The following is a 55,958-nucleotide window of genomic DNA, read 5'->3' as shown; positions in this document are numbered from 1 at the left end:
CCATCGAGCAGTTCCTTGGCGAAGGCCAGGGAGAGGTGACGCGCTATCGTCAAGGGTATTTCGACTGCTATCGGCAGGGCTACGTCGAGCTGTGGTGCGGTGACTTTTTCCACGTGCATATTGCACAGGCGGCGGAACTGTCAGCTTTCTATGATCGAGCGGCGCTGATCGCTTTGCCGCCCGCCACGCGGCAGCGTTACGCCTTCCACCTTGCTCAGTTGTTACCCCCTGGCGCAGGCGGGCTGCTGATAAGCCTGACCCACGATGGCGAGTCTGGCCAGGGGCCGCCCTACTCTGTCAGTGCCGAGGAGGTGCGGCGATTGTTCGCGCCGAACTTCGAACTCGAATGCCTGGAAGAGGGTGACCCGGATGCCAAGGGGTTTCGCGAAAGCGTCTGGCGGATGATACGCAGAGGGCCGCAAGAGATCTGAGCTTGAGCTAGGCGGCGTCAGACGCTCCTTCGGCGGGGGCCTGGCTCCGGTGCATATGAGTCATGACATCAGTAAGAAGCCGCTAGCGGGTCAAGTGGCGCGCAAGAGGCAAGGGGTATTTTGTCCGCATGCCCCCCGGCCCATTAGGGCCGGGGGGCATGCGTGTTGCGTGACGTAGTTACTGCCACCACATATACCCAGGCTCGAGCGGATCAAGGGTATTGGTGAAGTTGTTGTCTTGTGCCTCTTGTTGTGACGCGAAAGCAGATTCTTCCGAGCTATGCTGGCGCTGACCGCCTTCAGCGAATCCTGTGGTAACCGCCATGGCATGGCTCGCGTCGTTACCATGGTGGGTTTTATGAGCCGACTCTGTAGATGCTGATTGTGTATTAGATGACTGCTGAGCATGGGTCTCTCCCTGATAGGCACAGCTGGCATTAGCTGCGACAGGTAGGAGAACGGCTAGGGAAACAGCAGCAATCACTTGCATCGGTAGCAAACTTCTCATTTCAATGCTCCTGGCATCATTGTTAACTTGCGGAATTTATTAGCAAGCTAACTTTGAGCACAGTATGAGAGCTGCCGGTACCTTATAAAAATAAATTGAATTCATCGTATCGATTGAACTAACTTATTGACGGTTGGGTAGGAGCGATGTTGCGGCACTGTTTAGACTGAGACGAGTTACGCTCATGCTACGGTTCATAGCCGATATTGAAGTGATCGCAGGGAATCATGCCGACAAATTTCAACGACTGCGTACGTGTCTGCTTTAACCTCCGCTGACCTTGGCCGCATCTCGGTGCTGACTTGATCGCCTAAGGCACTTCGAATCCTGGTTCGTCGGAATGGTGCGCTGCCACGGTGAGCTAGCGAAACGTGAGGGCATGCGTCGGTAAGGACCACGGAGATTTACGCTCACGTCAATCCGGCGGCGGTGAGAGAGTCCGTGGAGAAGATCGGAAAGTCACGTTCTGGTCACACTGGACCGGAGCGATTCAATCGAGACGATGGGGCGATGCTGCAAGCCGCTGAATTGCATTAAGAAATTGGAGCGGGCAATGGGATTCGAACCCACGACCCTCAGCTTGGGAAGCTGATGCTCTACCAACTGAGCTATACCCGCCCGATGCCATGATCATAATGAATCTGTCGGGAAACAGGCAAGCCAAAATCCACACAATGTCGTGCGGTTGGGGCAACAGGATAGAAGGGACGCTTAGCCAAATGAAAAAAATTCCCGTCAGAAGAGAACTTTTCGTATTTGCGGGGTCTGAATAGATAAGAGACATCTATTGGCAGTCGCTAATGTATCGTCTTGAGCTTCTGTTCTCGATCTTGTCCGCCGCGCTTTATGCGCGGCGGTTTTTTATGTCTTCAACGCCTGCCTAGACTTTGAGTCGCCCCGACGAAAGCGCCCCGAGCACGTCGTGGCGAGTGACGATGCCGATTAACCGAGCGTTGTTGACGACCGGATATACCTTGGGCTTATTGCCGAGCATTTCCTGGGCCAGGTCGACGATGCTCTTGTCTGCAGTCACGGTAAGAACCTCATGGCGCATCAGTTCGTGCACCAGCGCAGGCCGGCTGTCGTGGTAGGCGCTGTCGAGCACTTTGGCTAGCACGTCCTGCTCGGAGATGAAGCCGACAAGGTGATCGCGTTCGTCGACTACGGGAATGCCGGGTAGACGGTGCCGCGCAAGGCCGGTGACGAGAGTGGCGACCGAGGTGGTTCCCGTCACGCGATAACAGTCACGGGACATGATCTCGCCAACGGTCATGGGGGGATGAGTCGCCATAATAACGTCTCCTGCCAGAGGTGATCGTCGCAGCGCTCCGAGAGCCCTTTTGCCTGGGAGCCTTGATCCGCGTGCGTTCTTATACGGGGCGCGGCAGTGACTTCATTTTCAGTCATTCCCTTGCTCAACGACAGCAGTCGCAACCGCCATGGTGCTGATTGAGTTCAGCATAGTTCAGACCGAGGACAGCGAAACAAGGATTGTTGACGGGGCCTGATCGACTGCTGACGGTAGCGCATGGTTGTGCCTTAACGGGGCGCATGCTTAACCTCTCGACACAATCTTCACGACGATGATGCTCCGATGCGAGGAACTTATCGCCCTTGGCGATTTTCTAATTTGTTGTCTTGGGTGATTTCTAATGAGTCGTTTTGTGATGCGGTGATAGAGTCACATCCGTGGAGCACGCATGCGAAGTGATATCATGAGAGTGAACGCTCGATTGATATTGATGGGTGGGCAGGCAAAAAATGGCCATCCTATCTACACTATGTGCCATCGGTTGCGTGCCGGCAGTGATCAACCGACTGCGCCAACACGAGGAGAAACGTTATGGATGCTCGTGAATATCTGGCCAAAAAAGGGATCGATCCCGACAGGGAAGATGACAAGCCGGTGACCCTGGAGGAGCAGGCGTGGGCGAGGGCTCTTGAGTCGTCTTCCAAGCGGCCACATAGCGGCACGCCGCACGACTGGGAAGACTGGGAACGTCACCATGACCAACTGGCAAAGGGAGCGAAGGGCTTGCAGCAGAAGATTGACCCCGCGGCCCATGGTCGGGATGCTGAAAAGGGCGACAGTGATGACGGCAATGCCCGCTCATAAGCGCTGTTTGCAGGTGTAAGTGACGACAGTCGCAATGTACGGTTGTTCGTAACGAGAATAAGGTTGGCCGGGCAACAGCCCGGGCAGATTTCGAGTAGAAAAAGGAGATGTTGACATGGATATCGTTCGTCTTATTTTGGCCATTCTGCTGCCGCCCGTCGGGGTATTTCTCCAGGTGGGCCTGGGGATGCACTTCTGGATCAATGTCGTGCTGACCCTGCTGGGCTACATTCCCGGCATCATTCACGCCGTATGGGTGATCGCCACTCGCTGATACCGGCAGGTCGGTGCTCGTTATGCCCTCATCCCGGCCACGGGATGAGGGTTTATCATATGCGGGTGTAGCGATAGCGCAGGGTTTCGTTCTTGCGCGGCCCGTGAATTCGCCATTCAAGCCAGAATCCTTCCTCAACGAGCCCCAGGCGGGCCGAGTATTCATCCGCCGCGCAGCGGTGAGCCTTCTCGCTATGCAGACCTTCGCCGTCAAGATCCGGGACCAGGTCGAATAACCATACGGCATGCGTCTCGCCACGCCGCTCGTGATAGAGTCCGATGCGCTGCTCGCCGAGTTCCCAGCGATAGACATTACGAAAGGGCACGCCAGATGAGGCGCAGGGCTGCTGCGACATTGAGGGATCGATGAAGAACCGGCCGCTTTCATAAAAACGCAACTGGTTGCCGGAGCGCACGACTTCGACCTCGCCATGGCCTTTACCCGACCAGGCGCAATGAGAACCTTCTCCCGAGCGGGATTCAAACTGCAAGGCACGTATAGTGGGCAGGCTTTGCGTTATGCGTATAATGGGAGTCAACTTTATTTCCAGTTAGGGTTTACTAAATGAATTACCTGATAGGGGTCACGCTGCTGTGGGCGTTTTCCTTCAGCCTGATCGGCGTCTATCTGTCTGGTCAGGTGGATAGTTATTTTGCCGTACTTACCCGAGTCGTGCTGGCGACGGTCATTTTCCTGCCGTTTCTGCGATTTCGAGCGGTGGGCAGCCGGATGGCCTTGTCATTGATGGCTATCGGGGCAGTGCAGCTCGGGTTGATGTATATCTGCTTTTATCAATCATTTCTGCTGCTGAGCGTTCCGGAAGTCCTGCTGTTCACCATCTTTACGCCTGTCTATATCACGCTGCTCAACGACCTGCTGATAGGCCGTTTTTCTCCATTTTATCTGCTTACGGCGGCCGTTGCCGTGCTGGGAGCTGCGGTGATTCGCTATCAGGGCGTGGACAGCGGTTTCTGGTGGGGGTTTCTGGTCGTGCAGGGCTCGAACTTATGCTTTGCCCTCGGCCAGGTCGGGTATCGCCAGCTGATGGCGCGCTCTCATCGCGAGATTCCTCAGCGCAGCCTGTTCGGCTGGTTTTTCCTCGGCGCTCTATGTCTGGTGCTGCCCACCTTCCTGCTGTTCGGCGATACGACGCGCCTGCCCACCAGCGCATTGCAATGGGGCATCCTCGGCTGGTTGGGTCTGGTCGCCTCCGGACTGGGCTACTTTTTGTGGAACAAGGGCGCCTGCCGCGTCGACGCCGGGGCTCTGGCGATCATGAACAACGCGCTGATTCCGGCTGGCTTGCTGGTCAACCTGCTGTTCTGGAATCGTGAAGCGGATCTTGCCCGCCTGGGCCTCGGCGGTTTAATAATCGTGATGTCGCTGTTGCTCAATGAATGGTGGGCAAAGCGCCGTGAGCAATATCGGGCCGTGGCATGACATCATGTCGCTTTTAAAGGGACCGCCTAGGGGGCTTTGGCGGCAAGGACGCTAGTGTGGTGGCAGGGGGAGGCTGTCGGGCCAGCATGAGCCGACCACAAAGAGCCGCAGCCACTCGCCAGGCGGTCGGTACAGGACAAGCTGACAGGGGGCGCGCCAGCGCAAAAAGTGCTGGATCAGGCTTTCCTCCAGCGCCTCGCAGTCAAGCAGGGTTTCAATACGCGGCGGCGCTAGCCAATGCGGTTTGCCAAGCCGCGCGCCATGCTCAAAACCCGGCAGGGCGGCGCGCAGTGCCGGCCATTCGTCGACGGGCAGCCAATGGCCGTAAAGGGCGCCGTCAGCGGCTCCGTCAGGTGCGGGAATGTTCTGCTGCCAGCGTTGAAAGAGGACGCCAGGCATGGCAAGGCGCTGCCGCAACGCGCATGCCGGACCTGTATGCGTCGATAATATTTCCTCGAGTGCGGCTGTAGCCTGCGGCTGTCGCGCGAGCGGTAACTGATGGGTCAGCGTTCGCTGGGTCTTGATGGCGAGTGAGTCGACGCTACCAGGGCCTATCCAACGGGCCGGATCGCTTGGGTTGCCCGGTCCCTCGGGCAGGCCGAGATAGAATTTGAGGGCCACCTCAAGGTGAACGATGGCGCTATCTTCCGTCACATAGAGCAGATCCAGCTCGCCCAAGGTGCGCCTCGCCTCGCGCACCGGCACATTATGGGCCAGCAGCCGGGTCGAGGGAGCATGGTCCAGCATAAACTGCCACAGCCGTTCATGATAAAGTCCGAGCCGTCCGTGCAGGCTGGCGCTAACGTAGTGCTCCAATTCGCCTGGCTGTTGCTCCAGGTCCTTCAGCCAGTCCATGCGTCGCGAGGGGTCCGCCAAGCCCAGCTCGGCGAGGGGAGGCCGGCCGGGGTAGCGAGTACTCAGCAGATCCGGGGCATGCAGCAGCCAAGCCAGATCCCGCACCAGCGGATGATAGAGGCGCTCCAGATCGAGCGCCAGCGATGCCGAGACGGCTGACAGTATGGCGTTATCGGACATGGGCGAGTCGGTCGCAAGTGAGAGTGTCCGCAGTCTGCGTAACGCCGCGACAAGATTCAATGCGCTTAAATTCCGGTAGGCGACGCTATTACGTGGCGATGCGAGGTTTGCCCGTGTACACGCGAGTCCGCATAATGGCAGGCCGCGACGCCGGAGAGAACATCCATGGAGCAGTTCAAGAATATCGGTTTGATCGGCCGGCTCGGCAGCGCCAAGGTGGTGGAGACCCTCAAGCGTTTGATCCGTTTTCTCAACGCTCGCCATCTGAACGTGATTCTCGAGGAGCGCACGGCGACCGTGTTGCTCAATCACGGCCAGCAGGAAGCCAGCCGGCGCATGCTGGGAGAAATATGCGATCTGGTCATCGTGGTGGGCGGCGATGGCAGCCTGCTGGGAGCTGCTCGGGCCTTGTGCCGTACTGGCACGCCGGTGCTGGGCGTCAATCGTGGTCGCCTGGGATTTCTTACCGACATCTCCCCGGATGAGGTGGAGCAGAAGGTCGGCGATGTGCTGGCGGGCGAGTACGAAAGCGAGGAGCGTTTTCTACTGGATGCCGAAGTCTATCGCGACGGGCGCTTGGTGGGGACGGCAGAGGGCCTCAATGACGTGGTCATTCATCCTGGCAAGGCGGCGAGAATGATCGAGTTCGAGCTGTTCATCGAAGGGCAGTTCGTCTACAGCCAACGCTCCGACGGGCTGATCATTGCCACCCCGACGGGCTCGACGGCCTATGCGCTCTCCGGGGGCGGCCCGATCGTGCATCCCAAGCTTGAAGCGATCACCCTGGTGCCGATGTTCCCGCACACCCTGTCGAGCCGGCCGATCGTGGTCGATGCGGCCAGCGAGATCAAGGTGCATATCGGCGAGACCAACCAGGCCTATCCGCATGTAAGTTGTGACGGGCAGACACAGGTCGTCTCCAAGCCGGGCGACATTCTATACGTGCGCCGCAAGCCGCATCGACTCAAGCTGATCCATCCCCGCGGACACAATTATTTCGAAACCTGTCGCACCAAGCTCGGCTGGAGCAGTCGGCTAGGCGAGTGAGACCGGGGAGAACGACATGAGCATGACCGGCGCAATCGAAGGTTATGACCTAATCGGCGACGTACATGGTTGCGGCAGTACACTCGCGACCCTGCTGGAAAAGCTGGGCTATCACCAGCAGAACGGGGTTTACCGTCACCCGCGCCGCAAGGTCATCTTTCTCGGCGACCTTATCGATCGCGGTCCGCGAATCCGCCTGGCGCTGTCGATCGCCTGGCACATGGTCGATGCCGGCGAGGCCTTCATCGTCATGGGCAACCACGAATACAATGCCCTGGCCTATTGCCGTCAGGGGCCGCCCGGTTCGGGCCAAGGCTGGTTGCGCGAACATTCGCCGCGCCATAATCGCGTCATTCAGGAAACCCTCGAGCAGTTTCGTCAGCATCCCGATGAATGGGAGGAGTATCTCGACTGGTTCATGCGCATCCCTTTGTGCCTGGAACGCGATGGCCTGCGCGTGGTACATGCCTGCTGGGATGCGCCGTTGGTCGAGGCGTTCATGGCGCGTTTTCCCGATGGGTGCATGGATGAGGCGTTCCTGATCGAGTCGGTCCGTCACGACAGCTTTGCCTACCATGTGTTGGACCGTCTGACCCGCGGCGTCCATCTGCGCCTGCCTGCGGGGATGCAGATTCACTCCGGCGATGGATTTACCCGACAGACGTTCCGCACCCATTTCTGGACGCGTACCCCGCAAACATATGGCGACGTGGTCTTCCAGCCCGACAATCTGCCGGGCGAGCTGGAGGATCGCGCGCTCAGCGAAGAGGAAAAGGCGCGCCTGGCCTATTATGGGCCCGAGGAGCCGCCGCTGTTCGTCGGGCATTACTGGTGTGAAGGGATTCCCGCGCTACCGGCTCCCAACATTGCCTGCCTCGATTACAGTGCGGTCAAGTACGGACGCCTGGTCGCTTATCGTTGGGATGGTGAGGCGCAGTTGGATGCTAGCCGCTTCGTGTGGATCCGGGTGCACCGCAACGAGCAGGCCCGGCCGCGGCCCTGGGAAATCGATGTCGATTGAGGGGCGTCGGAAGATATCGTTAGAGACGTTAGGTGTCGGATAGCGCTTAGAGCAAAAAAGTCGAAAAAATTTCCAATCGCATGGAACTCGAGAGCGTCGGACGCGTCATAGCAAGTGTTCCCTTGAATGATCCCTTGCTCATTGTCCGGCGGCTCTCTCCGCCGGACTTCTTTTTTTGCGTCCTGCGTTTACCTCTGAGAGCTGCCGTCCCGTCGGTTGAGCCGGATGGACATGGAGCAAGGAAACGACAGCATGTACAAGGTTCTACAATTGCCCGGGGACGCGGACATCAGCGCCTTGCGCCAGGCGCTCTGGGCGCAGCGTATCGGTCACCGAATTACCCAAGAAGGCGATCTGCAGGTCATCTGGCTGGCCGATCCGGCACAGCACGATGAAATGCTGGCGCTGCTGGAGCGCTGGCAACGTGGCGAGCCCCTGTCACTCAGCGGGACGCGTCCCAAACCCACCCGGGGAATTGTCGGCGGAGCCTTCATGCAGGCCCCGCTCACTGCGCTGCTGATCGCCATGTGTCTGGCCGTGTTTGGGCTGTTGGCCGTTTGGGGCGATGCCGTGGTCCTGCGGTTGACCATCGTGCCGGTCATCATTGCCGAAGATCAGATGTGGATCGGCAATCTGCTCGACCATACGCTTGGCGGCGGCGAAGTCTGGCGTCTGCTGACGCCGGCACTGCTGCATTTTGGTTGGATGCATCTGATTTTCAACATGCTGTGGTTGTGGTATTTCGGCCGCCAGATCGAGACGCTGCAGGGCAAAGGTCGTCTGTTGCTGGTAGTGGGCGTCGGCGCGCTGCTGTCCAATCTTGCCCAGTACGCTACCGGAACGGTGCTGTTCGGTGGGATGTCCGGCGTCGATTACGCTCTGCTGGGCTATGTCTGGCTGATGTCGCGACGATTGCCGCAAAGTGGCTTCTTCGTCCCGCAGATGCTGGTAGTCTTCATGCTGATCTGGATGCTGTTCACCATGACCGACATGGCCGGGACGGTAGGCTTTGGCAATGTAGCCAATGAGGCGCATCTGGGGGGGCTACTGGTGGGGCTGGTGCTGGGCTGGCTGTATACTCGCCGCCGCGCCTGACAGGAGCCTCCTGCTGCCCGAGCCGGGCGGGTGGTGGGGCGCGGGGTGAATCGAACGTGGAGAAAATGCAATGGGTGAAATGACCTTCGACAGGATGGTAGGCCAGATGACGCCGGCCATCTACGAAAGCCTCAAGCAGGCGGTACAGTTGCGCAAGTGGCCCGACGGACGCCGCTTGACGCCCGAGCAGACCGAGTTGTGCCTGGAAGCGGTCATCAAGTATGAGGCCGAACACAAGGTGCCGGAGCAGCAGCGGGTGGGCTACATCGGAGCGGCCAATTGCAAAAGCCAGGACGCCGGCAGCCAGGACGGGGACAGCATCAAGTGGGTGAATTGATCGCAACTTCGCCCGAGCCGGCGGAGCAGGGAGCGGTGATACAGGGCAACCTGACCAAGATGTCCATCACCCCGGCCGGCGATGGCGGCCCGGTACGTTATGTCCTGCATGCCGGTGAACATCGGGTCGATCTCAACGCCCGTCTGGGACAGCCCCTGCATCTGACGCATACCGGGGCCATTCATTGCACCCACTGCGGGCGCAAGACGAACAAGAGCTTCGGACAGGGACATTGCTATCCCTGCTTCAAGAAGCTGGCGCAGTGCGATACATGTATCGTCAAACCCGAAACCTGCCATTTCTTCGCCGGCACCTGCCGCGATCCCGAATGGGGCGAGCGCTACTGTTTCCAGCCGCACGTGGTGTATCTGGCCAACTCCTCGGGGCTCAAGGTCGGCATCACGCGCAGGACGCAGCTGCCCACGCGTTGGCTGGACCAGGGCGCGATCCAGGCGCTGCCGATTCTCGAAGTCGACACGCGTCAGCAGTCGGGGCTCGTCGAGATGTTGTTCAAGGGGGAGGTCGCCGACCGCACCAACTGGCGTGCCATGCTCAAGGGCGACGTCGCGCCGATGAATCTACGCGAGGAACGCGAGCGCCTGATGGAACGCCTGTCGGGAGGGCTGGCCAAACTACGTGAACGTTTTGGTGCCGATGCCCTGCGGGAACTGGACGCCGAGCCGGTGACGCTCGAGTATCCCGTACTCGAAGCGCCGCACAAGATCGTCTCGCACAATTTCGATAAATCAGCCGACGTCTCGGGCACCCTGATGGGACTCAAGGGGCAGTATCTTATCCTCGATACCGGGGTCATCAATCTGCGCAAGTTTACCGGCTACGAAGTTGCGGTGGGGTAATGGGTGTCACCGTGACAGGACGTTTATGAATGCGCCAGGCGATAGCGGCGTAGTGTGTTTAACGAGTCACACTCTAACGACAGGGATTTCGTGATGCGTGAGTTATCTTGCTTGCTGTTGACGCTGGGCGTCGCCACTGCCGGAGCCGTTCAGGCTCAGGATAAGCCATTGACGATCGGCACCCTGAGCTGGGCCGAGAATATCGCCGTCGCCAACATGTGGAAACTGATCCTCGAAGACGAGGCCGACTATCGGGTCAAACTGTCCAACGTCGGCAAGAGCCCGCTGTTCAGCGGTGTCGCCAATGGCGATTTCGATGTATCGCTGGAAACTTGGTTGCCCAATACGGATGCGGCCTTTCTCGAACCCTATGATGAGCGCATTGCGGTTCACGACGCCTGGTACGATGGCGCCGGCATGGGCCTGGTCGTGCCGAGTTACGTCGAGATCGACACGATTGCCGAGCTGGTCGAGCACGCCGGCGACTTTAAGTACCAGGGGCAACCGACCATCGTAGGGATCGATCCCGGATCATCGATTTCCGGTCTCACCGATGAGGCCATCGAGGCCTACGGGCTGGACATGCAGCAGATCAGCAGCTCCGAAGCGGCGATGATGGCCGCCCTCGACGATGCCTACAAGCGTCAGGAGCCGATCGTCGTGACACTGTGGAGCCCGCATTGGGCCTTTGCCGAGTACGACCTCAAGTACCTCGAGGATCCGAAGAATCTTTATGGCGACAACGAGGCCATCTACTGGTTTTCCCGCCAAGGCTTCGGCGAGGACGATCCCTGGCTGACCGCCGTGCTGAATGCCTGGCAGATGGATGACGATTCGCTGGGCAGCCTGATGGCCACCATCGAGCAGGCAGGAGACGCCGCCGAGGGCGCGCAGGCATGGATTGACGAGCATCAGGCTCTGGTCGATGACTGGCTGGCGGCAGGAGACACGCTGAAGCAACGCGCCGGTACGGCGCAATAAACGTCACCACTTGTGGCGCTTGTGATACCCGAGTCCCGGCGATGTTTTCGCCGGGGTCTTGGCATTTGCCACGCGGCGTTCAGGTCGGTGTATGGCGGTGTCGGTTCTCCATGCGTTGCAAGAAGACTTCCATGACCTTCGTGTACAGGCGTGGCCCGAGTATCACGTCCTCGACGCCGGCATCCAGGTTGGGGTTGTCGTTGACCTCGATGACCACCACCCGCTCGCCGATCTGCTTGAGGTCCACGCCGTAAAGGCCGTCGCCGATCAGCCGGGTCGCCTTGAGTGCCGCCTTGACCACGGCCTTGGGCACCTCCGAGGGATCGTGCGTGGTGAAGCCTCCACTGCGGGTCTTGCCACTGGAGTGATCATAGATCTGCCAGTGGCCGCGGGCCATGTAATAACGGCTGGCAAACAGGACCTGACCATCCAAGACTCCAATTCGCCAATCGAAGTCGGTGGGTAGCCACTCCTGCAGCAGCAATAGCGCCGAGGACTCGAACAGGCGCTGTGCTTCTTGACGCAGCTGTTCGAGAGAGCCGATCTTGACCACGCCCTTGGAAAAGGCCCCGTCGGGCACCTTGAGTACCAGCGGGTAGTGCAGGCCGGAGGTCTTTTCGGAAAGCCGCTTCAGATCATCACGGTGCAGCAAATGGCCGCCCGGAGCCGGAATGCCCTTGGACAGCAGCAGAGCATGCAAAAAGATCTTGTTGGTGCAGCGTAGAATCGAGCGCGGATCGTCGATCACTACCAAGCCTTCATGCTCGGCGCGTTTGGCCATGCGATAGGTATGGTGATCGAGACTTGTCGTCTCGCGGATGAACAAGGCGTCGAACTCGGCCAGTCGGCCTTCGTCACGCTTGGTGATCAGGCTGACATCGATGCCCAGCGCACGGCCGGCACGGATGAACTGTTTCAGAGCACTCTTGTTGCTCGGGGGCAAGGCCTCCTTGGGATCGATCAGAATGGCCAGATCGAAGCGGTAACGCCTGCGTGCCTTGGGCGTTCTCCACACTTTGCGCGAATGGCGGTTGAGTGCCACCGCGAATAGATCCTCCTCGTCGGGATGGAGCGCCGAGAGGCCCAGGGGCTTGAGCTTGGCCAGGCGCCACACACCGTGGCGTTTGGTGAAGCGCGCTTCCAGCAATGGGCAGGGCAGGCGCTCGAAGAGACGCCGGGCCAGCTTGCCCAGGCCTTCGTGACGGCACTCGCCGAACAGGATGCGCAGGGTCAGGCCATCGCCGGTCAAGGCGCCACGCTTTTCCAGCTCGCTCATCAGCGGTTCGAGCGAGTCGAGCTGCAGATCCACCAACGCCTTGCGCGACAACTGATTGAGCGTCTCCACCGTGGGCAGGACGCGCTGACTACGCGCCTGGGCCAGCAGCGAAACGTAATACCCCGTCTCAAGGTAATCGAGCGCCCCGCAGAGATTGATGACATGCGTCGCGTCATCGCTGTCGGCGGCGTTTTCGAGAGCTAAATACTCGGCGGCGGAAATCAGATCATCGGAGGGGTAGTACGGGCGCCAGTCGGACGGACGGTCGACGACAATGCGCAGACGTGACATGGGCGAATTTCCTGTTATCGAGAGACCCGAAGCGGGCCGGAAACGCAACTAGAATGAAGGTGACGCCGGCTGTGAACAATAGGGTCATAGCGTGAAATAATTTCATGCAGCGTATCGATGACAAGTGCCCCGAAGATACTCACAATCGCGCGCAATCTGCTGGATAGCTTGCTCCTGGAGAGCTTCGTCATGACCCGCACGCTGCGCCCTGCCAACGCCACCGATCTCGATGCCCTATGCCAACTCGAACAGGAGTGTTTCGATGGTGATCGTTTCAGCCGTCGTCAGTTGGCGCATCTGCTGACACGGGCCAAGGCCTGCACCCTGTTGGCAGTGGATAATGCCTCGGCAAGCGTTCTCGGATACGGCACATTGCTGTTTCGTCGCAACAGCCAGATGGCACGCCTCTACTCTTTCTGTGTCAATCCCGTGGCGCGTGGCGGTGGGTTGGGCCGTGCGCTGCTCGAAGCGCTCGAAAACGAAGCCCGGGCCAGAGGCATCAATCGTGTCCAGCTCGAGGTGCGTGCCGATAACCGCGTCGCGATGGGACTCTACCGAAGGATGGGATATCTGCCGCTGCGCTGGCTAGACGACTACTATGCCGACGGCTGTGCCGCCTGGCAGATGGAAAAACGCCTGGAAATATCGACACTGTGCGCGGCGGGATAGGCGATCGACGATGGCGAGCCCTGTATCGCATGACGCGCTGCATGTCGCTGGCCTGCGCCTGAAAGATGCGTGTCCCACGCGCATCGGCTAGCATACGGGCTCGACCGTTATTCTGGAGTCTCTTTCATGCCGTCTTTCGATATCGTTTCGGAACTCGACAAGCACGAAGTCACCAATGCCGTGGATCAGGCCAACCGTGAGATTGCCACGCGCTTCGATTTTCGCGGTGTCACCGCCAGTTTCAGCGAGGACGGCGACAGTGTGCAGATGGAAGCCGAGGCCGATTTTCAGTTGCGCCAGATGATCGATATCCTCAAGGGACGATTGATTGCCCGGAGTATCGATGTCGCCTGCCTGGAAGAGAAGGAGGCCGACACCAGCGGGGTACGTGCGCGCCAGCAGGTGGTGTTACGCCAAGGCATTGACCAACCGTTGGCCAAGCAGATCGTCAAGACGCTCAAGGACGCCAAGCTCAAGGTGCAGGCGCAGATCCAGGGCGACAAGGTGCGCGTCACCGGCAAGAAACGTGACGACCTGCAACAGGCCATTGCCCTGCTGAAGAGTGACAAGTCGATCGAGATGCCACTGCAGTTCAATAACTTCCGCGACTAGTTCCGCTTGGCTCAGCGCGAGCCGCATACCATCGATGCCGCCTGCCTGAGTCGCTGTGTTCATGTCGTGACGCACGGCTACACTATCAGCAGCGATCGGCTGCCGGTCATGATAGCCTGTGTCTTGTCAGGGTATAGCGACGGATCATTTCCCAAAGGCTACCCGCTGCGCTTGAATAGTCGTGTGCCACCGGATCCTTGCCATGCCAGGCGTCCCATCGTGGATTCGGTGGCATCTTCATGAACCCGAGGGAGTGGATGCATGTTCCAACTGCGAAATGCCATCTTCGTTACCTTGGCTGCATTGAGTTTTTCCCTTGGCGTGGTGGGGCTCTTTCTTCCCGTCATGCCGACGACATGCTTCATGCTGCTGGCCGTGTGGCTGGCGTCCAAGGGCTCGCCACGCTTTGCCATGTGGATTCGCCAGCATCCGCGCTTCGGGCCCCCCATTCAGGCCTGGGAATGCGAGCGCGCCATTCCCCGCCACGCCAAGATACTGGCTGCGTTGATGCTGAGTGTCTCCATGCTGCTGCTGGCCTTCGTCATCGAGTCGCTGATGTTGCGTATAGCGCTGATAGGAGGGCTGGCGCTGCTGACCGCCTGGATCGTCACGCGGCCCGAGCCTAATGAGACTCCGGCAGAGCGTGCCTCGGCATTTTCCCGGCGACGTTGATCGGCTCGCGCGTCGCTGGCTCGGCCATGTCCCGTTTGGCGGCGCTGTGAACCCGCACCCGCTGCTGAGTTTCGGAGCAGGCCATGCGAGCGGGCCTGCCTAACCCAGATGGCCCCCTTTGAGCCGGGTCCGCTCCTCACCGTACAATGAGCAAGACTTACGAACAGGAGCGTTCCGCAATGTCAGAATCGACCGCAACCGAGCCGACCGTCACCGAACCGACGGCGATCCATCTCACGGATTACCAACCCCCGGCGTATCGGGTGACTCATGTCGAACTTAAATTCGACCTTGAGCCTTCCGCCACTCAGGTGACCGCTCGTCTGCATATGGAGCGACACCCGAAGCGCCAGCAAGACGGCGGATTACCGCTGGTTCTGGATGGCGAGCGCTTGGTTCTAAAGCGTATTGCCATCGATGGGCAGGAGCTGCAGGACGGCGAATATAGTGTCGATGAGCATCACCTGACGATCCATCAGGTGCCGGAGCGTTTCCTGCTCGACACGCAAGTGGAGATCGATCCCGCCGCCAACACCGCGTTGGAAGGTCTGTATCTCTCCAATGGCATGTTCTGTACCCAGTGCGAAGCCGAGGGCTTCCGGCGTATCACTTACTATCCGGATCGCCCGGATGTCATGGCGACGTTCTCCACCACGGTAATCGGTGATAGCGAACGGCTGCCGGTGCTGCTGTCCAATGGCAATCCCGTGGAGCGAGGTGAATTGCCTAACGGCAAGCACTTCGTAACCTGGGAAGACCCGTATCCCAAGCCGTGCTATCTGTTTGCGCTGGTGGCCGGCAACCTCGAGAAGGTGGAAGATCGTTTTACCACCATGAGCGGGCGCGACGTCACCCTGCAGCTATGGGTCGAGTCGGAGAACCTCGATAAGACCGAGCATGCCATGCGCTCGCTCAAGGCCTCGATGAAGTGGGACGAAGAGACCTATGGCCGCGAATATGACCTCGACCTGTTCATGATCGTCGCCGTCAATGACTTCAACATGGGCGCGATGGAGAACAAGGGACTCAACATCTTCAACAGCGCCGCCGTGCTGACCCACCCGCAGACCGCCACCGATGCCGCCTTTCAACGCGTCGAGGGCGTGGTGGCCCATGAGTACTTCCATAATTGGTCGGGCAACCGAGTCACTTGCCGCGACTGGTTCCAGCTTTCGCTGAAGGAGGGTTTTACCGTCTTCCGCGATCAGTGCTTCTCCGCCGACATGAACTCGGCGCCGGTCAAGCGCATCGAGGACGTGTCGTTCTTTCGCACGGCGCAGTTCGCCGAGGATGCCGGTCCTACCGCACATCCGGTGCGGCCCGATCATTACATTGAAATCAGCAATTTTTATACGCTGACCATTTACGAGAAGGGCTCGGAGATTGTGCGCATGCTGCGCAACCTGCTGGGCTGGGACGCTTTCCGCAAGGGGGCGGATCTGTATTTCGAGCGTTTCGATGGCCAGGCGGTGACCATCGAGGATTTCGTCGGCTGCATGGCGGAAGCGTCGGGGCTGAATCTTGACCAGTTCATGCGCTGGTATTCTCAGGCCGGCACACCGGAAATCGATGCCCACGGCGAGTTCGACTATGCCAAGGGCGAGTATCATCTGCGCCTCTCCCAGCGCACCCCGGCAACTCCCGGTCAGCCGCACAAGCAGCCGCTACACATTCCGGTGCGCATGGGGCTGGTGGGCACCAAATCGGGCCAGGACCTCACTTTGACGCTGGAAGGAGAAGCCCTGGGCAGTGAAACCGTCCTGGATCTTTGCGCCGAAGAGCAGAGCTACGTCTTCACTGACCTGCCCGAGGCGCCAGTGCCGTCGTTGCTGCGCGGTTTCTCGGCGCCGGTCAAGTTGCGCTTTCCCTACGCTCGTGAAGAACTGGCCTTCCTGCTGCAGAACGATTCCGACGGTTTCAATCGCTGGGATGCCGGACAGCGCTTGGCGATGCTGGCGCTGGACGATCTGATCGCCGCGCACCGCAACGGTGTCGAAAAGGTCATGGACAACCGGGTGATCGAGGCTTTTCGTACCCTGCTGACCGTGCCCAGCGATGACAAGGCGGTGCTGGCGGAAATGCTCACGCTGCCTTCCGAGGCGTATATCGCCGAGCAGCAACCGACCGTCGATGTGGATGCGATTCACGCGGCGCGCAATTTCGTCAAGCAATCGCTGGCATCGGCGCTGCGCGATGAGTTCCTGGCGGTTTACCGGGCCAACCGGAGCGACGAGGCTTACCAGCCCAGCGCCGAGCAGATCGCCGGCCGCAGCCTGAAGAATGTGGCGCTATCCTACCTGATGAGTATCGAGGACGAGGAGGGGGTAACGCTGGCCGAAGAGCAGTTCGAAGCCGGACATAACATGACTGATGTGCGTGCCGCGCTGACCCTGCTGGCGCATAGCTCGCGTGACGAGATCTCCGGCCCCGCGCTGACGCGCTTCGGCGAGAAATGGGCACATGATCCGCTGGTGATGGATCAGTGGTTCACCATCCAGGTGACGCGTCCGCAGGAGGACGTGCTGGAGCGGGTCAAGTATTTGATGTCGCATCCACTGTTCTCGCTGAAGAATCCCAACAAGGTACGCGCACTGATCGGCGCGTTTGCGCAGAACCGGGTCAATTTCCATCGTCTGGATGGCCAGGGCTATCGATTGTTGGCAGATGTGGTCATCGAGCTCAACAAGCTCAACCCCGAAATTGCTGCGCGGATCGTCACGCCACTGACGCGTTGGCAGCGTTACGACGATAAGCGTCAAGCGCTGATGACGGCTGAACTCGAGCGCATCCGCGCCGAGAAGCTCTCGCCGAATGTCTACGAAGTGGTGGAAAAGGCGTTGGCGGTATAGACGCTATTTTTTGCCGCTCAGCGTTACGATAACAACAGGCCGCTCTTGGAGCGGCCTGTTCAGTTTGCCGGCATGTTGGGTTATGCCTGCCCGCTATATCGGGCCAAGGGATGGTAGGCCGGGCCTTCTATGACATCGCCCTGCGTATCGAAACGACTGCCGTGGCAGGGGCAATCCCAGGAAAAGTCCGCGCCGTTCCAGTGCACCAGGCATTTCATATGCGGACACACGGCGGATACTACCGAGAGTTCTCCTGCGGTATTGCGGTAGGCGGCGAGTTTTTTACCTTCGTGCGTCACGACACGGGCGCTTCCCGCCGGGATCTCGTCGAATGCCTTGATCCGCGGGGTGGTCAGGTAATCCTTGACCAGGCTCTTGCTGACATGGAGATTCTCCTTAACAAATTCCTTCGCCGACTTGCCGGGGGTGAAGCGCTTGGCGTCGAAGCGCTTGTGCCAACGGTTTTCGCGGCCGGCAATGAGGTCGCCCAGAATCATGCCGGCCAGTGTGCCCCAGGTCAGGCCGTCCGCGGCGAAGCCCGTGGCAACGTAAGCGTTATCGGCACCGTGCATTCTGCCGATATAAGGTAGCCCGTCGGCGGAACTGAACTGCTGTGCCGACCAGGCATGCTCAAAGCTTGCCACGTCGAAGTTCTCGCGCAGATAGTCGCGCAACCGCTCGAAATACTCCTGTCCCAGCTCGCCTTCACCGACCATATGCTCTTCGCCGATCGCCATGAGGTAGTCATGCCCGTCGTAGTGGTAACTGCGCAGGGAATGCGCGGTGTCGAGCAGCCAGAAGATGCCTTCCGGATAGGATGCTCCGGGATTGAGCTTGGCGGTGACGCCGTGCTCACGTGAGGGCTCCATCCCGGTCTGCAGCACGTTAATGCCCTTGGGGGTATGCGTGGCATGAACGATATGTTGCGCGCTGACCACGGCCGTATCGGTCTTGACCAGACCTTGCCGGTAATCGACCTCGCTCACGCAGCTGTGCTCATGGATATTCACGCCCAGTCGACTGGCGGCCTGGGCCAGTCCCTGGGTATAGCGCAGAGGATTGAACTGAACCTGATTGTCGAGTTTCAACCCGCGATGCATCGTGATGGGCAGCGCGGCTTGTTCTGCACGATTGACGGTAAGCCCTGCACTGGTCAGTGCGTCACGCTCCTTTTCGAGAGCCTCGGAAAGCGTGTCGTTGGCGGTGGTCACCAGCCTGTACAGCGGGCGGCGATGAAACTGACAATCGATGGAAAAACGCTCCACCAGGTCTTGCATATAATCGATGGCTTGGGTACGAGAGGCGACCACATCGCGGATGACATCGTCTCCCCATTTGCTGCGGATCTGCGCTAATCCCTTGGCCACGGTGCTGTAGAGGTTGCCGGTCGAGTTACCGGTGTTACCCTCACCGATACGCCGCGCTTCGAGCACCACCACCGACTTGCCGGCTTCCGCCAGTTGCAGGGCCACCGTCAGCCCCGTGATGCCTCCGCCGATGACAACGACATCGGCAGCCGTATCCTGGTGTATCGACGGATAGGTATGATCCTCGAGTCGAGCAGCTTTCCATATAGACTCCATAACGCCTCCCTACGCTCAGAAATTCCCCTTTCAGTTATAGAGGCTCTGCGCAAAGGTGTACAACGCGGCATCAAGACAACATGGGAGTGTGTGGCCCAGGTAGCCACGCAAACGGGCCGCCCCTGAGGGCGGCCCGTCTTTTTTACGGATACCTGTGATTACGTCATGGCGTGATCCGGTCGTTGGCCGCGGTGAAGCCCATCAGCGAGATATCCAGATCCATCCGCTTTCCCTGCGGATTGATCAGGCTCAGCGTCGCCGTGCTGCCACTCCGCAGCCGCTGGAGCAGTGCCGAATCGACCGGTATGTCGGCCCGGCATCCCTCCTGCTGACAGATCTGGTAAGGAAACGGTATCGGCTCGCCATTGTCGATGCTCAGTTGCAGGCCCGGGGCCAGGCGAACGCCCAGCGGCAGTAGGAAAGCCATCACCGCGGTATCGACCTGCGGCGGGTAGGCCAGCCCCACACGCATCAGGGGGCGGTCGCTTTGCGGATGGTTGACCAGTTGAGTCATCGTGCAGTTACCTTGGCCGCTGTCGCTAGGGCAGTGCACTTCCCAGTCCTGGAAGCGTTGGGTGTCGATGTTGGCATCATCGGGGGATTGCTGAGCGAGGGCCATGGGGACTACCCCCATCAATAGCAATAGTGAAGCAGCCTGCAGGCGGTGTACGAGACGGTCCAGCATGATGAAAGATCTCCTGGGATCGGCGTTATGGAACTCGGTCAAGATAGTTCAACATAACGTGGAGCCGCGTGGCGAGTCCGCAGCGCTCAACGCGGCGAGGCGTATCAGCCGATCAGCCACCCCAGCACGACCAGTGCCAGAAAGATCAATACCAGCCCGCCGACGATGGAGCGGCGCAACAGGGCGCGAATGCCGTTATAGAGCAGCAGTAGTCCGATGATCAGCACGACGATGCTGAAGATCGACGACTCCATGCCGAGTGAACCGGTAAGGCCCAGGATAAAGTCATGCGCTGCGATCAAGAGCCCGGCAAACACGCTGGAAAGGGCTTCGACAACCACTCGAATCGCATCACCCAACTTGTCGCCCAGCCAGTTGAAAAAGTCTTCCATGCGCATAGACCTCGCAGATTAGTGTGATATGGCGTGGGGATCCTGCGTCTGTTGGGACTGTTGCATACGCAGCCATTGAATTTCGTCTGGCCAGATATCGGGATCGATGGTTTCCAGAATCATGGGGATATTGTCGATACGTGGGTCGCGCATGAGGGTGGTGAAGGCTTCCCGCCCGATATTGCCTTGTCCCAGGCTGTGGTGGCGGTCGACACGGCTGCCAAGAGCACTCTTGGCATCGTTTAGGTGCATGCCGCGCAGGTACTCAAACCCCACCACGGCGGCGAATTCATCGAGGGTCGCGGTACAGGCGTCGCGGGTGCGTAAATCGTAACCTGCGGCAAACGCATGACAGGTATCGATACACACGCCGACGCGGGACTTGTCATCGACCTGCTCGATGATTTCCGCCAGATGCTCGAAGCGGTAGCCCAAGTTGCTGCCCTGACCGGCAGTATTCTCGATCACCGCAACCACATGAGTGGTGCGGGAAAGGACTTCGTTGATCGACTCGGCGATGCGCCTTAGGCACTCGCGTTCGGAGATTTTCTTCAGATGGGAGCCGGGATGAAAGTTGAGCAGGCGCAGGCCGAGCTGCTCGCAGCGCTGGAATTCGTCGAGAAACGCGGCGCGTGACTTTTCGAGACCTTCGCGCTCGGGGTGGCCGAGATTAATCAGGTAACTGTCATGCGGCAGAATCTGTTCGGGGCCGAAACGGTAGCGTCTGCAGGCTGCTTGGAAGGCCTCGATGGCGCTATCGGTCAAGGGTTTGGCATGCCATTGGCGTTGATTCTTGGTAAACAGTGCAAAGGCATTGGCGCCGAGCTGGTGGGCACGAATCACGGCCTGGTCGGCACCGCCCGCCGCACTGACATGAGCTCCGAGATATTTCATGACCCTCACACGTCGTCTTCAAAGCCTGTCATGGTAGAGCATTTATGGAATACGCCCCAAGTCCTGTCATGGCAAAGCCGCGTCTTCCCTGGCTATGTTTTTTAGCAACGACGAATTTTATAGGTTGACGTCGGGAAGATTATCTTTATTACTAGATAAGCGGGACGGTGTTTTTCTTCCCGCTAACCCTCAGGAACTGAACCAATGTCGATTCAGAGCTGGCGCACCGCAGACGTGAATACCGCAACCATGAACAATCATGGTCTGCGAGCTTTCGCCTGTCCGCGCGTCGTCTTCTGAATCACTCACGGCCGCGGATCTTACCGCGGCCCAGAAGATCCCCTCGATCCTCCACTCCCCGATAAGGTCCCGGCCTCCTCTCATAAGGAGACTGCGACATGTTATCGAAATTCTTTCTCGCGTTGCGTCGGCGACTGGCGGCCCATCGTCGGGACCCGCGCCACTTTCAGGCTCTGGCGCATCTGAACGATCACCTGCTACGGGACATCGGCCTGCGCATCGATCAGGGCGTGGTCATGCCGTTTGCCGACCAGGACGTCGCCAGGGACCGGACAGAGGGGGGCGTTGAGAAGACACGGAACTCTCCGAGACTTTGTCCCAGGTGTGGAGAACCTCTGACTTAGCCATGCCACGGTCGCCGGATGCGGCCGTGGCCATTTGCGATGTTCGACAGGGTCGGGGGAGACCCTGTCGACACTTATTATTCAAACCAAACCTAGACGACCAGTTGTGGCAGGGAGGATTGACCGTGTCCCGTTACGCTTGATTTATATTAATTTTTTCAAGTTATTGGGAAAGCTTGGCGATAAGAAAAAGCCTTCGCTAAAGTCAGGTAAAGGATCTTGTTTGCTTGTTTAATGTATGGAGACACCATGGCGAAGGATCAGGACACTGCGAGTGAGCGCGGCCGGCAGGCGGACAAGCCGAAACAGATCCCCAAGGCGGGGTGGCGCGATATTGTGCTGCGTACAAAGAATGAAATGTCACGTGACCATGTCAGCCTGATCGCGGCCGGAGTCGCCTTCTATGGGCTGCTGGCGATCTTTCCGGCGATCGTCGCGCTCATTTCGATTTGGGGAATGGTCTTCGACCCGCAGCAGATCGAACAGCAGATCGCAGCTGTGAGCACTTTCATACCTCAGCAAGCGGCCGACATCATCCAGGGGCAGGCGCAGCAGGTCGCGTCGAATGCGGGCGCTGGCATTAGCCTGGCGGCGATTGGGGGTATTGTATTTGCGGTTTATAGCGCCTCCAAGGGCGTCAACGGTTTCATCGAAGGATTAAATGTCATTTATGAAGAAGATGAGGCGCGTGGCTTTTTCAAGCGTTTGCTGGTGACATTGTCACTGACCCTGGGGTTGATGCTCATGACCATCGTCACGCTGGCCGCTATCATTCTGGTACCCGTGATTGCCGGGTATCTGCCGTTTGGCGATCTCGTGCAGACGTTGATCAATCTGGCCCGCTGGCCGTTGTTGTTGCTGCTGGTCATGTTTTCAATCGCAGTTCTTTATCGATTTGCGCCTCACCGCGATGCACCGCGCTGGAAATGGGTCAGTGTGGGCACGGTCACCGCGACGCTATTATGGATTGTCGGCTCGATCGGTTTTTCAATCTATGTGCGTAACTTTGGGAGTTACAACGAGACTTACGGTTCCCTTGGCGCGGTAGTGGTGTTGCTGATGTGGTTCTGGCTTTCAGCCTTTATCGTACTCATGGGGGCCGAGCTGAACAGTGAAATGGAACGCCAGACCAAGCACGACACGACGCGGGGCGAGGCGAAACCTCGCGGCCAGCGTGATGCTTATGCGGCGGATACGGTAGGCGAAAAGCCTTGAAGCAGGTGTGAGCTGGCAGGCATTCAGCGTGGGCGGAACAGGCGACGTATCCAGGCCCAGCGGTTGATGATTAACGCCACAAAGATAAGCGAACAGCCGAACAGTTGGATCAGGTCCATGCTTTCATCGAACCAATAGGCCGCAAACAGGGCCGTCCAGACCGCCTCCAGCATCATGATTACCGCCGCGTGGCTGGGGGTGGTCAGCCCTTGAGCATAAACCTGTATGAAAAAGCGTAGAGTGCTGGCGAGCACGATGCTGGCAAAAAGCCAGCCCAGAATGGAGGGGCTGATTCGTGCAGGCCAGGTTTCGCTGGCCACCGAGAGCAGCAATAGCAGTATGCCGACCACCACCAGTTGGATCGCCGTGAGGGGGACCGCAGGCACCGATCTGACGACCCGTGAGTTACAGTTGAAGAGAAAGGCAAAGGCTACCGCCGAGGTCAGAAACAGCCACTGCCCGGGCTCGACCCGGAAGCCGTGACTCAGTGACAGGCAGGCAAAGCCGACCATCGCCACCGGCAGCGCGATCCAGGTACTGCGTGGCGGGATATCGCCGAATAGCAGCTTGCCGATAACCGGCACCAGCAGAATCCCCAGGCTATTGATAAAAGCGCCTTCGCCCAGATGGCTGGTAAGAAACAGGCCCATGCTCCAGCAGCCCATGGCCGCAGCGAATATCACGCCCACGCCAATCGCACGGATTATGGCATCGTGCTGCAAGGCGCGGATCACGGGCCAGCCGAAGGCGGCGAGAATCAGCCCGGCGAGTAGAAAGCGCGACCCGATAAACAGTAGCGGAGGCATGCCGGCCAATGCTTCCTTGGAAAATATCCAGCCCATTGCGGCCAATAGCGTTACTAACAGCAGCAGAATATCGGCCTTGCGGGAATCATCGGCATGCAGCATGGAGTGTGTTTCGTCCAGAAAAAGGCGGCTAAAGACGCAAAAAGGCGGGCGTCACGCGGAGGGTGGTTTCCTGCGTGACAAATGTTAACGTTCTAATGGTCGGCTTTACCAGCCCCCGCCGCAGAGTAGGGAAGCCGTGCTATCGAGGGCGACCCTCAGGCTCCAAGGGGCTGACATGGCTGATGACGATGCGGCTCTCCGGAATCATCGGCATTCTTGTCAAGTCGACCTGAAGGTCCTGATCCGGCATATCGTAATTCATGGCACCGACAAGCTTGCGGGTAGCCATCTTCATGAGCGCAATCGCGATCCACTCGCCAGGACAGCGATGATGCACATGAAAGTCCCCGCCACCCTGAGGAATGAAATTGAAGGCGCTGCCATCCCAATGTCGGAACCTCTCGGGACGAAACGCCTCGGGATCTTCCCAGGTACGGGCGTCCCGGCAGGTGCCAAAGAGATCCAGCAGAACCCGTGTTCCCTTGGGAAAATGAATGCCTTTCCAGTCGAAATCTCGCCGGACCCGGGCCGCGATGAAAGGGAAGAAGGCGTGCAACCGTCGAACTTCCTGCACGAAAGGTTCCAGCATCTGCTCGTCATGCTGCAGTGTCTGTCGCCACTGCGGATGCTGATGCAGCATCAGCGCGGTGAAGGTGATGAAGCGAGCCACCGCCACGGTGGGACGCAACACATTGAGCAGCTCCACTGCGGCGATGCGTGGTGCGAGCAATTCACCGTTTTCATCGCGATGCCAACTGAAGACATGCAACGCGCGCTTCTCGTCGACTTTCAACTGACCGTCACGGACCTGTTGGATCAGCTCGCGAGTCCATGATTCTGCCCTGCTACGGGCGCGCCTTGCCTGTAGATGGCGTGGCCCGACGCCTCCCGCGCCATCGATCATGTCCGCCAGGTCCCGGGTACGTTGTGGGACCTCGTCCTCGGGCAGGGGCACGCCGCTCCAGGCACAAACGGTGCGACATAGCAGCTCCTGTACCTCATGAAACAACACCGCACTTTCCATGCCGGCCCATCGGGTAATGAACGCATCCCACTGCGCGGCGCCAAGATGGGCAATTTCTTCGATACCCTCAGACGTCATCAAGGACATGAACATCTGCTTGCGAACGCGGTGAGCCTCACCGTCCAATCCCTGAACACCGCCTTGGCCAAGCAAGGTCTTCTGCAGGAGTAAGGGGGCGGCGTCTTCGCGAACGAAGCGCTCATTATCGTAGAAGAGTTCCGCAGCTTCCGGGCCCGTCATGCAAAAGGTGTTCTGCAACAGAAGCCGGGCCTGAAATACATCGCTCTGATGTTGCTGGCAATGCCGGGGGATGAAGCGGTAGCCGTCACGAAACAGGGCTAGGGAGCTTTCCAAGTGTTGATCATGGGGTGTGCTGGGCATGTTCGTCTGGCTCTTGGCATGGGGCTTGTGTAGAGGTGCCGCCGGCACCAAAGCGTGCCTTTCAATCTGGCTCAGCATGGCGGAGCTGTCGAGCGCAGAGAGCCAACAGGGTGAGACGCTAGATCACCCTACCGGTACCACTGCATTACTGATCACCTGGCGCAATATGAAGCTCGAATGCGCCCCGGTCACGCCTTCGATACGGGTGATCTTGTTGAGCAGCAGGTCTTGATAATCCTCCATGTCCTTCACCACGACCTTGAGCTGGTAGTCGGCTTCCTGACCGGTGATCAACAAGCACTCCTGAACCTGGGGCAAGGCGGCAATCCTCGCCTCGAAATTGGCGAAGCGCTCAGGAGTGTGACGGTCCATGGCGATATGCAGCAGCGCCATCAGGCTATAGCCCAGTCGCTTGGCATCGACCAGTGCGCGATAGCCGCTGATCAGTCCACTCTCTTCCAACGCGCGGACCCGGCGCAGGCACGGCGAGGGTGACAGGCCGATGCGTTCGGCAAGTTCCTGGTTGCTGATACGTCCGTCATGCTGCAGTTCCTGCAGGATGCGGCGATCGTAGCGATCCAGTATGGGGGAAAGGTTCGATTCCGGCATTTTTACGCAACTCTATAGCGTTAATTGCTTCTACCAAGCAATTTTATACCTAAATTTGGCGCTTTTAACAGGGTTTTCGCAATCCTTCACTCGCGGTTGTGACGTAAGCTTAGAGGTAAACCGAATACCGTCGCCAAAAGCGACGCACTGCGTTCTCAAGGGCGGAGCTTTACACAAGCGGCGTCCTTCCTGGCTCACGAGGCCGGTAAACATGAATCCTTATACCGCGCGCACCGATCCGCGACGCCTTCGATCCGGCAAGGATATGACCATGACTCGCTCCCAGCATACCGCTTTCGATCACACCAAATACCGTCCCACGCCGCGTGTTCCCGCCTTCGATCGTCAATGGCCCGACCGCGATCTCGAGCGTGCCCCGATCTGGGTCAGCGAGGACCTGCGCGACGGCAACCAGGCGCTGCTCGAACCGATGAGCGTCGAGCAGAAAAAGCGCTTCTGGCACTTGATCGTCAAGGTCGGCATCAAGGAAGTGATGGTCGGCTTCCCATCGGCCAGCCAACCCGACTACGACTTCGTGCGCTGGCTGATCGAGGAGGACCAGATTCCCGAAGATGTCACCATCGCGGTACTGGTCCAGGCGCGAGAACATCTGATCGAGCGCACCTTCGAGTCGCTGGTCGGCGTCAAGCGCGCCATCATCCACCTTTACAACTCGACCTCGACGGTACAGCGCGAGCGGGTGTTCGAGATGGACCGCGCCGGTATCACCGAGATCGCCGTCAACGGCGCGCGCTGGATCAGAGAGCAGGCCGAGCGTTACTCCGAGGTCGATTGGCGCTTCCAGTACTCGCCGGAGAGCTTCTCCAGCACCGAGATCGATTTCTCGCTGGCGATCTGCGAGGCGGTGATGGACGTCTGGCAGCCGACCCCGGAGAAGCGCTGCATCCTCAACCTGCCCACCACCGTCGAGGTGGCCGGGCCGCACCATCACGCCGACCAGATCGAGTACTTCTGCCAGCACATCAGTCGCCGGGACTGCGTAATCATCTCGGTACACACCCATAACGATCGCGGCGGTGCGGTGGCCTCGGCCGAACTCGCGCTGCTGGCCGGCGCCGAGCGCGTCGAGGGCACGCTGCTGGGCAACGGCGAGCGGACCGGCAACATGGATATCGTCACCCTGGCGATGAACCTCTACAGCCAGGGCATCGCCCCCGAGCTCGATCTTTCCAATCCCGACGAGATCATCGAAGTGGTGCACGAGTGCACCGGCATCCAGATGCATCCTCGTCATCCGTGGGTCGGCGAGATGGTCTATACCGCCTTCTCCGGCAGCCATCAGGACGCGATCCGCAAGTCGCTCAAGAAACAGCGCCCCGACGAGCCGTGGCAGGTGGCCTATCTGCCCATCGATCCGTGCGACATCGGCCGCGACTATCAGGCGGTGATCCGCGTCAACAGCCAATCCGGCAAGGGCGGCATGGCCTTCCTGCTGGAGCGCGACTTCGGCATCAGCCTGCCGCGCTGGATGACGCTGGAGCTGGCGCCTCACGTGCAGAAGGCCAGTGAGCAAGTAAGCGGGGAGCTGTCGAGTCAGACGATACGCGACATCCTGCTCGGGACCTTCGTCAGCGATGCCCCGTTGAGCCTGACAGGATATCGCCTCGATCGCGAGGAGACGGAAGGCCTGACGGCAACCGTGCTCAAGGCGGGCAGGGCGATTACCTTGGAGGGCCAGGGCAACGGCGCGATCTCTGCCTTCATGAATGCTTGGCAGCGTCATACCGGGCAGTCGGTCAGCGTGGTCGACTATAGCGAACATGCGCTGGGGGAAGGCAGCGATGCGGTCGCCATCGCTTTCGTGCAGCTCAATGTCGATGGCCGCCGGGTCAGTGGCATGGCCGAGGATGGCGACACCGTCAGCGCTTCGCTCAAGGCGGTATTGTCGACGCTCAACCGTACGGCGGGGGTGATGGATGCTGCAACGAGACTGAGTCCGCAGGAGGCGGTGAGCGTCTAGATTCCGGTGTCCCTTGAAACGCGTGCAACGGCCGCCCTGAAGGCGGCCGTTTTCATTCCGGCTCGATCAGGAAGCACTATCCAGCCCATGGCGCTCATGCCAAGCGGCCAAGGATTCGTCGGGATACTCGTCGAAGCTGCGATCACTCTCACCGGGGTGGTACATCACCCAATCGGGCTTGGAGCCGAGCATCATATGCGTGCGATCCGGCGGCACGGGCAGCGGCGTATCGATGGCACCGGCATGGGGATGTACGAGCTCCGGCCATTCGGGGGACCATAGCCAGAGGGCGGTGCCGCATTCGCGGCAGAAGCGCCGCTCGGCGCTGCTGATCGAGCCATCTTCCATGTGGGCACGGTAGGTGTTGATGTGCTCTTCCCCTTCCACCTTCAGCGTGTCGGCACGTGCACCCAGGTTAATGGCGAAACCGCCGGTACCGGCCGTCTTGCGGCAGATGCTGCAATAGCAGAGGTTGAACGGGTAAGGAGCATCGGCTTCCACGCTGAAGTGGACTGCGCCGCAGTGACAGCTGCCGTCGAGATGCATGGGACTCTCCTGTCATCGTTGGGATTACTGTCTCGGTGGCCCGGCCGATGGTTGATCGGCCGTCAGAAAGTGTAGATCCTTTCGCAACGGCCGGGTGGCCAAGGGAGGGTTGAACTCCATCATTGCGTGAACCGCGATCAATTATCGCTGCGTACCTGGGCATGACTGATCAGAGCGAAGATAAAGGTGCCGCCGATAACGTTGCCGGCCAGAACGGGAAACATGAAGTGAAAGAGGTATTCCGACCAGGACGCTTCGCCATGGAACACCAGAAACAGAATTTCGGTGGACCCGACGATGATATGGGTGAACTCACCCAAGGCGACCAGATACGTCATGATGATGATGACCCAGATCTTGGCCTGATCCGCTGCGGGCATCAGCCACACCATGGTGGCAATGATCCAGCCGGCAAATATCCCCTTGGCGAACATCTCCCCCGGGGTGTTGACCATGACGTCCCTGCCCAGGCTGAGAAAGGCCTCACGCGTCTCGTTATCGAGTACAGGCATGGTCTTCAAAGCGTAGGCGAAGACCATGACGCCGATGATATTGCCCACATACACCACGCTCCACAGGCGCAGCATCCCTATGAGTTTGCGCAGGCTGGGGGAGGTCATCACCGGCAGAACGGCTGTAAGCGTGTTTTCGGTGAACAGTTGCTGCTTGGCCAGGCCAATGACCAGGAAGCCCACCGTGTAACCCAAGGCTTCCACGAGGAAAGCGGTATCGCCATCCGGCAGATGAGAGCGCAGCAGGCCCATGGTGACCATGGAAAAGCTGATCGATATCCCTGCTGCTACGGCGGACCAGAACAGTGCCGATGCCGTGCGCGTTAGCTCTTTTTCGCCTCCTTTCCGTATGGCCTTGTGCACACCGACGGCTTCGGCGGGCGATTCTCTCTCGTGTTTCGGTTCCAGCTTTTGCGATGACGAACCGGATTGCTGCGCCATGAATCTCTCCTCATCCTTGAGAAAACGTCTGCTGAATGTGGCTGATCCCGGCAACTCCTGCAAGAAGAGGCTGCGGCTGACTACGCTTAACACATTGGGCCATAGCGCAAGGAGGCGTGGATATGCTGGATATTTCGGCACCGCACTGGGAAATGATTCTGCATCTGGGCGCGGCGTGGTTGGCCGGAAGCCTGATCGGGCTGGAGCGCACCTATCATAGTCGGCCTGCGGGATTTCGCACTCATGCGCTGGTCTGCGTGGCCTCGGCACTGCTGATGATGGTTTCCAACTATCAGTGGATCTGGCTGGGCGAGAACTTTGCGGAAGAGGCCATCCGCACCGACCCGACCCGTATGGCGCAGGGCATCATGACCGGTATCGGCTTTCTCGGTGCCGGGGTGATCTTCAAGGAAGGCTTGACGGTGCGTGGCCTGACGACTGCAGCCTCGATCTGGGTCACCTCGGCGCTGGGCATCCTGTATGGGGTGGGATTTCTTTTCCCGGCAGTTTTCGTGACGGTTGTCACGCTACTCACATTGTCCTTGTTTCGCTTAGTGGAAAGTCGTATTCCCACTCAGACGTTTGCTCACCATGTGCTGCGCTTTCACCGTGATCAGGCATGGAGCGAAGCCAAGGTGCGCAATCTGATGGAAGAGCACGGATTCTTTATCACCGGTCTTGAATACCGTCTCGCCAGGGAGGGCGCGGTCTACGAATATAGTTTGGTGCTGAGAACCTATGAACGGGAGAACATTGCGCGGCTTGCCGAACATCTCAAGACCCTCGAAGGGTTGCTGGAGTACCGTCTGGCGCCGCGTGATGTATGAGGCGATAATTTGTCCGCTAATGCTTTGCATCCTGAAGGCCAGCCCGTAACCTAGCGGGTTTTCGGGCTCTGGAGTTTCCGTGTCTGTCTCTGTTCGTAATCCTTGGTTGCTGCCCTTGCTGGTGGGCTTCGTCATGCTATCGCCGCTGGCGATAGACATCTATTTGCCCTCATTGACCGCCATGGCAGTGGAGTTCGATCAACCCTTCGCGGCGTTGCAAGTGACCGTCACATTGTTTCTGCTCAGCGTCGGCGTAGGCCAGATACTGGTCGGGCCGTTGACGGATCGCTATGGCCGGCGCCCCGTGCTGTTGTGCGGCATCGGTATCTACGTACTAGGCGCACTGGTGGGAATGACGGCAGTCTCGTTGGGCCCGCTTTACCTGTCGAGGATATTACAGGGGGTGGGGGCCTGCGCCTGCGTGACGGTGGCCTTCGCCGCCGTGCGCGACTGTTTCACCGCAGAGCAGGGAGCCCGACTCTACAGCTATCTCAATGGCGCCCTGTGTGTCATCCCGGCGTTGGCGCCGGTCATTGGAGGTGCGCTGGCGGTGACGTTCGGCTGGCGCAGCAACTTCGCCTTCATGATGGGATTTGCCGCCTTGCTCGGTGGCGCGGCGGCCTGGCGGTTTACCGAGACCCGGCCGGCGCAGACCGTCAACCAACAGCGCCTGTATCACTGGCAGCGCTACCGTCCCGTGCTGAGCAGTATCCGCTTCGTCTATTTTGCCGGTCTCGCCGGTGTCATCATGTCGGCCATTTTAATGTATGTCTCGACCGCACCAGTGATTCTGGTGGAGCGCCTCGGACTGTCGGAGTTGGCCTTCGGCGCCTGGTTTGGGGCCAATGCCCTGCTTAACATTACCGCCTTCTTTCTGGCCCCGCGCGTGATTCACCGGTTTGGCCGGCAGCGTACCGTTCAGCTAGGCTTGCTGTTGGTGGTATTGTCGGGTCTTCTCCATGCGGGGATCGCGTTGACGCTGCCCTTGCATGTCGTGGGCTACATGGGACCGGTGGGAGTATTGTCGGTGGGCTTTTCCTTGGCGTTGGGGACCGCTTCAAGCCTGGCCCTGGAGCCGTTTCGCGATCGAGCCGGTACTGCCGCCGCCTTGTTGGGGGCCCTGCAGCTCGGCGGTGGCGCGTTGATTACGACATTACTGTTGATGACTTCCCTGACACCGCAGTGGGCGTTGGCGTTTATCGGTGTCGTATTGGTGGCTCCGCTGTTGCTGTTATCGCTGCGGGTCGACACCTGGCGTTGATCCGCACAAGGGGCTTGCTCCCTTGCCGTGCGCATGCAAGCTTGTTGAACAGCGATGTCGTTCATGAGGGTAGGGTATGTTTATCGTTTCGTTGGAATATGTGGTGGCGGCTGATGCTGTCGAGCCGTACCGCATGGCGCATATGGCCTGGGTGCGGGCCGGGTTTGAGCGGGGGGTGTTCATTGCTTCGGGCCGCAAGGAACCGCGTACTGGAGGCATTATTCTGGCCAGAATATCGTCGCGTAATCGGTTGAACGCTATTCTTGAAGAAGATCCGTTCATTGTCGCCGGGGTGGCACGCTACGACATTGTCGAGTTCATGCCGACGACGGTGGGGACCGGGTTCGAGGCGCTCAAAGGGCTCTGACACGATGTGTCGAATGGTGGGGCTACAAGGATTGCGTGATTACGCTAAGGACAGCCAAACATGACCGCAAATGGGGCGGATGCACGTCTGATTCTCAATGGTAAATCGGCGCAACAGCCGGAAATTCGCGAGGCCGTCGAGGCGCTGCGAGAGGCGGGTTTCACCATCGAAGTTCGAGTGACCTGGGAGCTGGGCGACGCGGCACGCTGGGCGTGTGAAGCCGCCGAAGCGGGGGTCGCGAGAGTCATTGCGGGCGGCGGCGATGGCACGGTCAACGAGATCGTCACCGGACTCATGCGTCTGCCTGCGTCACGCCGTCCAGCGCTGGGCATCCTCCCGCTGGGCAGCGCCAACGATTTTGCCAATGGGTTGACCCTGCCGCTCGAAGCGTTCGAGGCGCTGGAAACGGCCCTGCACTTGACGCCACGTATGGTCGATGTAGGCCGCCTCGAGGGGGATGCGTTCATCAATATGGTCTCCGGTGGCTTCGGTGCAGAAATCACTACCTCGACCCCGGTGGGGCTCAAACGCCTACTGGGGGGCGGGGCGTATTCGCTGATGGGAATGCTCAAGGCCTGGAATTATCGCCCTTACCATGGACACCTGCGCTGGCAGGAGGGCGAGAGTAGTGTGCCGCTATTCTTGCTGGCAGTGGGCAACGGTTGCCAAGCGGGGGGTGGACAGCAGCTTGCCCCGCTGGCAAGGCTTGACGATGGTCTGCTGGATATCCTTATCGTGCGTCACTTCAGCTCGCTACATGAAATGAAACAGGTGATCGATGAGCTCGAGAACCTGCCTGAAAGCGGTGAATTCGTACGTTATATCCAGTCACCCTGGCTGGAGTTCGCCAGCGAGGACCCGTTCCCGCTCAACCTCGATGGCGAGCCGCGAGAATACCTGCATTTTTTCGCCGAGCTTGAGCGCCATGCGCTTCCCCTTCTGGCGCCGGATCCTTGCCCGCTGTTAACCTCTCACGATTCTCTGCGGCTGATTACCGGACAGTAGTCGGCAACCACAACCAAGATGTCATCTGGCCCGTTGTAGGCCATCCGAGATGCTTGATCCTGTTTAAACGAGGGATTGTTCTGTTTGACTAATCACCAGAGGAGTGCAGTCATGGATTCGTTCATGCAAGCGGCCATCGAAGAAGCGCAGAAGGGGCTCGATGCCGGTGGCGTTCCTATTGGCTCCGTGCTGGTCTATAGGGGACAGATCATCGGGCGCGGCCATAACCAGCGCCAGCAGAAGGGGAGTGCGATTCTGCATGGTGAGATGGACGCTCTGGAAAATGCCGGTCGGCAACCGGCCTCGGTCTATCGCGAGTCGGTGCTGTATACCACGCTCTCGCCGTGCTCGATGTGCAGTGGAGCCATTCTGCTGTATGGCATCCCCCGCGTAGTAATCGGTGAAAACGCCACCTTCATGGGCGACGAAGCATTGCTGCGCTCGCGCGGCGTCGAACTGGAAGTGCTTGACGATACTGTCTGCCAGGATTTGATGGCCCGCTTCATCGCGCAACAGCCCGATGTCTGGAATGAGGACATTGGCGAGAGCTGAGCATCATGCAGGCCTGAGCGATGCCAGGACTAAGAGAAAGCCAGGACTAAGAGAAGCACCTGGGTAGGGGGCGCGAGAGATAAAAAAGCCCACCTGTTGGGTGGGCTTCCTCAGAGTCCGCAGGCATCGCCAGCGATCTCTATTTCAAGCGGTCGGTGCGTTCTGGCTTAGCTGACCAGCTTGATATTGGCGGCCTGAAGGCCTTTTTTACCCTGAGTGACTTCGAAGGAGACCTTCTGGCCGTCCTGCAGGGTCTTGAAGCCTTCAGCCTGGATCTCGGAGAAGTGCGCGAACAGGTCATCACCACCGTCGTCCGGAGAGATGAAACCGTAGCCTTTAGTATCGTTGAACCACTTGACAGTGCCAGTTGCCATTGTCGATTTCCTTAACTTGCATAATGATGTTGCCGGGCCACGTCCAAGGGGGATAGCCCGAAGTGCGTGGGTAAGACAAGGGGGGAATGCGCAAGGACATCGAAGGAATCGATAAACAGCTAACGACATTCTACCTGCAAACCAACGCAGCGGATAACGCACCACGCACCAGCTGACGTCAAGATGAATGGCAAGACGTCTTGGCAGATGATGCCCGCACATGCACATTAGATGGAAAAACGATGAACGTCCAGAATGTAAATCGTCATGCTGATGAAAGCGGCCGAGCGCTAGTTTGGCCCGATGTGGGGCGGCTCGGACATAGCGTGTCATCCTCAGTATTTCTCATATGAGGCGCACCGATTATCGTTAGCGCATGAAGGCGGTATGATCGGGGCAAGACAAGTCGGAACGCTCTCTCAAGGAACATTCGCACGAGTTGGGCGTCATCTAAACAGGGCGGAGCGCAACCGCGGCAGATGTTGCCATTTCTCGTCACATCGAGCCGATCACTGGCCGTCTCAGCGGCGACGATCAACATCAATAGAAAAGGAGCGGGTTTGTGTCCTACACCTCCGTTACAGCGAGCGACACTCATAGCAAGCTGGTGGGTTACTGCTTGTGGATCTTCGGCTTCACCGGTGCCCATCGTTTTTATTATGGAAAACCAGTGACCGGGACGATATGGTTTTTTACCTTCGGTCTGTTCGGGATTGGTTGGCTGATCGACCTGTTCCTGATACCCGGCATGGACCGGCAGGCCGATATGCGATTTCAGGCGGGGCCCGTCAATTACACGTTGGCCTGGGTGCTGCTGACTTTTCTGGGCGTGTTCGGCATTCACCGCATGTATATGGGCAAATGGCTGACGGGACTGCTTTACCTGCTAACCGGCGGATTGTTTCTCATCGGCGTGCTATATGATTTTTGGACGCTCAATGACCAGATTTCGCTACGGCACTCGAAGCGCGATATCTTCAGTTAAACCCATGTGACTGGCGTTGGCGCAGCGTTCCTGAAAGGACGAGCGGCCCCATGGAGGCCGCTCGCATAAGTCATTCTCGTGCCGGCTCAATTGCGTGCCAGTAGCGATGCATCGTAGCTGCCCGTGGTTTCGGCCTGCGACAGCATCGCGACATTTCGCGTGTCGCCATTCTTGGCCAGGCTCTCGAAAATGACCCGGTAGGTGAGCACGGCCTGTACGTAATCGCGAGTTTCACGGAAAGGGATGCTCTCCACGAAGAGATCGAATTCCTCCGGCGCTTCGCGCAGCCAACGATCGACGCGTCCCGGCCCGGCATTGTACGCCGCAGTGGCGGCAATCCGGTTACCTTGGTAACGGTCTAGCATCTCCTTGATATAGGTACTGCCCAGTTGAATATTGGTGCGCGGAACCAGCAAATCTGACGGGCCGGGGGCGGGAAGCCCCAGCGAGCGAGCGACCTGCCTGGCGGTCCCGGGCATCAACTGCATGAGCCCGCGGGCACCTACCGGCGACATGGCTTCGGGGTTGAAGGCGCTTTCACGGCGGGCAATGCCCATCAGCAGATAGGGATCGACACCGGCAGTAGCGCCCCAGGTAAGGAAACTGTCGCGATAGGCTGCAGGAAAGCGCCACTCCAGAGCATCCCATAGCTTGGCGGTAATGGTGGAGTGTACCGTCATGGCATACCAGCCGCGCTCCAGCGCATAGTTCGTCAGCGCCTTGGCTTCTTCTTTGCTGGCGCGAGCGACGGCGGCATACCATTCACTGCGTGCCAGGCCCGGTTCGCCGATGCGCATCAAGGCTTCGGCGCGCTGTACGGCCGGGGTCAAGGCGACCAGTTCGCGCTGCAGGGGGGTGAACGTCGCAGGAGTATGGTTCAGGTCATACGCTTGTCCGAGACGGTCGGCGGCGGCGAAACCAAAGAAACTGCGCTCATTCGCCGCGGCGGAGTAGGCTTTCTGGGCCGTCTGGGAATCGCCCAACTGTTCCAGAGCGCGTCCCAGCCAGTATTGCCAGTGAGCATCCTGGCGCGGGTCATCGGGCATTTGATGCACCCAGTGTATGACGTCCTGCCAGTCACGTTCGGCCAAGGCACGACGCACCCGCAGTTCGAGCAGGTCGCCATCGGCAAGGCGTGGCAGTGTCTCGTCGACCCAGCCCCGGTTGTTAGCGACCTCACGCACCATGGAGTAGAATGCCAGATCATGTTCGATGGCGTGACGCTGGTCGTCGCTGACCGGCACATGCGCCGCGATCTTGCGCCATGCCTCTAGCGCAGCCTCGGTATCAGCGCGGGTGAAACCGTACATGGCGGCGGCGAACATGGCTCCGCCACCTTTGCCGTCAGGGCCCACATTGACCGGCACTTGCGTGATGGCGGAATAATCCTTGCGTAGACGCTGCACGGCGTCGATACCGTCCTGCCATTGCTCGCCGAGTTGACGTCCGAGGTAGCTCATCAGGCCGCTTTCGCCGGACTCCCAGGCCAGCATCATGCGCTCCCAGATATCCTCGTGAGTGATCTCGCCGCGCGTGCGCAGCGTATCGAACAGCGCATCGCAGGCGTCGGGCTGCGACCGGCCCTTGAGCCAAAGCGCTCGACCGCCTTCTGCCGCGCGGGAGGGGGCTGCATCCAGCAGGGCGGTATAGTAATAGCATTGGCGGATAACCCCCGCGGGTTCACCGTCACTGATTGCCAGAAAGTCCGCAAAGCGCCCGGCGGCACCGAAACTCACCTGAGCCTGCCCGCGCATCCAATCACTCAGCGGCGAGTCCGCATAGCGTTCGATATAACTCTTGATTTCAGCGGTCGTGACGTGGGGAAGCCGAGACCGCAACTGATGGTATTCGACATAACCCGCGAGTATGTGATCTTCGATAGCGACCTGCTCGATACGTGCCCATTGATGGCTACGGGCGGCGGCCAAGGCCTGCTTCATGGCCTGATCGCCTGCCTCTAGGGCGAAGGCGCTATGGGTGAAGGGTAAGCTCAGTGTGCCGGCCAGCAACAGGGCTCGCCAGCGTTTTAGGTACAATTTCGACATGCCCCGGTCTCTCCTATGCTTGCCTGGCAAGTAGCGTATTTGTGCCATCCTCTCTTAAGCGGAGTGTCTTGAGTAGTGTCGTTGATAGGCGACAAATGTAGCTTGGCGTAAACCCGTTCCCGTTATGTCGTAAAGGAGTGTTGTCATCATGAAGTTATTTCGTCTATGGGGCGTGTGGTCGCGTCTGAAGCGGCGCGGGGGAGCGTTGATGAAAATCAGCCGAGCGCTGCGGGTATTTATACCGATGAGCCGCGATGTGCTGAGTGGACGTTATCGTCCGGTACCCTGGGCCGCCTTTTTCTGGATGCTGGCGTCGTTGAGCTACTTGGTCTTGCCTTTCGACCTGATTCCCGATGTGCTGTTGCTGCTGGGGCTTGTGGACGATGTGTTTATCGTGGGCTGGCTGCTGACCCGGGTAGATAATGCGCTGACCGATTATCGTCGTTGGAAGGGTATCGACACGCCTCCCGAGGTGGAGGACGGTACGTGATTCAGCTTTAAGCCCTGGTTGTGTCCGGCGGGTTGCCGGCCTATTGTGAACGTGAGTTTAAAACGAGAGTTCGAAATGACTGACGTTTCCTGTGCGACGAATGCTCGCACGCCTGACGCATGGCGTCAGGCTCTGTCCCGGTTCGTTCAGGTCATACCGCATACCCGTGAGCTTGGGCTTGAGGTGATTGAAGTCGCGCCTCCCATGGTGCACATGCGGCTGCCCTGGCACGATGATCTGCAGGGCGATTCCCGGCGCGGGCTAGTGCATGGTGGCGTGTTGTCGATGCTGCTGGACACGCTGTGCGGTAGTGCCGTGCTGTGTGGCCTGCCAACGCCGGAGGTGTGCCCGACGCTGGATCTGCGGGTCGACCACTTTCGCCCGGCCGTCCATGGGCATGATCTCTTCGGTGAGGCGCGAGTCGTGCATGTCACGACCTCGATGGTCTTCACCGAGGGCACGTTGTGGCAGGATGAAGGACGTCCGGTCGCCCGTGGCGTGGGAAATTTCGTGCGCCTGGGCGAGCGCAACACGCCGCCCGGCTTTGCCGCAGCATTGTTCGGCGACGGCGCTTCAGGGTCGGGGAGGTGAACATGCAGGAACCGACCAGCATGCAGGATTGGCTGCTGGAGATGCGCCAGGCGCGCAATCTCGAAGCGGTACTGGCGGATATGCCATATGCCCGGCGTATCGGCGTCAGCGCCGTCCATGATGCCCGAGGGTGGTGCTTCACCCTGGCGCCCAACGATCATAATGTCGGTAACGTCCTGCTGCAGGCCGTGCATGGTGGCGTGGTGGCGGCCTTCATGGAAACTGCTGCCACCTTGGATGCCATGCTCGCCGTGAAGACGGCCCGCCTGCCCAGGATCATCGATTTCTCCATCGACTATCTGCGTCCGGCGCGGCAAGTGCCCACCCATGCTCGCTGCGAGTTGTTGCGTGAGGGTAGCCGCATGGCCAACGTGCGTGTTCGAGCCTGGCAGGGGGAAGAGGAGACGCTGGTCGCGACGGCACGCATGCATTTTGTACTCGATGCGATCTAACCCCAGCCAAACGCTTGAAATCTCAACCGCGGGCCCCATATCGGAGGGCATCGTCAATTCCGACACAGCATGAGGGGCCCGCTAAATGACCACCGCCACCCATGAAGAGACTCTGGGGTTTCAGACCGAAGTCAAACAGCTATTGCACTTGATGATTCACTCCCTGTATTCCAACCGGGAGATCTTCCTGCGCGAGCTGATTTCCAATGCTGCCGATGCCTGCGACAAGCTGCGCTATGAAGCCCTCGATAATGATGCGCTTTATGAAGGGGACAGCGAGCTGCGCGTCGAGATCGAGCACGACGCCGAAGCCGGCACCGTCACCCTGCGTGATAACGGCATCGGCATGAGCCGCGAGGAAGTCGTCAAGAATCTGGGCACCATCGCGCGCTCCGGTACTGCCGAATTCCTCAAGCAGCTCTCCGGCGAGAAGCAGAAGGATGCCAAGCTGATCGGTCAGTTCGGGGTCGGTTTCTATTCCGGCTTCATCGTCGCCGACGAAATCACCGTGCGCACGCGCCGCGCCGGCCTGTCTGTCGAAGAGGGTGTGGAATGGCGCTCCAAGGGCGAAGGCGAGTTTACCGTGGCGGATGTCGACAAGCCGCAGCGGGGGACGGAAATCGTCCTGCATCTCAAGAGTGATGCCAAGGAGTTTGCCGACGATTATCGTCTGAAGTCGCTGGTACGCAAGTACTCCGACCACATCGAAGTGCCGGTGCGCATGCCCAAGACCGAAACCGCCAAGGATGATGACGGTAACGAAATCGAAGGCAGTGAAGTCGTCACTTGGGAGACCGTCAACGAGGCGCAGGCGCTATGGGTGCGTCCCAAGTCGGAGATTACCGACGAGGAGTACACGGCGTTCTACAAGCATGTCGCCCATGACTTCAGCGATCCGCTGGCCTGGAGCCACAACAAGGTCGAGGGCAAGCTCGAATATACCAGCCTGCTGTTCGTCCCCGGCCGTGCGCCGTTCGACCTGTATGAGCGAGATGGGGCACGCGGGCTGAAGCTTTATATACAGCGCGTGTTCATCATGGACGACGCCGAGCAGTTCCTGCCGCTGTATCTGCGCTTTATCAAAGGGGTGGTCGATACCAAGGACCTGTCGCTCAACGTCTCCCGCGAGCTGCTGCAGCAGGACCCGCAAGTCGACAAGATGAAGTCGGCGCTGACCAAGCGCGCCTTGGACATGCTCAAGAAGCTGGCCAAGGACAAGGAGAAGTATCAGACCTTCTGGAACACCTTCGGTAGCGTGCTGAAGGAAGGCCCGGCCGAGGATTTCGCCAACCGCGACAAGATCAGCGAACTGCTGCGCTTCTCCACGACTCACACCGACAGTGCCGTTCAGGACCAGTCGCTGGCCGATTACGTGGGGCGCATGAAGGAAGGTCAGCAGAAGATCTACTATATCGTCGCCGACAGCTTCAATGCGGCACGCCATAGCCCGCATCTGGAAATCTTCCGCAAGAAGGGCGTCGAGGTGCTGTTGCTCAGTGACCGTGTCGACGAATGGCTGATGAGCCATCTCAACGAGTTCGACGGCAAGGGCTTCGTCGATGTCGCCAAGGGTGAACTGGACCTGGGCGATATCGAGGGCGAGGAGGAGAAGAAGGCTCAGGAGGAGACCGCCAAGGCCAAGGAGGATCTGGTCAAGCGCGTCAAGGACGCTCTGGACGACGAGGTGCAGGAGGTCAAGATTACGCATCGCCTCACCGATTCCCCGGCCTGCGTAGTGCTGCCCGAGCATGAGATGGGCTTCCAGATGCGCCGGCTGATGGAGGCGGCAGGTCAGAAGCTGCCCGAGGTCAAGCCGATTCTTGAGCTCAATCCCGAGCATGCCTTGGTGGCGCGGCTCGAATCCGCGCCGGATGCCTCCTTCACCGATCTTGCACATATTCTGCTCGATCAGGCGATCATCGCCGAAGGTGGCCACCTTGAAGATCCTGCGGCGTACGTCAAGCGTCTTAACGGGCTGCTGACCGCTTAAGGCCAAACGGCACTCACCGAATCCGGCCGGCCCTTGTGGCCGGCCGTTTCGTTGGTGCGAACTTAATGCTACAGCTTTCGCTCACGAAGCTGATAATCTAGCCGATCCCAATGCATGGAGGGGTCGTGATGCCACGGCACTTTCTACCCGCCCGGCGATGGCGTGCACCGCTTGCCCTCGCCGTTATTTTGAGTCTCGGCGTCAGTTTCGCCCCGTTTCCGATGACGGCTCAAGCCGAACCCTCATCCGAAACCGTACGTGACCCCGAGTTCGTCGATATCGATCCGATCGAAGCGTTGCCCGACCTGCGCGGCGTTGCCGCCGGTCCTCAACGTAAGGCAGCCTTTCTCGAGCTGATCGTGCCCCTGGTCGAAGCCGAAAATGCCAGGATCGCCGCCGACCGGCAGTGGCTACTGGCGCTACGTGATCGCAAGGGCGCCTTGGACGAGACCGAACAGACGCGCCTCGCGAATATTTGTGACCGCTATGACCTCAAGTGCGATGAGGGCAAGGTCGATAACCGGCTACTACTGCGTGTCGATACCCTGCCTCTCGAGATGGTGGTCATCCAGGCGGTGGAGGAGTCGGGCTGGGGAACCTCGCGCTTCGCCCGCCAAGGCAACAACCTGTTCGGGCTACGCTGTTTCAGTCAGCATTGCGGTATCGGTCAGCAAGGCTCGTCGCGTCGCTACCAGAGCTTCGCGACGGTCCAGGAGAGTGTGCGGGCCTATCTACACAATCTGAATACTCATCGTGCCTATCAGAGTATGCGTAAACGTCGCGCCACCCTGGCCAGCGGCGGCAAGCCTGTCAACGCCGCGGACCTGATCCCGATGCTGGAAAGCTATTCGATCCGTGACGACTACTTCGACGTGCTGCTATCGCTACTGCGTACCAATGCACCACTGATTCGCTACCATAGCAGCGAAGACAGTCCCGCCTGATACGCTCTCCCGTCCCTTTGTTTTGTCAGTTGAGTTCTTGGCGCCAGCTTGATCGGGGCGCCATTATTTTCCTGATGGTGGCGACTCTTCCTGGCGAAGGTTATTGTCGTCCTTCAAGCTGAATCCTACGTCCCGACGGACCCGTCCTAGGTCCTATTGAATGGTTAGTGAATCTATGTCCTGCCCGGATATGTCCCGCGATTTATTATATTGTTACCGGTTCACTCGGGACACTTGCCTATACGTCTTTCCTCTAACATAAAGATAAGCTTATGACCGTCATAAGCTTTTCATGCTTATGTGATTTTCAATGAATTTTCCATAGCTGACAGTAGTTTATGCGTGTTTTTGGGTCATAAGCGAAGCGTTATGGTTAATATAACATGCTGTTTATGAATGAGTTTTTATAAAACTCGTCTTGACCTTTCGTCTGTTTTAGCAAAAGAATGATTTTCTTTCATTCCTGTAATAGTCAGTCGTGTTACTTGTATGGTGAATCGCATGGGAGCACGGGCGCGTCCTGCCAACGATCTGTTGGGTCGGTCAGACCAGGTCGCCAAGTCAGGTGCCGGATATAGGAACACCGCAATACCGCGATTTTTTGTAGACGAGGAGCGATAGGATGCAGAAGACAATGATGTCGGCGCGAAACGTTGCGCCTTTAAGCCACATGGATCGTTGCCAGGGGGACCTATCGTGAGGATCGGAGCACCCAAGGAGACGGCGCAGGGCGAGGCGCGCGTCGCGCTGACTCCCGAGAGCGCCCAGCATATCCAGAAACTGGGGCATGAATGCCTGGTGGAGTCCGGCGCGGGCGAGGCGGCAGGCTTTAATGACGAGGCTTATCGGGCGGCGGGTGTCACCGTTGTCGATACTGCCCAGGCTCTGTGGGATGCAGCCGAGGTCGTCATCAAGGTGCGCGAGCCCTCCGACGAGGAGGCCGGCCGCCTGCGTGAAGGTCAGACACTGATCTCGTTCTTCTGGCCGGCTCAGAACGAGGCATTGCTCGAGCAGTGCCGAGCCAAGAGCGCCAGTGTCATCGCCATGGATATGGTGCCGCGCATCTCGCGGGCGCAGAAAATGGACGCCCTGTCGAGTACCGCCAATATCGCCGGCTACCGCGCGGTGATCGAGGCAGGCAACCAGTTCGGGCGCTTCTTTACCGGCCAGGTCACCGCCGCCGGCAAGGTGCCGCCGGCCAAGGTGCTGATCGTCGGTGCAGGGGTGGCGGGTCTCGCGGCTATCGGTACCGCGACTAGCCTGGGGGCGGTGGTAAGAGCCTTCGACGTGCGTCCTGAAGTGGCCGAGCAGATCGAGTCGATGGGCGCCGAATTCCTGTTTCTCGATTTCGAGGACAGCCAGGACGGTTCGGCAAGCGGTGGCTATGCGGCACCATCGAGTCCCGAATTCCGCGAGAAGCAGTTGGCGCTGTTCCGCGAGCAGGCCCCCGAGGTGGATATCGTCATCACCACCGCGCTGATTCCGGGCAAGCCGGCACCCAAGCTGTGGCTCGAGGACATGGTCAAGGCCATGAAGCCCGGCTCGGTGATCGTCGACCTGGCCGCCGAGAAGGGCGGCAACTGCGATCTCACCGTGCCCGATGAGCGTGTCGTCACCGATAACGGGGTGATCGTGGTCGGCTATACCGATTTTCCTTCGCGTATGGCCACTCAGTCCTCGCTGCTCTATGCCACTAACATCCGCCACATGCTCACCGATCTCACGCCGGAGAAAGATGGCACGATCGTGCATGACATGGATGACGATGTCATTCGCGGCGCCACGGTGACCCATGCGGGAGAAATCACCTTTCCGCCACCGCCGCCCAAGGTGAAGGCCATTGCCTCCGCCAAACCCAAGGAGAAGGTCAAGGAACCCACGCCGGAAGAGAAAAAGGCCGCCGAGCACGCCGCCTTCATGGCCCAGACCAAGCGCCAGGTCACGCTGCTCGCGGTGGGCGGGGCATTGATGCTGTTGCTGGGGCAGGTGGCGCCGGCGTCGTTCATGCAGCACTTCATTGTCTTCGCCCTGGCTTGTTTCGTGGGGTTCCAGGTGATCTGGGGCGTGAGCCACTCGCTGCACACGCCGCTGATGGCGGTGACCAATGCCATCTCCGGAATCATCGTGCTGGGGGCGGTCCTGCAGATCGGGTCCGGCAGTTGGCTGGTGGGGCTGTTGGCGGGGATCTCGGTGCTGATCGCCACCATCAATATCGTGGGCGGCTTCCTGGTGACACGCCGGATGCTGGCCATGTTCCAGAAATCCTAAGCGGCGGAGACACGAAATGCTGAGTCAAGGGTTCGTATCTGCCGCGTCGATTGCGGCAAGTGTGCTGTTCATCCTCTCATTGGGAGGATTGAGTAATCAGGAGAAAGCCAAGCGTGCGGTGTGGTACGGCATCGTCGGCATGGCGGTGGCGGTCTTCTTCACCGCCTTCGGGCCGGGGATCGGCGGCTATTGGTGGATGATCCCGATGATGATCATCGGGGCGGTGATCGGGGCCTACCTGGCCAAGAAGGTCGACATGACCGAGATGCCGCAGCTGGTCGCAGCGCTTCACTCCTTCGTGGGGCTGGCCGCGGTGTTCGTAGGATTCAATGCCGATCTGGAGCGCCGCCGCGTGTTGGCCGCCCAGCTCATAGGGGACGCCGGCGAGGGGTTCTCCGCCTTCGCCGCCCTGGTGGCGCACAAGACGCCCGCCGAACTCACCTTCCTGCAGGTCGAAGTGGTGCTGGGCGTGTTCATCGGTGCAGTGACATTCACCGGCTCGGTGGTCGCCTTCGGCAAGCTCGCCGGTAAGATCAACGGCAAGCCACGCCAGCTGCCGGGAGGGCATTTGCTGAATGCCGCAGCCGCCGTGCTGGCGCTGTTGCTGGCGATCGCCTATCTCAACGGCGCCGGCTTCTGGACGCTGCTGCTGCTGGCGGCGCTGGCGTTCTTCATCGGCTATCACCTGATCATGGGCATCGGCGGGGCCGACATGCCGGTGGTGGTGTCAATGCTCAACAGTTACTCCGGCTGGGCGGCGGCGGCGATCGGCTTCACTCTCTCCAACGATCTGCTGATCGTCACCGGTGCCTTGGTGGGCTCCTCGGGTGCAATTCTCTCTTACATCATGTGCAAGGCGATGAATCGCAATTTCGTCAACGTGATTCTGGGCGGCTTCGGCGGCAGCACGGGGCCGGCCGCGGAGATCGAGGGCGAGCAGGTGGCCATCGATACCGCAGGAGTGGCCAGTGCGCTGAATGATGCCGATAGCGTGATTATCGTGCCGGGCTACGGCATGGCGGTGGCGCAGGCGCAGAATGCGGTGAGTGAGCTTACCCGTAAGCTGCGCGCCGCCGGCAAGAACGTGCGCTTCGGCATTCATCCGGTCGCCGGGCGCTTGCCGGGGCACATGAACGTACTACTGGCCGAGGCACGGGTGCCCTACGACATCGTGCTGGAGATGGACGAGATCAACGATGACTTCGCCGAGACCGACGTGGTGATCGTCATCGGCTCCAACGATATCGTCAATCCGGCGGCCCAGGAGGATCCCAATAGCCCTATCGCCGGCATGCCGGTACTCAAGGTCTGGGAGGCCAAGCAGGTGTTCGTCAGCAAGCGGGGGCAGGGGACCGGCTATTCGGGCATCGAGAATCCGCTGTTCTTCAAGGAGAATACACGGATGCTCTATGGCGACGCCAAGTCCAGTATCGACGCCCTGGTACCGTTGATCGATTGAATCATTGAGAGAGCGCCAGCTCCGGGCCGGACAGACCGGCTCGGAAGCTGGGGACAAGTACTTGCCAACGCCCCGTCAAGGGGCGTTATTCGTTACAATGATCCTATCATTCGGCACCTAGGAATCGAGCATGACTGAGGATCGTCTGCAAGTTGCGGTACTCGGCGGGGGAAGCTTCGGTACCGCCATCGCCAGCATCGCCGCCGATAATGGGGCGCGGGTGCGCCAGTGGTTGCGAGATCCCGCGCTGGTGGCACAAATCAACCATGAGCATCGCAACGGCCGTTATCTTCCCGATTACGCGATGAATCCTTCGGTATCCGCTTCCTGCGACATGCAGGCGGTGCTGGACGGGGCTGAACTCGTCTTTGTTGCCATTCCCTCCAAAGCGTTCGCTGGGGTAGTACGCCAGGCGCTGCCTTGGCTGAACGAGCGTCAGATACTGGTCAGCACTACCAAGGGCATTCAGGCCGAAGGTTTCAAGCTGATGAGCGAGATTCTTGTCGAGGAGACAGGATTTGCGCATATCGGTGTGCTGTCCGGTCCCAACCTGGCTTCCGAGATCGCACAGAAACAACTGACCGCCACGGTCGTCGCCAGCGACGATGCCTTGACCCGCGCCCGCGTCCAGACTGCGCTGGGCTGCGACTATTTTCGCGTTTACGCCAGTAACGACCGCTATGGAGTGGAGCTGGGCGGTGCGCTGAAGAACATCTATGCCATCGCCGCCGGCATGGCGGCGGCCCTGGGCATGGGCGAAAATACCCGCAGCATGCTGATGACCCGGGCACTGGCCGAGATGAGCCGCTTTGCCGTGGCGCTGGGGGCCAATCCCATGACCTTCATCGGCCTGGCCGGGGTGGGGGATCTCATCGTTACCTGCTCGTCCAGTCTGTCGCGCAACTACCGTGTAGGTTTTGCCTTGGGCGAGGGCAAGAGTCTGGAGACGGCCGTCGAGTCCCTCGGACAGGTCGCCGAAGGCGTCAATACGGTGAGTCTGGTGTGCGACAAGGCGCGCCGTGAAAAGATCTACATGCCGCTGGCCGAGGGGCTCTACCAAGTGCTGTTCAATGGCGTGCCGGCTCGCCGCATGGCGCAGATGCTGATGCAGAACGAACAGAGCAGCGATGTGGAATTCGTCCTGTCACGCGAGGACGTGGTCCAGGCCCGTCGGCTCGAGCCCGGCGCGGGGGCACCCGAATGACGCTGTTATTGATCATGCGCCATGGTGAGGCGGAGCACGGCTTTCCCGACGCCCAGCGCCGCCTGACTGCTAGGGGGGAAGAAGAGGTCGAGCGCATGGCACTCTGGTTGAGTTCGCGCCTCGACGTTTCGACGCGGCGGTCACTGTGCATTGCTGCGAGTCCCTTTGTACGGGCCCAGCAGACGGCGCGGCATATGGGCGAGGCGTTGGGAAAACGCATCGAAACGTTACCTCTCATCACCCCCGACGAGCCGGTAAAACCGGTAATCGACTGGCTGCAGGAACACGGCGATGGCACACCGTGGCTACTGGTCAGCCACATGCCGCTGGTAGGCAGTCTCGTCGGCCGGCTGGCCGATGGTGAGCACCGTGGCAGCCGTGCGATGGCCACGGCGACCGTCGCCATTTTGGAGGCTGACGTCTGGGCCGCCGGCTGCGCGCGACTGGTTGACTGGCAGACTCCCGCCGATATTTCCTGAGCCGAAGCGAGACCTTCCGTCATGGGTAGTTGGCGACGACTTCAAGCATGCCAACGCCAATGCTTTGCCAAAGGCGGCCTTCCTGAGGGCGATGGTCTTGAGCCGTTCGGTATGAGCACGAACGTGTAACGCTACCGACGGTGCGCCCTTACTGTTTCCCTTCCCATGGCTCGGAGTTTCCGGGCCTTTTCCATGCCATGCTCTTTCTCCCTATGTCGACTTTGGTCTACCGGACCAAAAGTCGAATTGTCGAACTTCGACAAGGTCATTACTTTGTATGTTGTATGATGTATTACAAATTCAGTGAGGCTAAACGGGTCTCTGGTGCGTTCAGGTAATGCGCGGTTACCAGCTTTCAGCAAGAGGAAGTGACTAGTGAATTTCACGAGAAGCGATGTCGTAAAAGCGGTCGGGGATGGCCTACTTTCATTTCCGATCACGGACTTCGACAGTAAGGGTGATTTCGATCCTGAAAGCTACCGCAAGCGTCTTGAGTGGTTTGCTAGCCATGACATTTCAGCGGTATTCGTTGCAGGGGGAACAGGTGAGTTCTTCAACCTGACACTGGATGAATACCGCGAGGTCGTCACCCTGGCCGTCGAGACGGTGGGCGGCAAGCTACCGGTCATTGCCAGCGCCGGGCTGAGTATCGGCGCCGGACAGGCTTACGCCAAGATTGCCGAGGAAGCCGGCGCCGATGGCATCCTGCTGATGCCTCCCTACCTGACCGAGTGCCCCCAGGATGGTCTGGTCGACTATGCGCGCCAGATCTGCGACTCGACCTCGATTAATGTGATCTATTACAACCGCGGCAACGGCGTGCTCGAGGCCGACGCGGTCCAGAAGCTCGCCGATGCCTGCCCCAACTTGATCGGTCTTAAGGACGGCAAGGGTGACATCCAACTGCTCAACAAGATCATCAAGACCGTGGGCGATCGCCTGGTCTACGTGGGCGGGGTCCCGACCGCGGAAATCTTCGCCGAAGCGTATCTCTCCATTGGCGTGAATACCTATTCTTCGGCGGTGTTCAACTTCGTGCCGGAGATGGCGGTGACGTTCTACAAGGCGCTGCGCCAGGGCGATTCGGCTACCGTCAAGAAAATCACCAATGAATTCTTCATTCCCTTCGTCAATTTGCGTGATAACAAAAAAGGTTACGCAGTGAGTTTGATAAAAGAAGGTGCTGACATTATCGGCAGGCCAGGAGGTGATGTCCGCGCTCCCCTGACCATGCCGAATGCCGATGAGCGGAGCCTGCTGGAACAGCTCATCGGTACTGCGAAAAGCTTATAAGGCAGGTTCGACGTAGATTTCCTATGGCAGGTCACGTCAATCAGAAAGGCATTGATGAAACGACTCTAAAGATAACTAGTAAGGCCTTACAACGCCAAGCCAAGAAGGACGCTCTATGAAAATCATGACAAATCACTTTCGAAAGCTTTTCTGTGCTGTCGCGATCGCAAGCGCTTCTACAGCGAGTTTCGCTGCAGACTGTCCCATCCCGGGTAATCTGAGAGTCGTCATCGGATCGACATCGACCGGCGGTGACACCTACCAGAACTCAAGTATCGTAGCCGATCACTTGGCAGAGAAACTGGATATCAATGCCAAGGTGGATGCTGTCGGTGCCATGGCAGGCTTTCGTGCCCTGGATCGGAGTCGGCGGGGCAATACCGTCATGATCTTCCATGACCAAGCCTATCTGGGAAATCTCTATGGCGTGAAAGGTTATGAGAATATTTTCGAGAAATATATTGTCGGCCCCACGGTGGCGATAAACCCAGGTAACGCCTATCTGGTGCCGAAGGATTCTCCTTACCAAACAATTGAAGACATCATAGCGGCTGCTGGTGAAGGCAAGACCATCCGTGTGGCCATTCAGCCTGGTGGCGTGTCGGAGATCGGGTTCAGTGCGCTTAAGAATGCCGTAAGAATTGAACATGCCGGTAAGGAAGACAATGTCGTCGCAGTCAATACTGGCTCTCAGTCGGACAAGAATCAGTTGCTGTTCGATGGCATGGCTGACGTCATCAACGGAACGGTACAAGCCAATGAGCAATACACAAGGCTGCCTGCTGAAGATCAGAAAGCGATGCGCTTCGTTTGGCTGACGGCTCGTAATGAAACCATACAGCAAACTAATGAAGAAGGGCTGGGTAAGACTTTACGTGAAGAGCTGCTTCAGTATGTGGCGCCTAACGTGACGGTGACCCAGGACGGTTCTAAAAACTTCACCTTCGATAAGGAATTCTTCTTCCTGTACAACAAGAACACCGATCCTGAAGTTGTGAGCTGTATCGATAATGCCCTCGAAGAAATATATGCAGAAGGCGAAATCCAAAAGCAGCAGAAAAAATCTTTCTTTATTCCTGATTTCAAGCCTTCGGAAGAGGCGCAAGCTTACCTGAAGGATAAGCGAGACCAATACCAAGAAATCATCGAAAATATTAGATGATAGGGCCCGGCACGATATAGAGGTCGTCCTGTGTCGTGCCGGATTTTCTGGCCGGGCTCATGAGTATGCACCCACTGTCGATGAGCAGACTTCAATTTTACGAGATATAAGTGGGGTTCATATGGAAGATGGTTTCCTGTCACTGTTTGATGTTTCTATAAACTTCGAGCAGTCTCATCTTTTCTTTCCAAGGATTATAACCTGGCTAATGCTGGGGTTGCTGGCTTTAATCCTGGTGAGCCGCAGCAAGAAAATTATGCCTGGCCTAAGGCAAGCAGGGCGTGCAGTCTTTTATCAAGAAAACGGATTCGACCGGCAACGTTTCTTTGGAACCATTGCCTTGATCGTTGCCTATTTCTATCTCATGGGTGTGGTCGGCAATATCTTCCCCAATACAGGTTATGGATTCCTTTTGGTCTCGATGCCGTTCATCTTTTCTCTATCGACGTTATATGTCGATGAAAGATCCCGACGCAACATGACTATTATTGCAGTAACTGCTCTCATCGCGCCCGGACTGTCTTGGTATGTGCTTTCCGAGCTGTTCCGTATCACACTACCTTGATGACAGAGTAAATGACTATGGAATTTCTGTCGGACCTCAGCCCAATGTTTTTCCTGCTGATTGCGGCCGGTGCCCTGATAGGGGTTATATTCGGGGCGATCCCGGGCATGACAGCCACCATGGCGGTCGCTGTATGTCTACCTTTGACGTATGCGCTAGATCTTAACAATGGCTTGGCCCTGCTCCTTGGACTGTATGTGGGGGGGATCTCCGGCGGGATGGTGCCGGCAGTGCTCCTGAACATACCGGGCACTCCATCATCGATAACGACAACCTTCGATGGTTACCCCATGGCCAAGAGAGGGGAAGGCGAGCGAGCGCTGAAAATCAGTATCGTTGCCTCTCTCTTTGGTGGGCTCTTTAGTGCCGCTGTACTTTTTTACTTCGCACCGGTACTTGCCGATTTCGCGATCAAGTTCTCATATGTCGAAAAGTTCCTGATTATCTTCCTGGCGCTGACCGTCATCGCCTCGCTGACCAAGAATATGCTTATGGGGATTTTTAGTGGAGTGCTTGGTGTTTGGTTGAGCCTTATCGGAACCTATGAAATCGCTGACGGGGGGAATGGCGAAACCCGGTTGATGTTCGATTTCATGGAATATTATCTCATCAGCGGCTTCTCGCTGCTGCCGGTGCTGATCGGTATTTTTGGTATAACCACGATACTGCAGGATGCAGAGAAGGGGTTCAAGGGGGATGCTGCCAGCCCTACCATCAAGTTAACCAAAGGATCCCGTTTTTCCCTCGGTGTCTTCAAGGGCCAACTGGTCAATTTAGTGCGCTCTTCTTCGATTGGGACATTTATTGGAATGCTCCCAGGCGTGGGTGGCAGCGCAGCCTCGGTATTGGCCTATAGCCAAGAGAAAAACTTCTCCCGCGATTCCTCCCAGATGGGTAATGGAGCGCCCCAAGGGCTTGTGGCATCTGAATCTTCCAATAATGCATTAACGGGCGGAGCCTTGGTTCCCTTGCTGTCACTCGGTATTCCTGGGGACTCGACAACGGCAATCCTGATCGGGGCATTCACTCTGCAAGGAATACAGGTGGGGCCGCTGTTCATCGGCGATAATATCGATACGTGGTATATCATGATCGCCGCCTTGGTCGTTGCCAATTTCTTGATGTTCGGCATCATGTTTTATGCCATTAAATATATCGCCAAGGTCATCGAGGTGCCCAAGCATCTCCTTTATCCGATCATCGTCATGATGTGTGTGGTAGGAGCATATGCGATCAATTACGGAATTATGTTCGATGTCTGGACATTACTGATTTTCGGTGTTTTTGGTTATATCGCCACCAAGGTGGGTATTGAAATTGTACCGTTGATCATTGGCTTCATTCTTGGCAAGTCTGCTGAAATATATTTCGTGAAAAGCATCGAGTCATACGGCAACTTATCCATCTTTTTCACGAAAAGCCCTATCGCTGTCTTCCTCTGGCTGTTAATCGCACTTTCGTTGGCTTTCGCGATCTTCCTGAAGGTTCGGGCTAAGCGCAAAGAAGATTTGGTCTCCTCTAACTAGACAGCAATTAGAGGCTGAAGCAATGAATATAGGGGAGAACATTGTATGAATAATATTCAAGCAAGCCACCGAGTCATCAAGGTGCATGACAAGGATAACGTGGCGATCGTCGTGGAGCGGGGTGGCCTGGCTGAGGGCACGCATCTTCAGGATGGCACGGTTCTCGAGGTCGCTATCCCCCAAGGGCATAAGGTGGCTCTGTCGCCTATCGCCAATGGCAGTCCCATTATCCGCTATGGGGAAGTCATCGGTACTGCGATGGGCGATATTCCCCGAGGCGGTCACGTCAATGAAAATAACGTGAAGCTGCCCCAGGCCCCGGCACTGCAGGACATGCCTTTGGCGACTCGATCCGCACCGGAAACGGAGACGCTCGAAGGATACACTTTCGAAGGTTTTCGCAATCCCGATGGTTCGGTAGGCACCAAGAATGTCCTGGGCATTACGACCAGTGTGCAGTGTGTCGCGGGCACTACGGACTACGTGGTTCGGCGTATCAAGAGTGAGCTGCTACCTCACTACCCCAATGTCGACGATGTCGTGGCGCTCAACCACACCTATGGGTGTGGTGTGGCCATCAATGCGCCTGCCGCGATCGTTCCGATCCGCACGCTGAAGAACATCACCCTGAACCCCAACTTCGGCGGTGAGGTTATGGTCATCGGACTGGGCTGTGAGAAGCTGCAGCCCTCCACACTGGTATCCGATCAGCCGGTAAAGATCTACGAGAATACTGAAGCGGCGGATCCCGAGGCGAATATCTTGAGCCTGCAGGACGAAAGCTTCTCGGGCTTCGAAGACATGGTCGACGGCATTCTGGCCATGGCAAAGCACCATCTCGAGAAGCTGAACCGCCGGCGGCGTGAGACCTGCCCAGCCTCGGAACTTGTCGTGGGCATGCAGTGTGGTGGCAGCGACGCCTTCTCCGGTGTGACCGCCAACCCTGCCGTGGGGTTCGCGACCGACCTGATCGTGCGTGCCGGTGGCAGTGTGATGTTCTCCGAAGTGACGGAGGTTCGCGATGCCATTCATTTGCTGACGCCGCGTGCTGTAGATAAGGAGACCGGGCAGGCACTGCTGGAGCAGATGGCCTGGTACGACGATTACCTTGAGCAGGGGCAGGCGGATCGCAGCGCGAATCCCTCGCCGGGCAACAAGCGCGGTGGCTTGAGCAATGTCGTGGAAAAAGCGCTGGGCTCCATCATCAAGTCCGGCAACAGTTCCATCGTCGATGTCATCGGCCCGGGAGAGCGGATCCGCAAGCGAGGCCTCACTTTCGCCGCGACGCCAGCAAGCGATTTCATCTGCGGCACGTTGCAACTCGCCGCAGGCATGAACCTCCAGGTCTTTACGACAGGGCGGGGGACACCGTACGGCTTGCCCATGGTGCCGGTCATAAAGGTTGCCACCAACTCGGCACTGAGCCAGCGCTGGCATGACATCATCGATCTGGATGCGGGGCGCATCGCCACTGGTGAGGCCAGCATCGAGGATGTTGGCTGGGAATTGTTTCACCTGATTCTGGATGTGGCGAGTGGCAAAAAACTCGCGGCAGCCGATCGCCTGGGCCTGCACAACGATCTCGTTCTGTTCAACCCGGCGCCCGTTACCTGAGTCATCTCTTCGAAGCCAACTTTCTTATTAGGAATGAAGCCATGTTCCCGACCATTAAAAGTATGCGTGTGGTGCCGGTTGCCGGTTATGACGGTTTCCTCCTCAACCTGAGCGGTGGGCATGCCCCCTGGTTTGTACGTTGCGTGGTGATCCTGGAAGACAATGACGGCAACCAGGGGGTAGGTGAGATTCCTTCCAGCGAAGGCATTCTCAAGGGATTGGAACAGTGTCGCACCCTGGTGAAAGGTTCGGCCGTCAACGACGTCAAGCGTACCCTCAACCGTTGTCGTTTGCTGCTGGCAGGCAACGGCCGCGAAGAGCGGGGGCGCCAGACCTTCGACCTGCGTGTCGGCGTGCATGTCCTGACTGCCATCGAGTCGGCACTGTTCGACCTGTTCGGCCAGGCCATGAACATGCCGGTCGCCGATCTGCTGGGGCAGTTCGGGCGTCAGCGCGACGAGGTCGAGGCGCTGGGTTACCTGTTTTTGCTTGGCGATCCCGACAAGACCGACTTGCCGTATCTCAAGTCCAACAATCCTCAGGATACCTGGGATGAAGTGCGCTACCGCGAGGCCGTCACGCCGGAGGCCGTCGCCAATCTGGCCAAGGCAGCCTATGAGCGCTATGGCTTCAAGGATTTCAAGCTCAAGGGCGGCGTCCTGCGCGGTGAGGAAGAGGCGGACTGCATCCGCGCGCTGCATGAGGCCTTTCCCGAAGCGCGTCTGACCCTCGACCCCAATGGGGCCTGGACGCTGGACGAGGCGGTGCGCGTATTGACGCCGATTCGCGACCTGTTGAGCTACGCCGAGGACCCGTGCGGTCAGGAAGAGAGCTACTCCGGTCGCGAGACCATGGCCGAGTTCAAGAAGCGCACCGGCTTGGCGACGGCGACCAACATGATCGCTACCGACTTCAAGCAGTTGCAGTACGCGGTACAGCTCAATGCGGTAGATATCCCGCTGGCCGATTGCCATTTCTGGACCATGCAGGGCGCCGTCATGGTGGGTGAACTGTGCAACGAGTGGGGCATGACCTGGGGCTCGCACAGCAACAATCACTTCGACGTCTCGTTGGCGATGATGACCCATGTCGCCGCCGCTTGCCCGGGAGAGATCACCGCTATCGACACCCACTGGATCTGGCAGGACGGCCAGCGCATCACCAAAGAGCCGTTCCAGATCCGTGACGGCAAGCTGCGCGTACCCGACGCACCCGGTCTCGGCGTGGAACTGGATATGGGCAAGCTCGAAGAGGCTCATGCTCTCTCCAAGAGCCTGGACGTCACTCAACGTAACGATGCCATGGCCATGCAATATCTCATTCCCAACTGGGCGTTCGATCCCAAGAAGCCAGCACTGGTGCGGTAAACTAGCGTGATTTGCTGACAACTTTGTAAGGAAATGCTCATGGCAGGCAAAACCGATGTGCTGGCGAATGTGGCAGAGCTCAATGTACAGAGGCTCCCCTACGCGGGCAGCCTGTCACTGCATGTTGCTGACCAGTTGGAGAGCCTGATTACCAGCGGCAGTATCGTCGCGGGCCAGAAGCTGCCGACCGAAAATGGTCTATGCGAATCCTTTGGCGTGAGCCGTACCGTCATTCGCGAGGCGATCGCTCATCTTAAATCGCTTGGCCTGGTGGAGACTCGACGTGGTGTAGGGACGACGGTCATTCGCAATTCGACGGTGGAGGCGATGCCGGCCAAGAAAATCAATCCGACCACGGTTGAAGACATTCTTCATGGGTTGGAACTGCGTTTGACCCTTGAGCCGGCAACCGCCGAGCTGGCGGCGCTGCGTCATGATGACGGCGACCGGCGCATCCTGCACGAAAAGCACGAGGCATTCGTCCGCGCACGTGCCGAAAGCTCTCAGGCGCGTATTGAAGATTATGAATTTCACTACGCCATCGCCTCGGCGACTCATAATCCTTTTTTCAAGTCGTTCTACGCACAACTGAGCCAGAGCGTCATTCCACGCGCCAAGCTGATGAGCATCGAGATCAACACCTCGGCGACCGACAAGTATCTGGCCCGGGTCGAGGAGGAGCATGCCTATATTCTCGAGGCGATCTTGACCCGGGATGCCGAGGCGGCCCGAGAGATGATGTATCAGCATCTCAACCGCGCCAGAAACATGTATGCGCAGTATCAGGAATCCTAGTATCCGTAATCCTGACAACCCCGAATCCTCGCCACGATGGGCCGCTTTCCGGCCCGAGCAAACTCAGGAGGACATCATGACATTGGAAGGCAAACTACTCATCGGCCAGCAGGCCATCCCCGGCACTAGCGCCGCCATTCACGCCGTCAATCCGGCCACCGGCGAACCGCTCGAACCGGCTTATGCCGGTGGCAGCGCCGATGAGGTGGAGGGGGCCGCGCAGCTCGCCTGGGACGCCTTCGATACCTACCGCGAGACCTCGCTCGAGGATCGCGCAATGTTTCTCGAAACCGTGGCCAGCGAGATCGAGGCCATCGGCGACGATCTGATCCAGCGTGCCGTAGCCGAGACCGGCCTGCCCCAGGGCCGTATCGAAGGTGAGCGCGGGCGGACCTGCGGCCAACTGCGTCTGTTCGCCAACGTGGTGCGCGCCGGCGAATGGCTCGACGTGCGTATCGACCCGGCGATGCCCGAGCGCCAGCCGCTGCCGCGCGCCGACCTGCGCCAGCGTCACATCGCGCTGGGCCCTGTGGCGGTGTTCGGCGCCAGCAACTTCCCGCTGGCCTTCTCCGTGGCCGGCGGCGATACCGCTTCGGCACTCGCCGCGGGCTGCCCGATGATCGTCAAGGCGCACTCCGCCCACCCCGGCACCTCCGAGCTGGTCGGCCGCGCGGTGCAGAAGGCGGTGACCAAGTGCGGCCTGCCGGAAGGCGTATTCTCCGTGCTGTTCGGCTCCGGCCGGGAAGTCGGCGCGGCGCTGGTCGCCGATCATCGCATCAAGGCGGTGGGCTTCACCGGCTCGCGCAGCGGCGGCACCGCACTGATGAAGATCGCCCAGCAACGCAAGGAGCCGATCCCGGTCTACGCCGAGATGAGCTCGATCAACCCGGTATTCCCGTTGCCGGCCGCGCTCAAGGAGCGTGGCGAGGCCATGGCCGAGGGCTTCGTGGCCTCGCTCAACATGGGCGCCGGCCAGTTCTGCACCAATCCGGGCCTGGTGATCGCCGAGAAGGGCGA

The 55,958-nt window shown here is 58.9% G+C and carries 56 protein-coding genes and 1 tRNA gene (1 of these 57 running past the window's edge); 40 read left to right on the top strand and 17 right to left on the bottom strand.

Annotated elements, in window-relative coordinates; translation table 11 throughout:
* A protein-coding gene (gene tmpT / locus ACW4DH_RS17505) for a thiopurine S-methyltransferase (RefSeq protein ID WP_459637689.1) crosses the window boundary here: on the top strand, window positions 1-431 show its 3' portion. The gene continues 211 nt to the left of window position 1, outside the view; 431 of the gene's 642 nt are visible here — the last part of the coding sequence; its start codon lies off the left edge, out of view; it ends in the stop codon at window positions 429-431.
* Window positions 432-609: 178 nt separating this feature from the next.
* Here tmpT and ACW4DH_RS17500 read toward each other — a convergent pair whose 3' ends face one another.
* The 3 genes from ACW4DH_RS17500 to ACW4DH_RS17490 form a co-directional block, all read right to left on the bottom strand.
* Entirely contained in the window at window positions 610-939 is a 330-nt protein-coding gene (locus tag ACW4DH_RS17500) for a hypothetical protein (RefSeq protein ID WP_459637688.1), read from the bottom strand.
* A gap of 542 nt (window positions 940-1,481) precedes the next feature.
* Window positions 1,482-1,557, bottom strand: a tRNA-Gly gene (locus ACW4DH_RS17495).
* 262 nt (window positions 1,558-1,819) lie between these two features.
* Window positions 1,820-2,230 (bottom strand): CBS domain-containing protein, encoded by a 411-nt coding sequence (locus tag ACW4DH_RS17490; protein WP_459637687.1) that lies wholly within the window; start codon window positions 2,228-2,230, stop codon window positions 1,820-1,822.
* Window positions 2,231-2,782: 552 nt separating this feature from the next.
* Here ACW4DH_RS17490 and ACW4DH_RS17485 point away from each other — a divergent pair.
* Window positions 2,783-3,055, top strand: a complete 273-nt coding sequence (locus tag ACW4DH_RS17485) for a hypothetical protein (protein WP_459637686.1) — start codon at window positions 2,783-2,785, stop codon at window positions 3,053-3,055.
* Window positions 3,056-3,170: 115 nt separating this feature from the next.
* A complete protein-coding gene (locus ACW4DH_RS17480; protein ID WP_459637685.1) occupies window positions 3,171-3,329 on the top strand; it encodes a YqaE/Pmp3 family membrane protein in 159 nt (52 codons plus the stop codon).
* Window positions 3,330-3,384: 55 nt separating this feature from the next.
* On the opposite strand, the gene ACW4DH_RS17475 is transcribed toward ACW4DH_RS17480, so the two are convergent.
* Window positions 3,385-3,867, bottom strand: a complete 483-nt coding sequence (locus ACW4DH_RS17475; protein ID WP_459637684.1) for a DUF6314 family protein — start codon at window positions 3,865-3,867, stop codon at window positions 3,385-3,387.
* Window positions 3,868-3,893: 26 nt separating this feature from the next.
* On the opposite strand from ACW4DH_RS17475, the gene ACW4DH_RS17470 reads away from it, so the two are divergent.
* Window positions 3,894-4,769 (top strand): carboxylate/amino acid/amine transporter, encoded by an 876-nt coding sequence (locus ACW4DH_RS17470; protein ID WP_459637683.1) that lies wholly within the window; start codon window positions 3,894-3,896, stop codon window positions 4,767-4,769.
* Window positions 4,770-4,820: 51 nt separating this feature from the next.
* Here the strand turns inward: ACW4DH_RS17470 and ACW4DH_RS17465 are convergent, their stop codons facing one another.
* Entirely contained in the window at window positions 4,821-5,804 is a 984-nt protein-coding gene (locus ACW4DH_RS17465; RefSeq protein ID WP_459637682.1) for a DUF1853 family protein, read from the bottom strand.
* Window positions 5,805-5,969: 165 nt separating this feature from the next.
* On the opposite strand from ACW4DH_RS17465, the gene ACW4DH_RS17460 reads away from it, so the two are divergent.
* From ACW4DH_RS17460 to ACW4DH_RS17435, 6 genes are all read left to right on the top strand, one after another.
* A complete protein-coding gene (locus ACW4DH_RS17460) occupies window positions 5,970-6,851 on the top strand; it encodes an NAD(+) kinase (protein ID WP_459637681.1) in 882 nt (293 codons plus the stop codon).
* Between the two features lie 16 nt (window positions 6,852-6,867).
* Window positions 6,868-7,872, top strand: coding sequence for a metallophosphoesterase (locus tag ACW4DH_RS17455; protein WP_459637680.1), 1,005 nt, complete (start codon window positions 6,868-6,870; stop codon window positions 7,870-7,872).
* A gap of 252 nt (window positions 7,873-8,124) precedes the next feature.
* Window positions 8,125-8,967 carry a rhomboid family intramembrane serine protease gene (locus ACW4DH_RS17450; protein WP_459637679.1) on the top strand — a complete coding sequence of 281 codons (843 nt, stop codon included), beginning with the start codon at window positions 8,125-8,127 and terminating at the stop codon, window positions 8,965-8,967.
* 70 nt (window positions 8,968-9,037) lie between these two features.
* Window positions 9,038-9,304 (top strand): YeaC family protein, encoded by a 267-nt coding sequence (locus ACW4DH_RS17445; RefSeq protein WP_459637678.1) that lies wholly within the window; start codon window positions 9,038-9,040, stop codon window positions 9,302-9,304.
* A 59-nt stretch (window positions 9,305-9,363) separates the two neighbouring features.
* Window positions 9,364-10,161 (top strand): DUF2797 domain-containing protein, encoded by a 798-nt coding sequence (locus ACW4DH_RS17440; RefSeq protein ID WP_459637717.1) that lies wholly within the window; start codon window positions 9,364-9,366, stop codon window positions 10,159-10,161.
* A gap of 93 nt (window positions 10,162-10,254) precedes the next feature.
* Window positions 10,255-11,142, top strand: coding sequence for a glycine betaine ABC transporter substrate-binding protein (locus ACW4DH_RS17435; protein WP_459637677.1), 888 nt, complete (start codon window positions 10,255-10,257; stop codon window positions 11,140-11,142).
* Between the two features lie 79 nt (window positions 11,143-11,221).
* Here ACW4DH_RS17435 and ACW4DH_RS17430 read toward each other — a convergent pair whose 3' ends face one another.
* Window positions 11,222-12,709 (bottom strand): RimK family protein, encoded by a 1,488-nt coding sequence (locus ACW4DH_RS17430; RefSeq protein ID WP_459637676.1) that lies wholly within the window; start codon window positions 12,707-12,709, stop codon window positions 11,222-11,224.
* Between the two features lie 189 nt (window positions 12,710-12,898).
* Between ACW4DH_RS17430 and ACW4DH_RS17425 the strand changes: the two genes are divergently transcribed.
* The 4 genes from ACW4DH_RS17425 to pepN all read left to right on the top strand — a co-directional run bounded on the left by ACW4DH_RS17425 (window position 12,899) and on the right by pepN (window position 17,511).
* Window positions 12,899-13,378, top strand: a complete 480-nt coding sequence (locus ACW4DH_RS17425) for a GNAT family N-acetyltransferase (RefSeq protein ID WP_459637675.1) — start codon at window positions 12,899-12,901, stop codon at window positions 13,376-13,378.
* Window positions 13,379-13,504: 126 nt separating this feature from the next.
* Window positions 13,505-13,990: a YajQ family cyclic di-GMP-binding protein gene (locus ACW4DH_RS17420; protein ID WP_459637674.1), complete on the top strand. Its 486-nt coding sequence runs from the start codon at window positions 13,505-13,507 to the stop codon at window positions 13,988-13,990.
* Between the two features lie 261 nt (window positions 13,991-14,251).
* Window positions 14,252-14,662, top strand: coding sequence for a YbaN family protein (locus tag ACW4DH_RS17415; protein ID WP_459637673.1), 411 nt, complete (start codon window positions 14,252-14,254; stop codon window positions 14,660-14,662).
* A 179-nt stretch (window positions 14,663-14,841) separates the two neighbouring features.
* On the top strand, window positions 14,842-17,511 hold the full coding sequence (gene pepN / locus ACW4DH_RS17410) for an aminopeptidase N (protein ID WP_459637672.1): 2,670 nt from the start codon (window positions 14,842-14,844) through the stop codon (window positions 17,509-17,511).
* 80 nt (window positions 17,512-17,591) lie between these two features.
* Here pepN and ACW4DH_RS17405 read toward each other — a convergent pair whose 3' ends face one another.
* From ACW4DH_RS17405 to nfo, 4 genes are all read right to left on the bottom strand, one after another.
* Window positions 17,592-19,094: an FAD-dependent oxidoreductase gene (locus ACW4DH_RS17405; RefSeq protein ID WP_459637671.1), complete on the bottom strand. Its 1,503-nt coding sequence runs from the start codon at window positions 19,092-19,094 to the stop codon at window positions 17,592-17,594.
* Between the two features lie 163 nt (window positions 19,095-19,257).
* Window positions 19,258-19,779: an invasion associated locus B family protein gene (locus ACW4DH_RS17400; protein ID WP_459637670.1), complete on the bottom strand. Its 522-nt coding sequence runs from the start codon at window positions 19,777-19,779 to the stop codon at window positions 19,258-19,260.
* Window positions 19,780-19,883: 104 nt separating this feature from the next.
* Window positions 19,884-20,171: a hypothetical protein gene (locus ACW4DH_RS17395; protein ID WP_459637669.1), complete on the bottom strand. Its 288-nt coding sequence runs from the start codon at window positions 20,169-20,171 to the stop codon at window positions 19,884-19,886.
* Window positions 20,172-20,189: 18 nt separating this feature from the next.
* A complete protein-coding gene (gene nfo, locus ACW4DH_RS17390; RefSeq protein ID WP_459637668.1) occupies window positions 20,190-21,065 on the bottom strand; it encodes a deoxyribonuclease IV in 876 nt (291 codons plus the stop codon).
* 398 nt (window positions 21,066-21,463) lie between these two features.
* Here nfo and ACW4DH_RS17385 point away from each other — a divergent pair, with 398 nt between their 5' ends.
* Together ACW4DH_RS17385 and ACW4DH_RS17380 are read left to right on the top strand one after the other, a co-directional pair.
* A complete protein-coding gene (locus ACW4DH_RS17385; RefSeq protein WP_459637667.1) occupies window positions 21,464-21,709 on the top strand; it encodes a hypothetical protein in 246 nt (81 codons plus the stop codon).
* A gap of 249 nt (window positions 21,710-21,958) precedes the next feature.
* Window positions 21,959-22,924: a YihY/virulence factor BrkB family protein gene (locus tag ACW4DH_RS17380; protein ID WP_459637666.1), complete on the top strand. Its 966-nt coding sequence runs from the start codon at window positions 21,959-21,961 to the stop codon at window positions 22,922-22,924.
* Window positions 22,925-22,947: 23 nt separating this feature from the next.
* Here the strand turns inward: ACW4DH_RS17380 and ACW4DH_RS17375 are convergent, their stop codons facing one another.
* From ACW4DH_RS17375 to ACW4DH_RS17365, 3 genes are all read right to left on the bottom strand, one after another.
* Window positions 22,948-23,832 carry a DMT family transporter gene (locus ACW4DH_RS17375; protein WP_459637665.1) on the bottom strand — a complete coding sequence of 295 codons (885 nt, stop codon included), beginning with the start codon at window positions 23,830-23,832 and terminating at the stop codon, window positions 22,948-22,950.
* Window positions 23,833-23,971: 139 nt separating this feature from the next.
* Window positions 23,972-25,237, bottom strand: coding sequence for a cytochrome P450 (locus ACW4DH_RS17370; protein ID WP_459637664.1), 1,266 nt, complete (start codon window positions 25,235-25,237; stop codon window positions 23,972-23,974).
* 123 nt (window positions 25,238-25,360) lie between these two features.
* Complete coding sequence (locus ACW4DH_RS17365; protein WP_459637663.1) at window positions 25,361-25,846, bottom strand: Lrp/AsnC family transcriptional regulator; 486 nt, start codon at window positions 25,844-25,846, stop codon at window positions 25,361-25,363.
* A gap of 271 nt (window positions 25,847-26,117) precedes the next feature.
* Here ACW4DH_RS17365 and ACW4DH_RS17360 point away from each other — a divergent pair, with 271 nt between their 5' ends.
* The gene (locus ACW4DH_RS17360) at window positions 26,118-27,827 is read left to right on the top strand and encodes a 2-isopropylmalate synthase (protein WP_459637662.1); all 1,710 of its coding nucleotides are present in this window, start codon (window positions 26,118-26,120) and stop codon (window positions 27,825-27,827) included.
* Between the two features lie 66 nt (window positions 27,828-27,893).
* On the opposite strand, the gene ACW4DH_RS17355 is transcribed toward ACW4DH_RS17360, so the two are convergent.
* Window positions 27,894-28,373 carry a GFA family protein gene (locus ACW4DH_RS17355; protein WP_459637661.1) on the bottom strand — a complete coding sequence of 160 codons (480 nt, stop codon included), beginning with the start codon at window positions 28,371-28,373 and terminating at the stop codon, window positions 27,894-27,896.
* A 137-nt stretch (window positions 28,374-28,510) separates the two neighbouring features.
* Window positions 28,511-29,326, bottom strand: a complete 816-nt coding sequence (locus ACW4DH_RS17350; RefSeq protein ID WP_459637660.1) for a formate/nitrite transporter family protein — start codon at window positions 29,324-29,326, stop codon at window positions 28,511-28,513.
* 122 nt (window positions 29,327-29,448) lie between these two features.
* Between ACW4DH_RS17350 and ACW4DH_RS17345 the strand changes: the two genes are divergently transcribed.
* From ACW4DH_RS17345 to ACW4DH_RS17325, 5 genes are all read left to right on the top strand, one after another.
* The gene (locus ACW4DH_RS17345) at window positions 29,449-30,153 is read left to right on the top strand and encodes an MgtC/SapB family protein (RefSeq protein WP_459637659.1); all 705 of its coding nucleotides are present in this window, start codon (window positions 29,449-29,451) and stop codon (window positions 30,151-30,153) included.
* Window positions 30,154-30,232: 79 nt separating this feature from the next.
* A complete protein-coding gene (locus tag ACW4DH_RS17340) occupies window positions 30,233-31,414 on the top strand; it encodes a multidrug effflux MFS transporter (protein WP_459637658.1) in 1,182 nt (393 codons plus the stop codon).
* A 76-nt stretch (window positions 31,415-31,490) separates the two neighbouring features.
* On the top strand, window positions 31,491-31,781 hold the full coding sequence (locus ACW4DH_RS17335; RefSeq protein WP_459637657.1) for a YciI family protein: 291 nt from the start codon (window positions 31,491-31,493) through the stop codon (window positions 31,779-31,781).
* Between the two features lie 60 nt (window positions 31,782-31,841).
* The gene (gene yegS / locus ACW4DH_RS17330; protein ID WP_459637656.1) at window positions 31,842-32,786 is read left to right on the top strand and encodes a lipid kinase YegS; all 945 of its coding nucleotides are present in this window, start codon (window positions 31,842-31,844) and stop codon (window positions 32,784-32,786) included.
* Between the two features lie 111 nt (window positions 32,787-32,897).
* Window positions 32,898-33,338 (top strand): nucleoside deaminase, encoded by a 441-nt coding sequence (locus ACW4DH_RS17325; protein WP_459637655.1) that lies wholly within the window; start codon window positions 32,898-32,900, stop codon window positions 33,336-33,338.
* A 167-nt stretch (window positions 33,339-33,505) separates the two neighbouring features.
* On the opposite strand, the gene ACW4DH_RS17320 is transcribed toward ACW4DH_RS17325, so the two are convergent.
* Entirely contained in the window at window positions 33,506-33,712 is a 207-nt protein-coding gene (locus ACW4DH_RS17320; RefSeq protein ID WP_459637654.1) for a cold-shock protein, read from the bottom strand.
* A 562-nt stretch (window positions 33,713-34,274) separates the two neighbouring features.
* Between ACW4DH_RS17320 and ACW4DH_RS17315 the strand changes: the two genes are divergently transcribed.
* Window positions 34,275-34,697 (top strand): NINE protein, encoded by a 423-nt coding sequence (locus tag ACW4DH_RS17315; protein WP_459637653.1) that lies wholly within the window; start codon window positions 34,275-34,277, stop codon window positions 34,695-34,697.
* 86 nt (window positions 34,698-34,783) lie between these two features.
* On the opposite strand, the gene ACW4DH_RS17310 is transcribed toward ACW4DH_RS17315, so the two are convergent.
* Window positions 34,784-36,742 carry a transglycosylase SLT domain-containing protein gene (locus tag ACW4DH_RS17310; RefSeq protein ID WP_459637652.1) on the bottom strand — a complete coding sequence of 653 codons (1,959 nt, stop codon included), beginning with the start codon at window positions 36,740-36,742 and terminating at the stop codon, window positions 34,784-34,786.
* A gap of 148 nt (window positions 36,743-36,890) precedes the next feature.
* On the opposite strand from ACW4DH_RS17310, the gene ACW4DH_RS17305 reads away from it, so the two are divergent.
* The 17 genes from ACW4DH_RS17305 to ACW4DH_RS17225 form a co-directional block, all read left to right on the top strand.
* On the top strand, window positions 36,891-37,232 hold the full coding sequence (locus tag ACW4DH_RS17305; RefSeq protein ID WP_459637651.1) for a YkvA family protein: 342 nt from the start codon (window positions 36,891-36,893) through the stop codon (window positions 37,230-37,232).
* 75 nt (window positions 37,233-37,307) lie between these two features.
* Window positions 37,308-37,823, top strand: coding sequence for a PaaI family thioesterase (locus tag ACW4DH_RS17300; RefSeq protein WP_459637650.1), 516 nt, complete (start codon window positions 37,308-37,310; stop codon window positions 37,821-37,823).
* 2 nt (window positions 37,824-37,825) lie between these two features.
* On the top strand, window positions 37,826-38,275 hold the full coding sequence (locus ACW4DH_RS17295; protein WP_459637649.1) for a PaaI family thioesterase: 450 nt from the start codon (window positions 37,826-37,828) through the stop codon (window positions 38,273-38,275).
* Window positions 38,276-38,360: 85 nt separating this feature from the next.
* The gene (gene htpG, locus ACW4DH_RS17290; RefSeq protein WP_459637648.1) at window positions 38,361-40,265 is read left to right on the top strand and encodes a molecular chaperone HtpG; all 1,905 of its coding nucleotides are present in this window, start codon (window positions 38,361-38,363) and stop codon (window positions 40,263-40,265) included.
* Window positions 40,266-40,393: 128 nt separating this feature from the next.
* The gene (locus ACW4DH_RS17285; protein WP_459637647.1) at window positions 40,394-41,209 is read left to right on the top strand and encodes a protein bax; all 816 of its coding nucleotides are present in this window, start codon (window positions 40,394-40,396) and stop codon (window positions 41,207-41,209) included.
* Between the two features lie 696 nt (window positions 41,210-41,905).
* Entirely contained in the window at window positions 41,906-43,477 is a 1,572-nt protein-coding gene (locus ACW4DH_RS17280; RefSeq protein ID WP_459637646.1) for a Re/Si-specific NAD(P)(+) transhydrogenase subunit alpha, read from the top strand.
* Window positions 43,478-43,493: 16 nt separating this feature from the next.
* Window positions 43,494-44,936 carry an NAD(P)(+) transhydrogenase (Re/Si-specific) subunit beta gene (locus ACW4DH_RS17275; RefSeq protein ID WP_459637645.1) on the top strand — a complete coding sequence of 481 codons (1,443 nt, stop codon included), beginning with the start codon at window positions 43,494-43,496 and terminating at the stop codon, window positions 44,934-44,936.
* Between the two features lie 130 nt (window positions 44,937-45,066).
* Window positions 45,067-46,140, top strand: a complete 1,074-nt coding sequence (locus tag ACW4DH_RS17270; RefSeq protein ID WP_459637644.1) for an NAD(P)H-dependent glycerol-3-phosphate dehydrogenase — start codon at window positions 45,067-45,069, stop codon at window positions 46,138-46,140.
* Window positions 46,137-46,619: a phosphohistidine phosphatase SixA gene (gene sixA, locus ACW4DH_RS17265; RefSeq protein WP_459637643.1), complete on the top strand. Its 483-nt coding sequence runs from the start codon at window positions 46,137-46,139 to the stop codon at window positions 46,617-46,619. The genes ACW4DH_RS17270 and sixA overlap by 4 nt, the downstream gene beginning before the upstream one ends.
* Window positions 46,620-46,994: 375 nt before the next feature.
* Window positions 46,995-47,912, top strand: a complete 918-nt coding sequence (kdgD, locus tag ACW4DH_RS17260) for a 5-dehydro-4-deoxyglucarate dehydratase (protein WP_459637642.1) — start codon at window positions 46,995-46,997, stop codon at window positions 47,910-47,912.
* 115 nt (window positions 47,913-48,027) lie between these two features.
* Window positions 48,028-49,074, top strand: a complete 1,047-nt coding sequence (locus ACW4DH_RS17255; protein ID WP_459637641.1) for a type 2 periplasmic-binding domain-containing protein — start codon at window positions 48,028-48,030, stop codon at window positions 49,072-49,074.
* Between the two features lie 121 nt (window positions 49,075-49,195).
* Complete coding sequence (locus ACW4DH_RS17250; RefSeq protein ID WP_459637640.1) at window positions 49,196-49,639, top strand: tripartite tricarboxylate transporter TctB family protein; 444 nt, start codon at window positions 49,196-49,198, stop codon at window positions 49,637-49,639.
* Between the two features lie 11 nt (window positions 49,640-49,650).
* Window positions 49,651-51,165 carry a tripartite tricarboxylate transporter permease gene (locus tag ACW4DH_RS17245; RefSeq protein ID WP_459637639.1) on the top strand — a complete coding sequence of 505 codons (1,515 nt, stop codon included), beginning with the start codon at window positions 49,651-49,653 and terminating at the stop codon, window positions 51,163-51,165.
* A gap of 45 nt (window positions 51,166-51,210) precedes the next feature.
* Window positions 51,211-52,779: a galactarate dehydratase gene (garD, locus tag ACW4DH_RS17240; protein ID WP_459637638.1), complete on the top strand. Its 1,569-nt coding sequence runs from the start codon at window positions 51,211-51,213 to the stop codon at window positions 52,777-52,779.
* A gap of 41 nt (window positions 52,780-52,820) precedes the next feature.
* Window positions 52,821-54,146: an enolase C-terminal domain-like protein gene (locus ACW4DH_RS17235; RefSeq protein WP_459637637.1), complete on the top strand. Its 1,326-nt coding sequence runs from the start codon at window positions 52,821-52,823 to the stop codon at window positions 54,144-54,146.
* A 39-nt stretch (window positions 54,147-54,185) separates the two neighbouring features.
* On the top strand, window positions 54,186-54,941 hold the full coding sequence (locus ACW4DH_RS17230) for a FadR/GntR family transcriptional regulator (protein ID WP_459637636.1): 756 nt from the start codon (window positions 54,186-54,188) through the stop codon (window positions 54,939-54,941).
* Window positions 54,942-55,017: 76 nt separating this feature from the next.
* The coding region (locus tag ACW4DH_RS17225) for an aldehyde dehydrogenase family protein (protein ID WP_459637635.1) at window positions 55,018-55,958 on the top strand (941 nt) is incomplete at its 3' end.

It is taken from the genome of Halomonas sp. WWR20 (genome assembly GCF_054602495.1).
The sequence above is the reverse complement of the archived record's forward strand: the minus strand, read 5'-3'. Positions and strand labels throughout refer to the sequence as shown.

Excerpts from the sequence above, each read along its gene's own strand:
- ACW4DH_RS17270 (WP_459637644.1), top strand. The coding sequence starts at position 45,067 with ATGACTGAGGATCGTCTGCAAGTTGCGGTACTCGGCGGGGGAAGCTTC.
- ACW4DH_RS17295 (WP_459637649.1), top strand. The coding sequence starts at position 37,826 with ATGCAGGAACCGACCAGCATGCAGGATTGGCTGCTGGAGATGCGCCAG.
- ACW4DH_RS17460 (WP_459637681.1), top strand. The coding sequence starts at position 5,970 with ATGGAGCAGTTCAAGAATATCGGTTTGATCGGCCGGCTCGGCAGCGCC.
- ACW4DH_RS17255 (WP_459637641.1), top strand. The coding sequence starts at position 48,028 with ATGAAAATCATGACAAATCACTTTCGAAAGCTTTTCTGTGCTGTCGCG.
- ACW4DH_RS17350 (WP_459637660.1), bottom strand. The coding sequence starts at position 29,326 with ATGGCGCAGCAATCCGGTTCGTCATCGCAAAAGCTGGAACCGAAACAC.
- ACW4DH_RS17275 (WP_459637645.1), top strand. The coding sequence starts at position 43,494 with ATGCTGAGTCAAGGGTTCGTATCTGCCGCGTCGATTGCGGCAAGTGTG.
- ACW4DH_RS17455 (WP_459637680.1), top strand. The coding sequence starts at position 6,868 with ATGAGCATGACCGGCGCAATCGAAGGTTATGACCTAATCGGCGACGTA.
- ACW4DH_RS17425 (WP_459637675.1), top strand. The coding sequence starts at position 12,899 with ATGACCCGCACGCTGCGCCCTGCCAACGCCACCGATCTCGATGCCCTA.
- ACW4DH_RS17450 (WP_459637679.1), top strand. The coding sequence starts at position 8,125 with ATGTACAAGGTTCTACAATTGCCCGGGGACGCGGACATCAGCGCCTTG.
- ACW4DH_RS17435 (WP_459637677.1), top strand. The coding sequence starts at position 10,255 with ATGCGTGAGTTATCTTGCTTGCTGTTGACGCTGGGCGTCGCCACTGCC.
- ACW4DH_RS17300 (WP_459637650.1), top strand. The coding sequence starts at position 37,308 with ATGACTGACGTTTCCTGTGCGACGAATGCTCGCACGCCTGACGCATGG.
- ACW4DH_RS17500 (WP_459637688.1), bottom strand. The coding sequence starts at position 939 with ATGAGAAGTTTGCTACCGATGCAAGTGATTGCTGCTGTTTCCCTAGCC.
- ACW4DH_RS17490 (WP_459637687.1), bottom strand. The coding sequence starts at position 2,230 with ATGGCGACTCATCCCCCCATGACCGTTGGCGAGATCATGTCCCGTGAC.
- ACW4DH_RS17385 (WP_459637667.1), top strand. The coding sequence starts at position 21,464 with ATGTTATCGAAATTCTTTCTCGCGTTGCGTCGGCGACTGGCGGCCCAT.
- ACW4DH_RS17305 (WP_459637651.1), top strand. The coding sequence starts at position 36,891 with ATGAAGTTATTTCGTCTATGGGGCGTGTGGTCGCGTCTGAAGCGGCGC.
- ACW4DH_RS17405 (WP_459637671.1), bottom strand. The coding sequence starts at position 19,094 with ATGGAGTCTATATGGAAAGCTGCTCGACTCGAGGATCATACCTATCCG.
- ACW4DH_RS17335 (WP_459637657.1), top strand. The coding sequence starts at position 31,491 with ATGTTTATCGTTTCGTTGGAATATGTGGTGGCGGCTGATGCTGTCGAG.
- ACW4DH_RS17355 (WP_459637661.1), bottom strand. The coding sequence starts at position 28,373 with ATGCATCTCGACGGCAGCTGTCACTGCGGCGCAGTCCACTTCAGCGTG.
- ACW4DH_RS17470 (WP_459637683.1), top strand. The coding sequence starts at position 3,894 with ATGAATTACCTGATAGGGGTCACGCTGCTGTGGGCGTTTTCCTTCAGC.
- ACW4DH_RS17320 (WP_459637654.1), bottom strand. The coding sequence starts at position 33,712 with ATGGCAACTGGCACTGTCAAGTGGTTCAACGATACTAAAGGCTACGGT.
- ACW4DH_RS17325 (WP_459637655.1), top strand. The coding sequence starts at position 32,898 with ATGGATTCGTTCATGCAAGCGGCCATCGAAGAAGCGCAGAAGGGGCTC.
- ACW4DH_RS17285 (WP_459637647.1), top strand. The coding sequence starts at position 40,394 with ATGCCACGGCACTTTCTACCCGCCCGGCGATGGCGTGCACCGCTTGCC.
- ACW4DH_RS17415 (WP_459637673.1), top strand. The coding sequence starts at position 14,252 with ATGTTCCAACTGCGAAATGCCATCTTCGTTACCTTGGCTGCATTGAGT.
- ACW4DH_RS17245 (WP_459637639.1), top strand. The coding sequence starts at position 49,651 with ATGACTATGGAATTTCTGTCGGACCTCAGCCCAATGTTTTTCCTGCTG.
- garD (WP_459637638.1), top strand. The coding sequence starts at position 51,211 with ATGAATAATATTCAAGCAAGCCACCGAGTCATCAAGGTGCATGACAAG.
- ACW4DH_RS17375 (WP_459637665.1), bottom strand. The coding sequence starts at position 23,832 with ATGCTGCATGCCGATGATTCCCGCAAGGCCGATATTCTGCTGCTGTTA.
- ACW4DH_RS17445 (WP_459637678.1), top strand. The coding sequence starts at position 9,038 with ATGGGTGAAATGACCTTCGACAGGATGGTAGGCCAGATGACGCCGGCC.
- yegS (WP_459637656.1), top strand. The coding sequence starts at position 31,842 with ATGACCGCAAATGGGGCGGATGCACGTCTGATTCTCAATGGTAAATCG.
- ACW4DH_RS17395 (WP_459637669.1), bottom strand. The coding sequence starts at position 20,171 with ATGGAAGACTTTTTCAACTGGCTGGGCGACAAGTTGGGTGATGCGATT.
- ACW4DH_RS17345 (WP_459637659.1), top strand. The coding sequence starts at position 29,449 with ATGCTGGATATTTCGGCACCGCACTGGGAAATGATTCTGCATCTGGGC.
- pepN (WP_459637672.1), top strand. The coding sequence starts at position 14,842 with ATGTCAGAATCGACCGCAACCGAGCCGACCGTCACCGAACCGACGGCG.
- ACW4DH_RS17400 (WP_459637670.1), bottom strand. The coding sequence starts at position 19,779 with ATGCTGGACCGTCTCGTACACCGCCTGCAGGCTGCTTCACTATTGCTA.
- ACW4DH_RS17360 (WP_459637662.1), top strand. The coding sequence starts at position 26,118 with ATGACTCGCTCCCAGCATACCGCTTTCGATCACACCAAATACCGTCCC.
- ACW4DH_RS17485 (WP_459637686.1), top strand. The coding sequence starts at position 2,783 with ATGGATGCTCGTGAATATCTGGCCAAAAAAGGGATCGATCCCGACAGG.
- ACW4DH_RS17430 (WP_459637676.1), bottom strand. The coding sequence starts at position 12,709 with ATGTCACGTCTGCGCATTGTCGTCGACCGTCCGTCCGACTGGCGCCCG.
- ACW4DH_RS17230 (WP_459637636.1), top strand. The coding sequence starts at position 54,186 with ATGGCAGGCAAAACCGATGTGCTGGCGAATGTGGCAGAGCTCAATGTA.
- ACW4DH_RS17380 (WP_459637666.1), top strand. The coding sequence starts at position 21,959 with ATGGCGAAGGATCAGGACACTGCGAGTGAGCGCGGCCGGCAGGCGGAC.
- ACW4DH_RS17250 (WP_459637640.1), top strand. The coding sequence starts at position 49,196 with ATGGAAGATGGTTTCCTGTCACTGTTTGATGTTTCTATAAACTTCGAG.
- ACW4DH_RS17465 (WP_459637682.1), bottom strand. The coding sequence starts at position 5,804 with ATGTCCGATAACGCCATACTGTCAGCCGTCTCGGCATCGCTGGCGCTC.
- ACW4DH_RS17370 (WP_459637664.1), bottom strand. The coding sequence starts at position 25,237 with ATGCCCAGCACACCCCATGATCAACACTTGGAAAGCTCCCTAGCCCTG.
- ACW4DH_RS17420 (WP_459637674.1), top strand. The coding sequence starts at position 13,505 with ATGCCGTCTTTCGATATCGTTTCGGAACTCGACAAGCACGAAGTCACC.
- ACW4DH_RS17480 (WP_459637685.1), top strand. The coding sequence starts at position 3,171 with ATGGATATCGTTCGTCTTATTTTGGCCATTCTGCTGCCGCCCGTCGGG.
- ACW4DH_RS17310 (WP_459637652.1), bottom strand. The coding sequence starts at position 36,742 with ATGTCGAAATTGTACCTAAAACGCTGGCGAGCCCTGTTGCTGGCCGGC.
- sixA (WP_459637643.1), top strand. The coding sequence starts at position 46,137 with ATGACGCTGTTATTGATCATGCGCCATGGTGAGGCGGAGCACGGCTTT.
- htpG (WP_459637648.1), top strand. The coding sequence starts at position 38,361 with ATGACCACCGCCACCCATGAAGAGACTCTGGGGTTTCAGACCGAAGTC.
- nfo (WP_459637668.1), bottom strand. The coding sequence starts at position 21,065 with ATGAAATATCTCGGAGCTCATGTCAGTGCGGCGGGCGGTGCCGACCAG.
- ACW4DH_RS17365 (WP_459637663.1), bottom strand. The coding sequence starts at position 25,846 with ATGCCGGAATCGAACCTTTCCCCCATACTGGATCGCTACGATCGCCGC.
- ACW4DH_RS17440 (WP_459637717.1), top strand. The coding sequence starts at position 9,364 with ATGTCCATCACCCCGGCCGGCGATGGCGGCCCGGTACGTTATGTCCTG.
- ACW4DH_RS17235 (WP_459637637.1), top strand. The coding sequence starts at position 52,821 with ATGTTCCCGACCATTAAAAGTATGCGTGTGGTGCCGGTTGCCGGTTAT.